At 42.3% G+C, this 57,671-nt stretch carries 50 protein-coding genes; 28 read left to right on the top strand and 22 right to left on the bottom strand.

Features of this window, described 5'->3' with window-relative positions:
• Positions 1–17: 17 nt before the first annotated feature.
• Positions 18–740, top strand: a complete 723-nt coding sequence (locus HCR01_RS28280) for a TerC family protein (protein WP_193199350.1) — start codon at positions 18–20, stop codon at positions 738–740.
• A gap of 77 nt (positions 741–817) precedes the next feature.
• Here HCR01_RS28280 and ndk read toward each other — a convergent pair whose 3' ends face one another.
• The gene (gene ndk, locus HCR01_RS28275) at positions 818–1,267 is read right to left on the bottom strand and encodes a nucleoside-diphosphate kinase (protein WP_191758145.1); all 450 of its coding nucleotides are present in this window, start codon (positions 1,265–1,267) and stop codon (positions 818–820) included.
• A gap of 234 nt (positions 1,268–1,501) precedes the next feature.
• Between ndk and speA the strand changes: the two genes are divergently transcribed.
• Entirely contained in the window at positions 1,502–3,520 is a 2,019-nt protein-coding gene (speA, locus tag HCR01_RS28270) for a biosynthetic arginine decarboxylase (protein ID WP_193199349.1), read from the top strand.
• Positions 3,521–3,586: 66 nt separating this feature from the next.
• Here speA and HCR01_RS28265 read toward each other — a convergent pair whose 3' ends face one another.
• The 3 genes from HCR01_RS28265 to HCR01_RS28255 form a co-directional block, all read right to left on the bottom strand.
• Complete coding sequence (locus tag HCR01_RS28265) at positions 3,587–4,756, bottom strand: sugar phosphate nucleotidyltransferase (RefSeq protein WP_193199348.1); 1,170 nt, start codon at positions 4,754–4,756, stop codon at positions 3,587–3,589.
• A 233-nt stretch (positions 4,757–4,989) separates the two neighbouring features.
• Complete coding sequence (locus HCR01_RS28260) at positions 4,990–5,820, bottom strand: segregation/condensation protein A (protein ID WP_193199347.1); 831 nt, start codon at positions 5,818–5,820, stop codon at positions 4,990–4,992.
• Positions 5,821–6,090: 270 nt separating this feature from the next.
• A complete protein-coding gene (locus HCR01_RS28255) occupies positions 6,091–7,176 on the bottom strand; it encodes an AI-2E family transporter (protein ID WP_193199346.1) in 1,086 nt (361 codons plus the stop codon).
• Positions 7,177–7,302: 126 nt separating this feature from the next.
• On the opposite strand from HCR01_RS28255, the gene pdxH reads away from it, so the two are divergent.
• Positions 7,303–7,947: a pyridoxamine 5'-phosphate oxidase gene (pdxH, locus tag HCR01_RS28250; protein WP_193199345.1), complete on the top strand. Its 645-nt coding sequence runs from the start codon at positions 7,303–7,305 to the stop codon at positions 7,945–7,947.
• Positions 7,948–8,026: 79 nt separating this feature from the next.
• Here pdxH and HCR01_RS28245 read toward each other — a convergent pair whose 3' ends face one another.
• Together HCR01_RS28245 and HCR01_RS28240 are read right to left on the bottom strand one after the other, a co-directional pair.
• Complete coding sequence (locus HCR01_RS28245; protein ID WP_413773980.1) at positions 8,027–8,974, bottom strand: DUF3153 domain-containing protein; 948 nt, start codon at positions 8,972–8,974, stop codon at positions 8,027–8,029.
• Positions 8,975–9,154: 180 nt separating this feature from the next.
• Complete coding sequence (locus HCR01_RS28240; RefSeq protein WP_193199343.1) at positions 9,155–9,691, bottom strand: tetratricopeptide repeat protein; 537 nt, start codon at positions 9,689–9,691, stop codon at positions 9,155–9,157.
• Positions 9,692–9,872: 181 nt separating this feature from the next.
• Here HCR01_RS28240 and HCR01_RS28235 point away from each other — a divergent pair, with 181 nt between their 5' ends.
• Positions 9,873–10,277, top strand: coding sequence for a hypothetical protein (locus HCR01_RS28235; RefSeq protein WP_193199342.1), 405 nt, complete (start codon positions 9,873–9,875; stop codon positions 10,275–10,277).
• Between the two features lie 166 nt (positions 10,278–10,443).
• On the opposite strand, the gene argB is transcribed toward HCR01_RS28235, so the two are convergent.
• Entirely contained in the window at positions 10,444–11,340 is an 897-nt protein-coding gene (gene argB, locus HCR01_RS28230) for an acetylglutamate kinase (protein ID WP_193199341.1), read from the bottom strand.
• A gap of 226 nt (positions 11,341–11,566) precedes the next feature.
• Here argB and HCR01_RS28225 point away from each other — a divergent pair, with 226 nt between their 5' ends.
• The gene (locus HCR01_RS28225; protein ID WP_193199340.1) at positions 11,567–12,169 is read left to right on the top strand and encodes a Uma2 family endonuclease; all 603 of its coding nucleotides are present in this window, start codon (positions 11,567–11,569) and stop codon (positions 12,167–12,169) included.
• An 11-nt stretch (positions 12,170–12,180) separates the two neighbouring features.
• Here HCR01_RS28225 and HCR01_RS28220 read toward each other — a convergent pair whose 3' ends face one another.
• Together HCR01_RS28220 and HCR01_RS28215 are read right to left on the bottom strand one after the other, a co-directional pair.
• Positions 12,181–12,726 (bottom strand): shikimate kinase, encoded by a 546-nt coding sequence (locus HCR01_RS28220; protein WP_193199339.1) that lies wholly within the window; start codon positions 12,724–12,726, stop codon positions 12,181–12,183.
• Between the two features lie 6 nt (positions 12,727–12,732).
• Positions 12,733–14,418, bottom strand: a complete 1,686-nt coding sequence (locus tag HCR01_RS28215; RefSeq protein WP_193199338.1) for an NB-ARC domain-containing protein — start codon at positions 14,416–14,418, stop codon at positions 12,733–12,735.
• Positions 14,419–14,528: 110 nt separating this feature from the next.
• Between HCR01_RS28215 and HCR01_RS39130 the strand changes: the two genes are divergently transcribed.
• Positions 14,529–14,768: a hypothetical protein gene (locus HCR01_RS39130; protein ID WP_226889685.1), complete on the top strand. Its 240-nt coding sequence runs from the start codon at positions 14,529–14,531 to the stop codon at positions 14,766–14,768.
• Positions 14,769–14,886: 118 nt separating this feature from the next.
• The gene (locus HCR01_RS28210) at positions 14,887–15,081 is read left to right on the top strand and encodes a hypothetical protein (RefSeq protein ID WP_191758133.1); all 195 of its coding nucleotides are present in this window, start codon (positions 14,887–14,889) and stop codon (positions 15,079–15,081) included.
• Positions 15,082–15,085: 4 nt separating this feature from the next.
• Here HCR01_RS28210 and HCR01_RS28205 read toward each other — a convergent pair whose 3' ends face one another.
• The 3 genes from HCR01_RS28205 to HCR01_RS28195 form a co-directional block, all read right to left on the bottom strand.
• The gene (locus HCR01_RS28205; RefSeq protein ID WP_193199337.1) at positions 15,086–15,793 is read right to left on the bottom strand and encodes a LapA family protein; all 708 of its coding nucleotides are present in this window, start codon (positions 15,791–15,793) and stop codon (positions 15,086–15,088) included.
• Positions 15,794–15,900: 107 nt separating this feature from the next.
• Positions 15,901–16,521, bottom strand: coding sequence for a flavin prenyltransferase UbiX (locus HCR01_RS28200; protein ID WP_193199336.1), 621 nt, complete (start codon positions 16,519–16,521; stop codon positions 15,901–15,903).
• 17 nt (positions 16,522–16,538) lie between these two features.
• Positions 16,539–18,893, bottom strand: coding sequence for a ribonuclease R family protein (locus HCR01_RS28195; protein ID WP_193199335.1), 2,355 nt, complete (start codon positions 18,891–18,893; stop codon positions 16,539–16,541).
• A gap of 1,030 nt (positions 18,894–19,923) precedes the next feature.
• Between HCR01_RS28195 and HCR01_RS28190 the strand changes: the two genes are divergently transcribed.
• Together HCR01_RS28190 and HCR01_RS28185 are read left to right on the top strand one after the other, a co-directional pair.
• Positions 19,924–20,832 (top strand): hypothetical protein, encoded by a 909-nt coding sequence (locus HCR01_RS28190; RefSeq protein WP_193199334.1) that lies wholly within the window; start codon positions 19,924–19,926, stop codon positions 20,830–20,832.
• A gap of 203 nt (positions 20,833–21,035) precedes the next feature.
• Positions 21,036–21,206 carry a hypothetical protein gene (locus HCR01_RS28185; RefSeq protein WP_193199333.1) on the top strand — a complete coding sequence of 57 codons (171 nt, stop codon included), beginning with the start codon at positions 21,036–21,038 and terminating at the stop codon, positions 21,204–21,206.
• 57 nt (positions 21,207–21,263) lie between these two features.
• On the opposite strand, the gene clpP is transcribed toward HCR01_RS28185, so the two are convergent.
• Positions 21,264–21,875 carry an ATP-dependent Clp endopeptidase proteolytic subunit ClpP gene (gene clpP, locus HCR01_RS28180; protein ID WP_162396661.1) on the bottom strand — a complete coding sequence of 204 codons (612 nt, stop codon included), beginning with the start codon at positions 21,873–21,875 and terminating at the stop codon, positions 21,264–21,266.
• A gap of 539 nt (positions 21,876–22,414) precedes the next feature.
• Between clpP and HCR01_RS28175 the strand changes: the two genes are divergently transcribed.
• From HCR01_RS28175 to HCR01_RS28160, 4 genes are all read left to right on the top strand, one after another.
• Positions 22,415–22,570 carry a hypothetical protein gene (locus HCR01_RS28175; protein ID WP_193199332.1) on the top strand — a complete coding sequence of 52 codons (156 nt, stop codon included), beginning with the start codon at positions 22,415–22,417 and terminating at the stop codon, positions 22,568–22,570.
• A 185-nt stretch (positions 22,571–22,755) separates the two neighbouring features.
• Positions 22,756–24,861 carry a thioredoxin domain-containing protein gene (locus HCR01_RS28170; protein WP_193199331.1) on the top strand — a complete coding sequence of 702 codons (2,106 nt, stop codon included), beginning with the start codon at positions 22,756–22,758 and terminating at the stop codon, positions 24,859–24,861.
• A gap of 24 nt (positions 24,862–24,885) precedes the next feature.
• Positions 24,886–25,536, top strand: coding sequence for a molybdenum cofactor guanylyltransferase (locus tag HCR01_RS28165; protein ID WP_193199330.1), 651 nt, complete (start codon positions 24,886–24,888; stop codon positions 25,534–25,536).
• A gap of 36 nt (positions 25,537–25,572) precedes the next feature.
• Positions 25,573–26,496 (top strand): ABC transporter substrate-binding protein, encoded by a 924-nt coding sequence (locus HCR01_RS28160; RefSeq protein WP_193199329.1) that lies wholly within the window; start codon positions 25,573–25,575, stop codon positions 26,494–26,496.
• A 17-nt stretch (positions 26,497–26,513) separates the two neighbouring features.
• Here the strand turns inward: HCR01_RS28160 and HCR01_RS28155 are convergent, their stop codons facing one another.
• From HCR01_RS28155 to HCR01_RS28120, 8 genes are all read right to left on the bottom strand, one after another.
• On the bottom strand, positions 26,514–27,482 hold the full coding sequence (locus HCR01_RS28155; RefSeq protein ID WP_193199328.1) for an FTR1 family iron permease: 969 nt from the start codon (positions 27,480–27,482) through the stop codon (positions 26,514–26,516).
• A gap of 163 nt (positions 27,483–27,645) precedes the next feature.
• Positions 27,646–28,080 carry a ferritin-like domain-containing protein gene (locus tag HCR01_RS28150; RefSeq protein WP_191758121.1) on the bottom strand — a complete coding sequence of 145 codons (435 nt, stop codon included), beginning with the start codon at positions 28,078–28,080 and terminating at the stop codon, positions 27,646–27,648.
• A 178-nt stretch (positions 28,081–28,258) separates the two neighbouring features.
• Positions 28,259–29,299 (bottom strand): ComEA family DNA-binding protein, encoded by a 1,041-nt coding sequence (locus HCR01_RS28145; protein WP_193199327.1) that lies wholly within the window; start codon positions 29,297–29,299, stop codon positions 28,259–28,261.
• A gap of 179 nt (positions 29,300–29,478) precedes the next feature.
• Positions 29,479–34,761, bottom strand: a complete 5,283-nt coding sequence (locus HCR01_RS40555; RefSeq protein WP_193199358.1) for an NHLP family bacteriocin export ABC transporter peptidase/permease/ATPase subunit — start codon at positions 34,759–34,761, stop codon at positions 29,479–29,481.
• 317 nt (positions 34,762–35,078) lie between these two features.
• A complete protein-coding gene (locus HCR01_RS28135; RefSeq protein WP_193199326.1) occupies positions 35,079–36,518 on the bottom strand; it encodes an NHLP bacteriocin system secretion protein in 1,440 nt (479 codons plus the stop codon).
• Positions 36,519–37,206: 688 nt separating this feature from the next.
• Positions 37,207–37,467 (bottom strand): hypothetical protein, encoded by a 261-nt coding sequence (locus tag HCR01_RS28130; protein ID WP_193199325.1) that lies wholly within the window; start codon positions 37,465–37,467, stop codon positions 37,207–37,209.
• Between the two features lie 837 nt (positions 37,468–38,304).
• The gene (locus HCR01_RS28125; RefSeq protein ID WP_193199324.1) at positions 38,305–38,586 is read right to left on the bottom strand and encodes a hypothetical protein; all 282 of its coding nucleotides are present in this window, start codon (positions 38,584–38,586) and stop codon (positions 38,305–38,307) included.
• A gap of 597 nt (positions 38,587–39,183) precedes the next feature.
• Positions 39,184–39,375: a hypothetical protein gene (locus HCR01_RS28120; protein ID WP_193199323.1), complete on the bottom strand. Its 192-nt coding sequence runs from the start codon at positions 39,373–39,375 to the stop codon at positions 39,184–39,186.
• Positions 39,376–40,127: 752 nt separating this feature from the next.
• Here HCR01_RS28120 and HCR01_RS28115 point away from each other — a divergent pair.
• Positions 40,128–41,495, top strand: a complete 1,368-nt coding sequence (locus HCR01_RS28115) for an AAA-like domain-containing protein (RefSeq protein WP_320073198.1) — start codon at positions 40,128–40,130, stop codon at positions 41,493–41,495.
• 245 nt (positions 41,496–41,740) lie between these two features.
• Entirely contained in the window at positions 41,741–43,303 is a 1,563-nt protein-coding gene (locus tag HCR01_RS28110) for an AAA-like domain-containing protein (RefSeq protein ID WP_193199322.1), read from the top strand.
• Here HCR01_RS28110 and HCR01_RS28105 read toward each other — a convergent pair.
• Positions 43,300–44,316, bottom strand: coding sequence for a multicopper oxidase domain-containing protein (locus HCR01_RS28105; protein ID WP_193199321.1), 1,017 nt, complete (start codon positions 44,314–44,316; stop codon positions 43,300–43,302). The genes HCR01_RS28110 and HCR01_RS28105 overlap by 4 nt on opposite strands.
• A gap of 345 nt (positions 44,317–44,661) precedes the next feature.
• Here HCR01_RS28105 and HCR01_RS28100 point away from each other — a divergent pair, with 345 nt between their 5' ends.
• From HCR01_RS28100 to HCR01_RS28040, 13 genes are all read left to right on the top strand, one after another.
• Positions 44,662–45,348 (top strand): energy-coupling factor ABC transporter permease, encoded by a 687-nt coding sequence (locus HCR01_RS28100; RefSeq protein ID WP_226889688.1) that lies wholly within the window; start codon positions 44,662–44,664, stop codon positions 45,346–45,348.
• Positions 45,335–45,637 carry an energy-coupling factor ABC transporter substrate-binding protein gene (locus tag HCR01_RS28095; protein ID WP_193199319.1) on the top strand — a complete coding sequence of 101 codons (303 nt, stop codon included), beginning with the start codon at positions 45,335–45,337 and terminating at the stop codon, positions 45,635–45,637. The genes HCR01_RS28100 and HCR01_RS28095 overlap by 14 nt, the downstream gene beginning before the upstream one ends.
• Positions 45,634–46,443 carry a cobalt ECF transporter T component CbiQ gene (cbiQ, locus tag HCR01_RS28090; RefSeq protein ID WP_193199318.1) on the top strand — a complete coding sequence of 270 codons (810 nt, stop codon included), beginning with the start codon at positions 45,634–45,636 and terminating at the stop codon, positions 46,441–46,443. Before HCR01_RS28095 ends, cbiQ begins: the two co-directional genes overlap by 4 nt.
• Positions 46,418–47,248 carry an energy-coupling factor ABC transporter ATP-binding protein gene (locus HCR01_RS28085; RefSeq protein WP_193199317.1) on the top strand — a complete coding sequence of 277 codons (831 nt, stop codon included), beginning with the start codon at positions 46,418–46,420 and terminating at the stop codon, positions 47,246–47,248. The genes cbiQ and HCR01_RS28085 overlap by 26 nt, the downstream gene beginning before the upstream one ends.
• A gap of 432 nt (positions 47,249–47,680) precedes the next feature.
• Positions 47,681–48,604, top strand: coding sequence for an energy-coupling factor ABC transporter permease (locus HCR01_RS28080; protein ID WP_193199316.1), 924 nt, complete (start codon positions 47,681–47,683; stop codon positions 48,602–48,604).
• Positions 48,597–49,250 carry an energy-coupling factor transporter transmembrane component T family protein gene (locus HCR01_RS28075; RefSeq protein ID WP_193199315.1) on the top strand — a complete coding sequence of 218 codons (654 nt, stop codon included), beginning with the start codon at positions 48,597–48,599 and terminating at the stop codon, positions 49,248–49,250. The genes HCR01_RS28080 and HCR01_RS28075 overlap by 8 nt, the downstream gene beginning before the upstream one ends.
• A 28-nt stretch (positions 49,251–49,278) precedes the next feature.
• Entirely contained in the window at positions 49,279–50,043 is a 765-nt protein-coding gene (locus HCR01_RS28070) for an energy-coupling factor ABC transporter ATP-binding protein (protein WP_193199314.1), read from the top strand.
• A gap of 331 nt (positions 50,044–50,374) precedes the next feature.
• The gene (locus HCR01_RS28065) at positions 50,375–50,860 is read left to right on the top strand and encodes a hypothetical protein (RefSeq protein ID WP_320073197.1); all 486 of its coding nucleotides are present in this window, start codon (positions 50,375–50,377) and stop codon (positions 50,858–50,860) included.
• Positions 50,861–51,231: 371 nt separating this feature from the next.
• Positions 51,232–53,103: an iron uptake porin gene (locus HCR01_RS28060; RefSeq protein ID WP_193199312.1), complete on the top strand. Its 1,872-nt coding sequence runs from the start codon at positions 51,232–51,234 to the stop codon at positions 53,101–53,103.
• 150 nt (positions 53,104–53,253) lie between these two features.
• Positions 53,254–54,348, top strand: coding sequence for a hypothetical protein (locus HCR01_RS28055; RefSeq protein WP_193199311.1), 1,095 nt, complete (start codon positions 53,254–53,256; stop codon positions 54,346–54,348).
• Positions 54,349–54,808: 460 nt separating this feature from the next.
• Positions 54,809–55,471, top strand: a complete 663-nt coding sequence (locus HCR01_RS28050) for a DUF1361 domain-containing protein (RefSeq protein ID WP_193199310.1) — start codon at positions 54,809–54,811, stop codon at positions 55,469–55,471.
• 341 nt (positions 55,472–55,812) lie between these two features.
• Complete coding sequence (locus HCR01_RS28045) at positions 55,813–56,985, top strand: hypothetical protein (protein ID WP_193199309.1); 1,173 nt, start codon at positions 55,813–55,815, stop codon at positions 56,983–56,985.
• A gap of 51 nt (positions 56,986–57,036) precedes the next feature.
• The coding region (locus HCR01_RS28040) for a hypothetical protein (RefSeq protein WP_193199308.1) at positions 57,037–57,671 on the top strand (635 nt) is incomplete at its 3' end.

Raw genomic sequence — 57,671 nt, 5'->3', positions numbered from 1 at the left:
CTGTTTGAGAACCCGGAATGCTAGACCAAATTTTTGATTACCTGCACTTTCATTTCAGCGTTGAAGCCTCTATAGTCCTGCTCATCCTGATATTTTTAGAGGCAGTACTATCCGCTGATAATGCGATCGCCCTCGCTGCGATCGCCCAAGGACTGGAGGACAAAAAACTTGAGCGTCAGGCACTCAACTTTGGTTTGGTCGTCGCATATATTCTGCGAATCTCCCTGATTCTAACTGCAACTTGGGTGCAAAAATTCTGGCAATTTGAATTTTTGGGAGCTGCATACTTGCTGTGGCTGGTATTCCAACACTTTAGCTCTCAAGAAACTGAGGACGATCATCATCACGGCCCCCGCTTCAACTCACTATGGCAAGCGATCCCCGTGATTGCATTTACAGATTTAGCATTTTCTTTGGATAGCGTGACAACTGCGATCGCTGTTTCTCAAGAAAGGTGGCTGGTATTGACAGGTGCAACAATCGGTATTATTACACTGAGATTTATGGCGGGATTATTTATCCGTTGGCTAGATGAATTTGAAAACCTAGAGGATGCAGGCTATGTAACTGTAGCTTTGGTAGGCCTGCGGCTGTTATTGAAAGTGGTGAATGATGCTTTAGTCCCACCAGAATGGTTTATGATTACCGCGATCGGACTCATCTTAGCCTGGGGATTTACGAAGCGTACTGTCATCGAATTGCCCCAAGAAGAACCTGAAAAAACTGAAGTATCGAAGTGAGAAGAGAGTGGGGGAGTCAATAGAATAAATTTTCTTGTCTCCTCTCCCTATCTCCTCTTATTGCTTCCTTCTCTTAACTACTCGTGCAACCAAGGGGTCAAGTGCGGTTGCCAACTGACTAATTCTTCATCTTTAAACCACAGAGCAATTTCTCGCTGTGCGGTTTCTTGAGCATCAGAACCGTGGATTAAGTTGCGACCAATATTAAGGCCAAAATCGCCCCGAATTGTTCCTGGTTCTGCTGTCAGGGGATTCGTCGCACCAATAATCTTTCTGGCAGAAGCAACGACGCCATCTCCTTCCCATACCATCGCTACGACTGGGCTAGAAGTGATAAATTCGACTAAACCACCAAAAAAAGGTCTTTCGCGGTGAACATCATAGTGCTGTTCAGCTAATTCCCGGCTGACTTTCAGAAACTTCAAGCCAACGAGGGTAAAGCCTTTAGTTTCAAAACGACGGATAATTTCACCCACTAATCCACGCTGTACACCGTCAGGCTTAATTGCTAAGAATGTGCGTTCCAAAGCTAACTCCCAAAACTTAATAAATTTTTTATCTAGTCAATTGTCAGGTATTTAACGCATTATTTTGTCAACAGTCCAAAGTCAAAAGATTTTTAACTCTTGACTATTGACTGTTGACTCCTGACTCTTGACCAATCAGAGTTTATCTCAGAAATTATCTTTAGGTGCATATCCGTTCGCAAATGAATGCGCTAAATTGTTAATTCGTGGGTGAAACACAGAGGTCAGGAAGAAATGGGTGTTGAGTCAACTGCTACATCTGACGAGGTGGTAAAAGTACCGTCCAATGGACACAAATCTGAAGTGAAAAATCACAAGCAAAAAAAGCTGTTACCACCTAGTACTACCACAGGAGATGTACCTCGCTTCTGGAAAATAGAGGATAGCGAAGCCCTGTACCGCATTGAAGGTTGGGGACAGCCTTATTTTTCGATTAACGCTGCTGGTCATGTCACTGTTTCCCCCAAAGGCGATCGCGGGGGTTCTCTGGACTTGTTTGAATTAGTCAATTCTTTGAAGCAGCGTAGTTTAGGACTTCCCATCTTGATTCGATTTTCCGATATTTTGGAAAATCGAATTGAGCGGTTGAACGCTTGTTTTGCTAAAGCGATCGCCCGCTACAACTACCCTGGCGTCTATCGTGGCGTGTTTCCCGTCAAGTGTAACCAAGAGCGGCACTTGATTGAAGATTTAGTAAAATTTGGCAAGCCACATCAATTTGGTCTAGAAGCTGGTTCTAAGCCAGAATTAATGATTGCTCTGGCTACCTTGGATACACCAGGAGCATTGCTAGTTTGCAATGGCTACAAAGACCAGGAATACATCGAAACGGCAATGTTAGCCCAAAGGCTAGGGCAAACACCGATTATCGTTTTAGAACAGATTGAAGAGGTCGATCTGGTAATTGCCGCTAACCGCCAATTAGGTATTAAGCCGATTTTGGGAGTTCGCGCTAAACTCAGTACCCAAGGCATGGGACGTTGGGGAACTTCTAGCGGCGATCGCGCTAAATTTGGTCTGACAATGCCTGAAGTAATGGAGGCGGTTGACAAGTTACGCGAAGCTGATTTGCTCGATTCTTTGCAGTTGATGCACTTCCACATTGGCTCACAAATCTCTGCCATTAATGTGATTAAAGATGCCATCCAAGAAGCTAGCCGCATCTACGTAGAATTGGCGATGCTGGGGGCAGATATGAAATACCTCGATGTTGGTGGTGGCTTGGGTGTAGATTACGACGGTTCCCAAACCAATTTTTACACCTCGAAAAATTACAACATGCAGAACTATGCCAACGATATTGTGGCAGAGTTAAAGGATACCTGTGCTGAGCGGCAAATTACCGTACCAACACTGATTAGCGAAAGTGGGCGAGCGATCGCCTCCCATCAGTCGGTATTAATTTTTGACGTTCTCAGTACCAGTGATGTCCCCCTGAATGCACCAGAACCACCGCAAGAGGGAGAATCCCCAATCATTAATTACCTTTGGGAAACCTACCAATCAATTAACATCGAGAATTACCAGGAGTTCTACCACGACGCTACTCAATTCAAAGAAGAAGCTATCAGCCGCTTCAATTTAGGAATTTTACGCCTCAAAGAACGAGCCAAAGCCGAGCGACTCTACTGGGCTTGTTGTCAAAAAATTCTTGACATCACTAGACAGCAAGAATACGTACCCGATGAATTGGAAGACCTAGAAAAAATCATGGCTTCCATATACTACGTTAATATGTCTGTGTTTCAATCAGCACCGGATTGCTGGGCGATCGACCAGTTATTTCCAATCCTGCCCATACACCGCCTAGATGAAGAACCAACGCGGCGGGGCATTTTAGCAGACCTGACCTGTGATAGTGATGGTAAAATCGACCGCTTTATTGACCTGCGTGATGTCAAATCGGTTTTAGAACTGCACCCCTATAAGCCCGGAGAACCCTATTATCTAGGAATGTTCTTGAATGGAGCTTATCAAGAAATCATGGGCAATTTACACAACCTTTTTGGTGATACCAACGCAGTTCATATCCAGTTGACCCCCAAAGGCTACCAGATTGAACACGTTGTCAAAGGTGACACCATGAGCGAAGTAGTGAGCTACGTGCAGTATGACTCCGAAGATATGGTGGAAAATATCCGCCAGCGTTGCGAGAAAGCTTTGGAAGAAAAACGCATTACTCTAGCGGAATCTCAGCGATTACTGCAAACCTACGAGCAGAGTCTACGACGATATACGTATCTAAATAGCTAATGGTCAAGAGTCAAAAAGTCAAGAGTCAAAAATTCAAAATATTTACTCTTGACCCTTGACTCTTAACTAATTTGTATTTGTCCCCAGTAATTCCGCGATCGCTTGTCGCTCAACTGGTGTCTGGGATGGTGGTGTCTGACGAGCATCGGTAATCAGCCAGTCTAAAGCAGCAGCTTGGACATCGATCGCAGCGCCAGTTTTATCTACGCAATAACGCCCAAACACTAACTTATCAACTAAGCGGACTCCTGGCCCCAGGCGTGACCATTCAAAAATAACGCTGTTTTCTACTGTTGCACCGCTGCATATCCAGCAATTGGGGCCAATCATGGCTGGGCCCACAATTTTAGCTCCGTCTTCTATTCTGGTCATACCACCGATATACACTGGGCCTGTGATATCCACTTTGTCCCAATTTACGGCAACATTTAAACCAGTGTAGATTCCAGGAGCGACTTCATGACCTGGAATTTGTACGTTTTTGATTTCGCGCAGTAGCACACCACGAATCGCTCGCCAGTAGTCTGGTACTTTACCAATATCTACCCATTCAAAGTCCATAGGGATGGCGTAAAATGGGGCTTTGATTTCCACTAGTTTGGGAAATAATTGGCTACCGATGTCGTACTCTATTCCAGAGGGAATGTAATTAAACACCTCTGGCTCAAAGATATAAATACCCGTATTGATGTTAGTACTCAGAGCTTCTTCGGTTGAAGGTTTTTCTTGGAAAGCTTTGACACGACTATCTTCATCGGTGACGACCACACCGTAACTAGACACTTCTTCTTGTGGGACAGATTTTGTAATGATAGTGGCGATTGAGCCTTTGGATTTATGCCACTTTACCGCCGCAGTCAAATCCAGATCAATCAAAGCATCGCCGCACAACACCACAAAGGTATCATCAAAAAATGGAGAGAAATCTTGGATGCGGCGCATCCCTCCAGCAGAACCGACTGCTTCACCCACCAGTTTACCGTCGTCATCAATTTTCCCTTCAAAAGAATAGGCAATCTGTACACCAAACCGCTGCCCATCACGAAAATAGTTTTCTATTTCTTCAGCCAAGTGACTAACATTGACCATAATTTGGTCAAAACCGTGTTGGCGTAACAGTTCTAGTAGAAATTCCATCACTGGCTTTTGCAGGATAGGAATCATCGGTTTGGGAGTTGTATAGGTAATCGGACGAACGCGAGTACCCTTGCCCGCCGCGAGAATCATCGCTTTCATAAAAGTTTATTCCTCAACCACAAGCCAGTTTACTTTCATCGAGTGATACTTAATCATCAGTTTTTATTTCTGCTCTAAGTTATCCCTAAACACAGGAATAACGGGAATTTGCTGGTTATTGCAACCATTCGATATGGCTAGATGACAAGCGATCAGTTATCTTTTCAATTTACCCGGATTTTGGGGCTGAAGCAAAAATCTGTAAATTATCTGTAGAGCTGCTTTTGACTTACTTAGTTCATCGGTCGCTCGAAGGACTTGTAGGTGTTAGCTGTATCTGCAAGTAAGCGAATTTTAATCTCATGGTAAAAATCCTCTTGAAATAGCTCTACTTTGGATTGAGCCGAAAGTAGTAGTAGTGCCCAAAAAACACTAACTAGGTGACTGTGTTTTGATTCATGGCCAGAACCATTGTGGTAGGACTGCTTTGTCTTTGACCACAACTCTACAAGTTGTTCTAGATTTAACCAATTTTGTTCTAAATGTAACTCTCTTGCTGAAAGAGATAACACCTGTTCTAGTTCCCCAGCTACTTCCGTCAGATTTTCTTGGTGAGCTAACTCTAGTGCTTCCCGCATCGTTTGGACACTAGGCTGACGTTTGGGTCGAACAGGTTTACTGGCTTTCTGTACAAGTTTTAGCTGGTTCGCCATGATCTGCAATTGCTCAATTAACTCTTGCAGAGTGACACGGCGTTTTGGTGGTGGCATTGCTGCTGGGCGACGACGTAATTGTCGTTCTAATGGCAGACGATGAGCCTTATCTAATATCCCGTCTTCACTTTCTAAGATTGCATCATCTGCTACACCTTCTTGGGCATCTGCTCCTGAAGACAATTGCATCAAGGTGTTTGCTTTGAATAAAACTAGCATTGATGCTGATAAAAAAGCCTGTCCAGATTGAGACAAGTCGGCTTCATAGCCCCTTTCTGTTGCTTCTGGTGCCATTAGTTCTAAATAATGGTCAATCACCTCGATTACTTGGACATCCCAGGGATCAATTTCTCCCCGTTCAGCTTGCTCAATCAGTAATGTAATTGTTTCTAATAGCTCGGAAGCATCCATCAACCAGTTCTAAGTTAAGTAATAAGATTCAAAGACGATAAATTCAACTGTAAATTTTTTGAGCGTGTGCTCATATATTCTGCACATTCGCTTGTGCTTGCTTCTATTAAGGGATTGCCAGATGGCGATCGCATAAATTTCAACAAATGAATTTCCACTTTATACGGAAAATAAATTAGTGTTGTACTCAGACAACCACATAGTATTACAAAGTTCAAAATTAAAAGAAAGAATTTTGGCTTTTTTGCCTTTAATTTCTGGACTTCTGTCTCAATTTTCGGGCGGGTCATGAGCAATAGTGACAGTTGATACAAAATTATCGGATTTGCCGCTCTTGATAGCATCGAAAGTACCTTTGATAGTACCGGCAATTGGCACAGCAACCAATGTCCCCAAAAACCCAGCAATCTCGAACCCCATCAAAATAGCTACAAAAATCCAGATTGGATTTAGTCCGATAAAGTTACCCAGTAACTTGGGAGCTAACAGGTTGTCTTTGAGTTGCTGCATCAGAACTGCCACCAAGGCCACTTGAACTGCTAACCACCAATTTTGTAATAGCACCAAAATTGTCACTAAACCAATGCCTAAAGTTGCCCCGATAAAAGGAATAAGTTCGGAAAGACCTATGAGTATGGCAAATAACAGAGCAAACGGTACTCTCATAACCAAGAAAATTGGGGTGAGAGTAACCATCATAAATAGCCCCAGCAACAACTGGCTGAGGAAAAAGTTCTGGAAATTTAGCTGCAAGGATCTGCTCAAGGGGACGCTAATATTAGACGGCAAAAGGTTGATTAGACCATACCACACGCGATCGCCATACAGAAGCATATAAAACGCCAGCACTACCACTAATACTATGTTCAGTAATCCTGATAGCAGCGTCCCCGCAAATCCTACAGCACCAGAAGCTAGCTGTTGTACCAAATTCTGAATATTGGCATTGATTTGATTGCTCATAACCGTCAAATCAAGGGGCAAACGTCTTTGCTTTGCGAATTTTTCAAACTGTTCGAGATTTGCTTGACTGGCGGTTAACCAATCAGGAATATTATTTAACAGTTGGATGGTTTGATCAATCACCAACGGCACTAATGTGACACCCAGAATGATCAAAAGGGTTAAAGTTGCCAGTAAAACAATAATCACCGCCTGAGTGCGAGTAATTAAAGCGCGTTCAAAGAATTTGACGAGGTAATTTAGTAGAAAAGCCAGAATCGCCGCAGCGCTCAGAATGGTGATGGGATGCTGGAAATAGCGAAAAAGTACAGACAGCAGCCAGATATTAAGAGCAATAACCGGGCCGCTCAGACCATAGATTAACAAACGTTGAAGGGAGGCCGAACGGCGCATCTGATGCAACCTATTTTAGATATTCCTTGACAGAGTTTGTAAAACTGGTGTTGGGGCTGGTCATGATCATAGATATTTTATCAAAGACGTGTATAAGAGTATCTGCTCACAAGGAAGCAAATCACGATGGACAAAACCATAGCTGACCTTCGTAAAGACTACACCTTAGAAGGTTTGAGCAAAACTGAAATTGATCCTAATCCTTTTATACAATTTAAAAAATGGTTCGATCAGGCACTAGCGGCGCAACTCCCGGAACCCAATGCTATGACTATTGCCACCGCTACACCAGAAGGTACACCTTCAGCCAGAATGGTGCTACTAAAAGATTTTGATGAACGGGGCTTTGTCTTTTTCACTAATTACAACAGTCATAAAGGGCAAGAACTAGCAGAAAATCCCCAAGCAGCTTTAGTTTTTTGGTGGGCAGAACTGGAACGCCAGGTCCGAATTTCTGGCTATGTAGAGAAAGTTTCCGAAACCGAATCGGATCAGTATTTTCATAGCCGCCCTGCCAATAGTCGCCTGGGTGCGTGGGTATCTAATCAAAGCGAGGTGATCAAAAGCCGAAAAGTTTTAGAGCAACGTTTGCAGGAATTTCAGAGCAAATATGAAAATCAAGAAATTCCCCGACCATCTCATTGGGGAGGTTTACGAGTGATCCCCTCAGAAATTGAGTTTTGGCAAGGACGCTCTAGCCGCCTGCACGATCGCCTGCTCTATACTCGCTTGGATAATAACAGTTGGAAAATTGAACGGTTATCACCCTGAGTGGTGCTGAGTTTTAACTTTAATGGAGAATGCACCAGCATGGCTAAAAGAAGTAATCCACGCTGGGAAGTTAAGTAGTCTATTGTTCCTGTGCAGCTGCGGCTTTTGGTGCAAACTGAATCCTGGGGTCTGGCATGAAACTGTATCTTAAATACAATCCTCCCCCGATAAACAGGATAATCAACAACGTACCAATACCAAGGGGACTAGGAAGCCAGAAGACTGTTTCTATGTGGTTTAGCTCACCAGGCTGAAGTTTCCACACCAGTTGCTTGCCATTTTTTTCTGGCTCAATAGCAGTTTCAGTTTTTTGAATGTTCCTAGCTCCCCAAGGGGTTTTCAAGCTAAATTCCAAATCCAGAATTGAACCAGCATTAGCCAAAACGTTACCTTTGTTGGAAATTAGCGAGAGCGATCGCAAATCCAAATCATAAATCAGCCGATTTCGTACTACAAGTAAAAAAAAGTTCTGCTCCAAAAGTAAGTTTGATTCAATTTTTGGCAATTCTGAGTCAGATTCGTTCTGCACAGACTCAGGAGGTTGATTAACACGGGAGTTAAAAAATTCGTTGAATTTCTCTTGCAATTCCTCACCATTACTGAAGGGAATTGTCACAGTAATTTCTTCTTTGGAAAGCCGCCGGATTTTGCCTTCCATTTTACGGGCGCGACGCTCTATGCTATTTAACCATTCGTAGACATAATCGCTACTAAAACTGGTTAGCCGCTCTCCCAACTTAATATGCTGTACCAGTTCGCCACTATTTGAGTTGTCAAAGTTAACCCCTACGTCGTACTGGACACACCCAGACAACAGCAGAGATATTAACAGCACCAGAGACCAAATAGGTTTTGGGATTTTTACTCCGTCTCTTTTCCCAGTTTTAAGAACGAGCAGATTTTGAATCGAGACGCGATTAATTGTATTTTTAGGAATCAGTTTTGTGAACAAATCCCATTTTGCTAGTACAAAACTAAATGGTTTAATTAACCACACGAAAATCTTTTCTAGAGTAGAAAAATTCAACATTATCAATCTCCCCAAAAGTCAAACATCTTAACTAATCTTGACTTCTATCTCTGGGCGACGCAATACGTTTTAGTTAGCTTGTTAATCCCCCAATCTTGGAAGAATTGAGGGGAAATGAAACGGCTCTACGTTTTAATGGAGTCGCCGCGGGTAAAGAGAAGTGTCCTAATCTTGGTGTTAGACAGGGGTTCCTGAAAAACTCAACCAAACTAAATACGAAATGGTTAAACCAATGACAATCAGCGCCACCCAGATAAAGCGATTATCTCTGGTATTGACCTGACTGAGATCAATGAATTCTGGCTCAGCAGGTTTCCGCGGCTGAGAAGATTTGATAGGTTTGCCAGCTGCACGGATTTTGAGGTCATTGTCAGGGAGTGTGCCTAAATCAGGAATTTCGGTCATCCACTCGCTCGGTCTTACCAACTTTGGTGCTTTTAAGATGTAAAGCAACCGCCGCGCTTGTTTGCTGGTTTCTGAATAAGGATGGCGTTTAAGTCTCTCGCAAAGAGCGATCGCATCATCGTTACGCCCGGCTGCTTCATAAGCTGTCACCAACCAAATTTCTACTTCACCGCCAAGGCGAGAATTGCGAGCCAATAAGGCACTTGCCTTTTCTAAATTTTCCACGGCTTCGCGGTATTGCCCACTTTCAAAGGCAATTTTGCCACTCTGGTAGCGAGTTTTGGCAATTTCTAAACTTTCTGCATTCACGTTCTACACACAAATCAGCACTGCTTTTATTTTGCCAATGCCAGCAATCTTTTTGGAATCTTTTTAGAAGCTGGCAATATTGACGTTGATAAACTTTTAAAATTTTAACCAAGTAGTTGCAGCTATTTTCTAAGTCTTTGGTGTTAATTATGGCAATTTATCAAATGCAGGTGAGCAAAATATGCTGAAAATCAAGCATTCGCAACTAAATTTATTGGGAGCAAGCATAAGTTTAGCAGTTATGAGCGCAATTGCCCCAGCTTTTGCCCAGCCTGTAATCGTGATTGATGGCGCTTCTGGAGTCAGCCGATCGCCTGCTGTTGGTTCATTTATTTATGGTAGTCCGATTCCCACTCCTATGCCTGTAGATCCAGCAACGGGGCTAATGCCCAGACGCATTAATCACCCCGATTTCTACCCCCGCTTAAGGCAGAATGTGGACAATTCCACGCTGATTAATCCAACTTTGACTAATCCGACAATTCGAGACTCAACGCTAGTTAATCCCGTGATTATAAATAATTCCTGGCGTCGGACGCCATTTAATCGGGGGCGATCGCGCGTTATCATCACTTATCCCCGATAGGGAAGCAGATGGGTGGAGAGCAGGGGAGCAGACGAGATATACTCTATGATGCAACAATGAGTCTTTGATACTCATTAATCCACCTTTGAACTCCGTTAACGAGTCGTTGATACTCGTGAACAAACATAAAAACTCCACTCTTTTGCCCCTCTGCCCCTTTGCCCCCCTAAAAGGTAAATTGGGAACCGAGAATCATAGTACCAATCCCAACGTCAGTAAAGATTTCTAGTAGCAGGGCGTGGGGAATACGTCCATCAATGATGTGGGCTGCACGTACTCCTTGAGCAAGCGATCGCACACAACAATTGACTTTTGGAATCATCCCACCGCTGACTACGCCATTGGCAATCAGATCGCGGGCTTCACGAATATCTACTTTCGCAATCAAGGTAGAGGAGTCTTTGTAATCTTTTAAAATACCCCTAGTGTCAGTCAATAAAATCAACTTCTCAGCCCCTAACGCTGCTGCTATTTCGCCAGCCACAGTATCGGCGTTAATGTTGTAAGCTTGTCCCGACTCGTCGGCGGCTACACTCGACACTACTGGAATATAGCCATTGCTAGCTAAAGTCTCCAAAACCTTGATATTTACATTGCTGACTTCCCCTACAAAGCCGATGCCTTCTTGACCTTGGGGACGGGCTGTAAATAGATTACCGTCTTTGCCGCAAAGTCCTACTGCTAAGCCTCCAGCTTGGTTAATTAGAGAGACAATTTCTTTATTGACTCGACCGACTAAAACCATTTCCACCACATCCATTGTGGGGGCATCTGTGACACGTAGACCATTCTTAAATTGCGCTTCGATTCCCAATTTATCTAACCAACTGTTAATTTCTGGGCCACCACCGTGTACTAGAATTGGGCGCAAACCGACGCAGGATAAAAATACAATGTCGCGGATGACTTGATCTTTGAGTGTGCTATCTTTCATCGCCGCGCCACCATATTTCACAACAACAGTGCGACCGGCGAATTGTTGAATGTAAGGTAGTGCTTCGCTTAACACTTGCACACGAGTTGCTTCAGCTTGCCTGATGTACTCAGTATCGTTGACCGTCATGAGGAGCCGCCGTTAAGAGTTAAAACCTATTCCAGTCAGTGTAGAAGACTTTGGAACCTGTAACAATCTCTAATGTTCAGAATAACTGTTACTAAATAAATCACTATTCCCCCATTACCCGACACAACAAACAAGCGATCGCTGCTTCAAACCTCTAAAATTGAAATCATTCGGGTCTAAGCCACCCATAACGTCCCCATTGCAGGCTGAAAGCTAGGGAATGAGAATGACCACGCTGCTAATCCAAACTGAAAGCACACCTTTAAAAGTCAATTTTCCCGCGCTTGTGCAGATGACAAATGAGCAATTCTACGAATTTTGCCAAGCCAATGAAGATTTGCAAATTGAGCGTACTGCCAATGGGGAAGTCATCATTATCTCCGCAGCTTTTTCAGATACGGGCAACCGTAACTTTTATATTGCTGCACAGCTTGGGAATTGGACAGAACAAGATGGCACTGGCATAGGCTTTGACTCTGGTACAGGTTTTACGCTACCCAATGGAGCTATGGGTTCCCCTGATGCATCTTGGATTGAACTGGAGCGCTGGAACGCCTTAACAGATTCACAGAAAGCTTCATTTGCACCAGTTTGTCCTAGCTTTGTGATTGAGTTACGCTCCTCCAGTGATCGCCTGATAAAATTACAAGACAAAATGCAGGAGTACATCGATAACGGTGCATCACTAGGCTGGTTAATTGATCGGCAGAATCGAAAAGTCTACATTTACTGTCTTAATCAAGAACTTGAAATTTTGGAAAATCCCGAAGTAGTTACTGGCAATCCAGAATTACCAGGGTTTATCTTACGGATGGCTAAAATTTGGTAACTTGAGTCTTCTCAATGAGAAACTTGTGTTTTGAGAACACTAGGAATTGCCCCAAGTACTCGCTTGGCAATTTCTTCAGGTGTTTCTCCCTCTTGCACGGTGATGTGCAAATCGGCTTGGGAGTAAAGTGGTGTTCGTTGTTCAAGGAGCGATCGCAATTTACCCTTGGGATCAGCGTCTTGCAAGAGTGGTCTTGTGGTATCCTCAGCTAAACGGCTGTAAAGTAGATCAAGTGGGACATCTAGCCACACGATCAAACCGTGGTGCAAGTAACCCCAGTTTTCTCGCCGCAACACGATACCTCCGCCAGTTGCTATAGTCAACTTTGTATAAGCACAGATTTGTGCCAGCACGTCGCTTTCTAACTGGCGAAACCCGGCTTCACCTTCTTGGGCAAATAACTGATTGATGGATTTACCTGCTGCTTTGACAATGACATCATCTGTATCCACAAATCCATAACCTAGATGTTTTGCCAGTAAACGTCCTACCGTCGTCTTACCAGCGCCCATCATGCCAATTAAGTACAGATTAACTCCTTGTAATAAGCTGCTCACTCTACTTTACGTCTCCGCATTCAGGTAACTTTCTTGAATATGGTTTTTCAGTTGTGCTGCAAAAATTGTATTGCTCATCAATAAATAGCTCTCTTTATCTTCACTTAATTTAAAATCTTCTTCAATTAAGTGTTCGATTATATACTCTTTTAATACTGGGGTTTGGGTAAAACTGGATACTTCCTGTTCAATTAGCGTAGTTGGAGCCTTCTCGATAAGCGTAGGCGTTGGCGGAGCCTCTCGTAGAGAAGCTTTGTCGATTAGACATCGCTTTTGTAATAATTCCATAGCCTCCAAGATTAATCTTTGCGATAATCTTTTGGAAAACCCTGATATAATTTCTTTCTGTAACTCCCGTACTGAGACAAGATCTTGATTGAGAGCAATCCAGTACATAATTTGCTTTTCTAACTCAGACAACCGACTAAACTGTTGGTCTAAAATTGCCCGAATCTCTCCAAAAACGACAGTACCCTGTTGGATAAACTCATATATATTGCCACCAAATAATTCTTGAATAGTAGTAGCAATTAACTTAAGAAATAATGGGTTGCCTGCATACCAGTAGTTCAATACTCTACATTCTTCTTCTTTTAAGCTGGTAAATCCTTTAGCTTTGAGGATGAGGATATTTTCTACCTGACTTAAACCAGTTAATTTCAAAGAGCGAACAGGTAATTTTTCTCCTTCTATTGCTTGAAATTCGGGGGGTTTTTCCCGACTTGTTAACACTAGGCTGCTTTGATGTTGTGAGTCTCCCAGTCTTTTAATTAATTCCCCATAACCCTCATAACCTTGACGATATTGAATCTGAGGAACGAGTGAGAAGGTATTTTTTATACTTGAATTATCGGCTGATACTGTAGGATATTCTCGTGTCTCATTGTCATAGCTATTACACAAAATAGAGTCAATATGATCTAAAACAATCAGACAACGAGAGGAGCGCAAACAATCAATCAGTTGCGAAATTCTACTGTCCAAAGTTTCTGTACTTTTTGTCTCTGGTAAGGATAAAACTTCCATGAGTTGATTTAAGATCATCTCTAGTGGTGGCGCAAGACGTAGCGATCGCCAGATGACATACTCAAACTTATCTTTAATTTCGTCTGCCAGTTTTACTGAAAAAGCAGTTTTCCCAATTCCCCCCATACCCAAAAGTAGCACCAACCGACAACGCTCTTGAACAATCCATTTTTGAACTGTTGTTAGTTCTGTTGTTCTTCCGTGGAATGCACTAACATCAATAGCTTCACCCCAATCTTGTATCTGAACTGATGTAATTCCTGAATCAGTGTCTTTTTCTTTGGAATTTTTTACTGGAGTGATTGCTGGTTGTATTTGCAACCAACCTTTTTTATACCCAGCTTTTTCTAGTAAATAAGTCACGCGACTCCAGTTTTTTACTTTGACTGAGTAGCCTGATTGGGCACTCAGCATTTCTTCTATGTATTTATATACTCCGTTAGAAAGATAAACTCTAACAGTACTGCTACTACGACTTTGATAAACAATTTTAGCAATTTCGGCAGGACTACAACCACAAAGTAAACCTCTGAGGAATTTTTTTTCAACAGGTGTCAAGGCTTTTCCCTTTGCAGATGCCAAATCTACGTATAACTTTTCTAACTCCCAATTATTTTTCGCTTCGATAAATTCATCTTCTATTTGATTTGAATCAAGCGTTGCCATTACCGTTTATTTATGTATTTAAAGTAACTAAGGCAATATATTAACGATTCTTCTATAAAACCAGAATAAATAAACGATAAATTTATAACGAATTTAGTAACTATCGTTAGGTGACTTGGCGTTGTTGCTTAGGTATCTTTAGGCTTAACGGAAATTTAACAAAGCTTGTTGGAAACTTTATCCAAACAATTTCTGTCTACACAAACAACCAAGACTCTATGTCTGGTAGGGCAATTTTAGGTTTAAAAAATACTGTGTTTTTAGTGGCACAGTGTGCAACTTCTAAAAGTTTAGTAATAACAGGCCCTAATCAACAAAATGTTTCCGATAAAGGTGTAAATAATGACTAAATTTCCGACATTGTACAAGCAATATTTGCCTATTTGATGGTTTAGGCACAAAAACTACTGCATATTCCACCTGAGTAAGCCCAAATCAATAAATGTAGTATGAATGAGGTGGCAAACCATGACTCGAATTCGTGACGTTGTACAGAGAGCTTTAGCAACTGGCTATTTGACTGTGGAAGCAGAAAATCAACTAAGACAACTGTTGACTACTCGCTATGACTTGGAAGATTTTAATGCTTTCATGACTTTGCAGGAAGCTGCGATGACTGGTAAGGTCAAGCAAGAATCCAGAGAGCGTTGTGGTATCAAATAGACATTCATCGACGGGAGCGTTGATCTCCATCCTCTGAATCGTCATCATCAAAAAATTTCCAATCATCATCATCGGCATCCGCTTGATTCGCAGCTGGTGGTTGATAAGGGGGGATGATTACTCGGTAATCGGCATCGTAAATTGATTCAGTTTTTCCCGCAGCAGTATTTTTTGGCTCCCGGTAGCTGTAGGAGTAAACCGAACCAGACTGAGAGCTGCTTTTAGGTTCTGGTTGTTGACGTTCGTAGGTTTGAGAGTCTTGAACCTGTTGAGTTTTAGCACTTGGGGTAGGCTGTTGTTCGGGCTTTTCATCAAAGTTCCAATCATCATCTCCGCTACTATTTGTCTCCCAATCATCAAATTCATCACTGGTAGGGTATTTTGTTTTACTAGCTGGTGGTGGGGGACTGGCAGGGGAGGGTGTAGGTTCTTCTCTACGAGTTGCTTTTGCACGTGATGAAGTTGCTGTTGATTTATAAGAGCTTTGGCGTTGCCCTCCGACAAAATAATTGGATAATTTAAACAAAGTAGCGATCGCTATAGATGTGAAAGCACCAGTGGCAGTACTAAATAAAATCCACATCGCTAGTGGTAAGGGTTGAGTTCGCATACCCAAAAATACTAGCGATAGGGCAGGTGACCAATTTTGGACTAACAATAACGTTAGTCCCCCTAGTATAGCCACCAACAGAATTAAACGAATTACAGCCATAGGATTAGGAAAGGATAAAGGATAAAGAATAAAGTAATGAAGGCTAAAGGCTGAATACTGAAATTTTCTACTTCATACTTCATCCTTCACACTACATACTTCATACTTTAACGACGACCTTGCCACCGCTGAATTGGGATACAGTCAATATCGAGTTGATCTAAAGCACGGGCGACTACAAAATCAACTAAATCCTCAATGGTTTGGGGATTGTGATACCAAGCGGGAATAGCAGGGACAACTCTGACTCCGGCTTCTGCCAAAGTTGTTAAGTTACGCAGATGAATCAGGCTAAAAGGAGTTTCACGGGGGACGATGACTAGCTTTCGTCCTTCTTTGAGTTGGACATCTGCGGCCCGTTCGAGTAAGTCGGAACTTAAGCCAACTGCTAGCTTTGCCACTGTACTCATACTACATGGCATGACAATCATCCCTAGAGTGGAAAAAGAACCACTAGCGATATTAGCTCCGACATCACTCCAAGGATGACAGCGTAGTTTACCTAAAAGTGCAACTCCGGCTTGCTCTCGCCAAAATTGCTCTTGTGCAGTGGGTTCTGGTGGCATACGGATATCCTGCTCCGATTGCCAAACCATGTAAGTTGATTTAGAAGCAACTAGTTCAATCCTGTACTCCGCTTCTAATAGAAACTTGATAGCACGAACAGCGTAAATCAGACCAGATGCGCCTGATACACCTAAAATTAGCGGTTTAGTGTTATTTAACACGAATGTATTAGTTGATTTTACTCATCCTCACCATAAGGGTCTATGTCATCAGATTCAATGTCATTGGGTAAGTAGAGATCTGAAGGATCATCATTGGAACCACCTAGAGATGAACCTTTAGCTACACCATCGCTACCGACAGTTACCAAATCAATTTGCTGACGGTAATAATCGACACTTTTAACTTGTACAGCAACGCGATCGCCTAATCTATAGGAAGCGCGATTTTTGCGACCAAACAGTGCTTGTTGTCTGGCACGATATTCATACCAATCGTCTTTAAGTGAACTGACGTGTACTAGTCCTTCAACCCTCAAAGGCACACCAGGATTACCGCTGGACTCAATTTCTGTTGCTGGTACTTCAATTTCTACAAAGAAACCGTAGGATTGAACACCAGTAATCACGCCTTGAAAGACTTGACCGATGCGCTGTTTCATCAGTTGGGCTTTTTGCAGTCCTGCTAAATCAGCTTCGGCTTCTTGGACTTCTTTTTCCCGGTCGTTGATTTGGACAATTACCCTAGTCAAATCGCTTTGAAGTTCTTGTTGCAATTCTGGGGGTAAAACGTTCCAGTTGATTTCCTGATGACAAGAGGAGTGGCGAAGATTCACACGTTCTTTGACACGGGTATTACGGCGATCGCGCCCATGTTCAAGTAGCGAATAAAACACTCTCTGCATCAGCAAATCTGGGTAACGCCGTAAGGGTGCGCTAAAGTGGGTATATTGCGGTAGCGCCAGACCAAAGTGAGATCCTTTGGTGGTGGTATACACAGCTGGCTTGAGTGTGTCTTGCAACAAGTAAGTTAGAACTTGCTCAGAAGGAGATTCTGCAAAAGCTCTGGTCAACTGTTGATAATCGAGGGGTTGGATATCTACTTCTGGATCTAGTGACAGTTCCACGCCTAAATTGATTGCCAATTTCAGCATTTCTTGGACATCTTCGGTATCCGGTGAGCCTTGGACTCGCCAGATAGCGGGAATACCTAGGGCGCTTAAGTGGTTTGCTACTAGTTGATTAACTAGTAGTACGAACTCCGTTAATAGTGATCGCACAGGTAAATCATTCACTACCACGGCTCCCAGAATTCCCTCATCATAGTAGGGATTTTGGCTGGGTGGAAGATTTAACTGTAGGCTCCCACGAGCTAACCGTGACTGTTTTACTGCTTTTTGCAAAGTTTGCAGGTCTTGCAGTGTCTCGATCACCTCTGCGGATTTCTCTTTAGGTTGACCCGCTAGAATTGCTTGAGCTTGTTCTGTAGTTAATGCTGTGTCTACTTTAATGACGCTGGATTGAATTTCCCACTCCACTACTTGTCCTGATAGTGGGTCAATGGTAATTAAAAAAGAGATGGTTAGGCGATCGCTTCCAGGTACTAAAGAACAGCGTTCTGCTACGGTGTCTGGCAGCATTGGCAGCATTAACTCTCCCAGATAAACTGACTTTCCTCGCTTAAATGCTTCTCTATCTAGGGGTTCGTCGGGTTGAACATAGTGGGAAACATCACTGGTATGAACGCCCAAAAGCCAATTTCCGGATGAGGTTCTTTCCAAGCTGAAAGCATTTTCCATAACCTTAGAGTCACCATTCACCCCTGCGATGGTTAGGGTAAACAAATTACGTAAATCCAGACGATTTTTCAGGTCTGCTTTTAGCAATCTTTTGGGTAACTTTGCTGCTGCTTCGAGCACATTATCCGGGAAATTACGGGAAAGGTCATGTTTACATGTTACTAAATCTATATCAGCAGCGGCTTCAGCATCGCTGCCGAGGATTTGGACTACCCGGCCCAATGGGGGATATTGTGCCAATGGGTAACGCAGGACTTCTACGTGAGCAAGGTGGTCGATCGCTTCTTCTAATTTCGCACCATTGGCCTGGATTTTGAGTTCAAACAACAGTCGATCATCTAAGGGTACAGCCCGGAAACCGCTTTCTACCTGCTTGATCCGTGCTAGTAAAGTGTGGTTGGAGCGTTCTAAAATTAGCTTGACTTCTCCTTCGGGAGAGCGGCGGCGACTACCTTCTTTGAGAACTCTTACCAAAACGCGATCGCCATTCCAAGCATTACTCAAATGACTTTCGCGGATGTAAATATCTTCGGCTCCTTCCACATCTTGAATAGCGAAGCAAAAGCCTTTACTCGAACAACGAAGTTTTGCTTCAATTATTCCTTCTTCTGTAACACGGCGGTACTTGCCTCGTTCTTTTACTAAAATACCGATTTTTTCCAGAACATCCAAGGCAATGTGAAGTTTTTGTAAACTGTCTTCATCCTCGCAACCAAGTTTCTTTTCTAAAACTTTACGAGCTACCAATTTATCATCGGTGAAATTGGCAAGGAGTGTAGCGATTGAAAATTCCATGCAGTGAACCGACCTTTGGTCAAAACATCATTTTTTGATAAAACTTGCATGCGGGGGTTTCCCTCCGCCTTTGCAAAGTATCCGTTGTTTCATCTGGTTCTTTCCTGTATGCCCTCACGGCTTACAGACACTAACTGGAAACGAATTGCCCTGCGGCAAGGCTCCCGAAGTTCCAAGAGAAGGAAGCCGACCCTTGGACTTCTCACTGCACGACGCTCTCAGAGTTCGCCTGCGTTTAAGTCCCCCCATCTAACCAAACTTAGAAAGTACGCCTGATTAAAATTTCGCCCTACTAGGTAATTATGCAACGGTTTTTTGAGAAGCTGGGTTTAGAGAATCCATGCTTTCCAAAAGCGTTATGCAGGGGAGCCACTGCGGTCTTGGGGTCTCCCCAAGTGGAGCAAGTGGCGTGGAAACCACAGGTGTTTGATTGTCTAGACTGAAGGTAATCTTACGCCATTAGACTCTGATGTTTAACTAGGAGAAACTGCCGGTAAACCCAATTTTCCCATACGTAGAATCGGTAACAATTAGGTAAGCAGTCCAATAAGCAGTGAGGGCGAACCTTATCTTCATTATTGTCGATTTAGAGCGCACTTCCAGAAAATAGTTCTGGATAGCGAGTTGGGTAATTAGTATAGCATTATCAGCAAGACTACCCAGGTATGTCAGCACTAGCTAAAAATTTCTTTAAAAAAGAGCTACTGCTACAATTGGGACACAGGACAAGACACGAATAGCACCTTGATGAGCTAATGCTCATCACCTGCAAGGAAACTGGCGACACAAAAAAAGCTAAAAGCTTTTTGCTAAATCCTTTTATATCCACAAGGTAGTTAGTGGATGTATTAAAAAGCTTCTAAGTATCCACTTAGAATAAAGTTAGTCATCTCTTACCAGAGTTTTAAATAAAGCAAAGCTTCGTTTAAAATTTGGGTTTGAGAGGATGTCACAAAGCAGTGATACCTAGCTAAGGCACACAGATAGCATCAACCCCGTAATTAAACAGAGTTAGATTGGTGGCAGTATTATGTTGGCTCAATTCCAGAGCTTGTATCCCAACGGCAGTCTTATTTCTGAATTAGTGCAAATTTTTCAAGGAAAATATATTGTCCGGGCAAGTGTACAAATTGAAGGTGTAACCCGCGCTACTGGTATGGCAGCGGCAGAAACAGTAGAAGCAGCAGAAGACCAAGCCATAACCAGAGCGCTAACAGTTTTAGGTATCAAGAATGCGCCACAGGAATCAGTAACTTCCTTAAATCCAATCTCGCAGGCGCAACTTAACCCTTCCCCAAGCACAAAACGCGAATTGAATGATGTCTACTCCTTTGCTGCAAAAGATGGGGATTTTGCCAGTAGTCCTTGGCCAGTGAGTAGTGACAAAGAAATATCTATACCATCCTCTAGCGGACAGAAAATTAAATCAACTGCAATAGCAACAGATAGCTTAGACGCGCCAGCAGTTTCTCCTGTGGTGCAACTGACACCTGACACGCGAAGCGCAGCTAAAAGCGATACCTATAGCCAGGAATTAGACCAACAGTTTTCTGTGACTGCTAACCGAGAATCCCAATTCGATACCCCAGTCGAAAACTTGGAAATGATCTCTGGTAATCAACTGGAAATTCAATCCTTGCTAAGTACTTCTGCTAGTAATGTCACACCATTTACGCCGCGCAGTTATAGCCCTCCAGAGGATGTAGTTCCCCAAACGGGGACAGGTAGGAAAAAAAAGAAGGCTGAACCCGTGGATTTGTCTGATGTAATTGCTAAAACAGATGTCGAACTTCAGCGTTTGGGGTGGACACCAGAACAAGGACGAGAGCATTTAATTAAAACCTATGGTAAGCGAGGACGCACTTTGCTGACTGAAGAGGAACTGCATGGATTCCTCAAATACCTCCAATCTCAGCCTGACCCGATAGCGGGATTTTAATTTGTCTTTTGTCCTTTCTTACAAAATTCTGAGCGGAGGAAGCCTTTTTACGTTCGCGCAGCGTGTCGCAGACAGACGCTGCGCGAACCGCTCAGACTTTACGCTTTGTCATTGGTGAAGGTTAATGACAAAAGACGTTGACTATTGAAACACTAACCAAGCTATGGAACCTGTGAATTTCTCTGAAGTACTTGCTCAAATTGATGTCGAACTTCAGCGTTATGCAGCGCTTAGGCTTGAAAGTAGAGTGGGGACAGAAATATTTTACTGAAACTTATAACAGTAAGCGATCGCGCATTTGGCTAACAGAAGCAGAATTGCTAGATTTCCTGAAATACTTGGAATCTCAGCCAGACCAAGTAGCAGGGTTGTAATTAGTCAATAGTCAGGAGTCCAGGGGGAATGAACTACTGACTACTGACTATTGACTATTAGCTGACAACTGCGACTGCTGGGCGGCTACCAGCAGCGTGACGGTCAATCACTTGGTCAATTAAGCCATATTCCTTGGCTTCCTCTGGCGACATGAAGAAGTCACGTTCAGTATCTTCAGCAATACGCTCAATTGGTTGACCAGTGTGTTCTGCTAAATAGTCGTTTAGTCGCCGCTTGTGGTAAAGAATTTCCCGCGCCTGAATTTCAATATCAGTCGCTTGTCCTTGAGCACCACCTAAAGGCTGATGAATCATAATCCGCGAATGAGGTAGACTCATCCGCTTACCCTTAGCACCAGCACTGAGGAGAAAAGCGCCCATACTCGCCGCTAATCCGGTGCAAATGGTACAAACTTCAGGGCGGATGTGCTTCATCGTGTCAAAAATGCCCATACCAGCCGTCACTGAACCACCGGGAGAATTGATGTACATGTAAATATCTTTCTCCGGGTCTTCAGCATCCAAATACAGCAGTTGGGCAACAATCAAGTTAGCGATATTGTTATCAACTTGTTGTCCTAAAAAGATGATGCGCTCACGCAACAGCCGTGAGTAGATATCGAAGGCGCGTTCACCTCGACCCGATTGTTCAATAACGATAGGAATCATGGAAATAACGTAGCTATATTAAGTACATTTTATCGATGACAGCCTTAAACTGGAGTGCATTTCTCCGGTTTTTGGACAGATACAATCATGGACTTACTGTAGAAATTGGTCAAGGACGATCGCTTACAGTAGGTTCCATAAGAATAGACCATAGTAAGGTGAGCATTCAATGCTCAACCTTACAAGCTCTCTCAGTCCCCCATCTTGTTTAATTTTTAAGGGCACTTTTCAGCCACGAAAGCAGTCTACAAAGAATATCCACATTTGCAGAGGAGCAAATCAAAAAAACCTCCAATGTCAGTAATCTCACATCTCGGCGTTTGCTGCACAACTTTAGCAATGTGGTTACTAAACCGATAACTGAATACAAATTGCTGGTGAAATTCTGCCAAATATTTGTAATATTTTCAACATTTTTTCGGTATTTTCCTAAGCAATTATCCGATTATTTTTGTAGAATTTCGATAAATCAACATCACGAGGTGTATTTAGAATAACCAGTTGCATTTGAAATGCTATCCCTTTAGAGGAGACGTGCCATGCGGGAAAAATTTCTACAAGCCGCTATCATCACCTTCTTACTCCACCTGATAGCAGGACTTAGCCCAAATACTAGAATTCAAACACAAACAGCATCACCTGTGCCGGAAGTGTCAACACCTATCGTTAGCTTGCTGTTGCGCCCTTTCCAGTAAAAATATTTTACAAATTGCACAGATTTAAGTAATAATTTTAAGCATTTTGTACCTCTGTGGCAGTTTACTGCTCAAGAGTTAAATCACTCTTGGGGGTTATTGGCTATATATAACAGGCACATAAAGCTAACACTCCTAGGAACAAGGTAGACTGAGCAAAGAAGGCAACTACTTTGCATTTGATCATGACTAATCGCCTTGCTGAAGCTAAGAGCCTTTACCTCCGCAAACACGCCGAAAACCCGATTGATTGGTGGTCTTGGTGTGACGAAGCACTTGCAACTGCAAGAGGGCAAAATAAACCGATTTTTCTCTCCATTGGCTACTCTAGTTGCCACTGGTGTACTGTGATGGAAGGCGAGGCTTTTTCCGATCCAGCTATTGCCGAGTACATGAATGCCAACTTCCTTCCCATTAAAGTAGACAGGGAAGAAAGACCTGACCTCGATAGCATCTATATGCAGGCTTTGCAGATGATGAGTGGTCAAGGGGGTTGGCCTTTGAATGTCTTTCTTTCCCCAGAAGATTTAGTGCCGTTTTACGCTGGTACTTACTTTCCTTTGGAGCCGCGCTATGGTCGTCCTGGCTTTTTGCAAGTGTTGCAAGCGCTTCGCCGTTATTACGATACAGAAAAAGAGGACTTACAGCAACGCAAAGCCTTAATTATTGAGTCGCTGCTCACGTCTGCGGTATTGCAAGACGGCGCTACAAAAGAGCTAGAAGACGATGAATTACTCTGGCAAGGTTGGGAAACTAGCACAAGCATAATTACTCCTAGGCAAGACGGCAATAGCTTCCCGATGATTCCTTGTGCGGAATTAGTGTTGCGGGGAACTCGGTTCTTGTTTCCTGGCTCGGTGTGGGAACAGAAATCCCGGTATGATGGCAAGCATATTTTTACCCAGCGAGGGTTAGACTTAGCACTGGGCGGGATTTATGACCATGTGGGCGGTGGTTTTCATCGCTACACTGTTGACCCTACTTGGACTGTGCCTCACTTTGAAAAGATGCTCTACGACAATGGACAGATTGTTGAGTATCTCGCAAATTTGTGGAGTGCAGAAATACAAGAACCAGCTTTTGAACGAGCGGTTGCTGGTACTGTGCAATGGCTAAAGCGGGAAATGACTGCGCCTGAAGGTTACTTCTATGCAGCTCAAGATGCTGACAGCTTCATTAACCCCACCGCAGTAGAACCAGAGGAAGGAGCTTTTTACGTTTGGAGTTACAGCGAATTAGAACAACTGTTAACACCTGATGAACTAACGGAATTACAACAGCAGTTTACAGTGACCCCTAACGGCAACTTTGAAGGACAGAATGTTTTGCAAAGGCGTCATCAAGGGCAATTGAGTGCAACGCTAGAAACTGCACTGAGCAAGCTGTTTACTGCTCGTTATGGTGTTGTACCTGATTCACTGGAGACTTTTCCGCCTGCACGCAATAATCAAGAGGCAAAAACTCACAATTGGCCAGGTCGTATTCCCTCGGTGACAGATACAAAGATGATTGTCGCTTGGAATAGCTTGATGATTTCTGGGTTAGCAAGAGCTGCTGGGGTATTTAAACAATCGTTATACCTAGAATTAGCAACGCAAGCAGCGAATTTCATCCTGAACCATCAGTTTGTAGATGGGCGTTTCCATCGACTCAACTATCAAGGTGAACCATCAGTTTTAGCGCAATCTGAAGACTACGCTTTGTTTATCAAAGCATTGCTGGATTTATATCAGGTTTCATTGACACGAGATGAAAAACAATTGAGCCATCAGGACTCTTTGTGGTTAGAAAAGGCGATCGCTATCCAAGATGAATTCGACGAGTTTCTCTGGAGTGTGGAATTAGGTGGCTATAATAACACATCAAGTGATTCTAGTCAAGATTTAATTGTGCGTGAGCGGAGTTACGCAGACAATGCTACACCATCAGCCAACGGAATAGCGATCGCTAACCTTGTCCGTCTCGCATTACTCACCGATAATTTAGATTATTTGGATTTAGCCGAGCAGGGCTTAAAAGCTTTTAGGAGTGTGATGAATCGTGCTCCTCAAGCTTGTCCCAGCTTGTTTACAGCTTTAGATTGGTATCGTAACTCTAACTTGATTCGCAGCACAACAGAGCAAATCAACTCTCTTATTTCCAAGTACTTACCAACGGCTGTGTTCATCGTAACATCTGATTTACCAGAGGGGAGCGTTGGGTTAGTTTGCCAAGGTTTGAAGTGCCTTGCACCAGCAGAAAGTATAGAGCAGTTGTGGCAGCAAGTCCAGCAGAGTCAGACTAGGGCGTAACGAGACGGGAGATAAGGGGGACTGATGGACGAATCCGGCAAGTTAACCGCTATTGTGTTAGCAGGTGGTAAGAGTTCTCGCATGGGTCAGGATAAAGCCCTGATTTCCATTCAAGGAGTGCCTTTGTTGCAAATAGTTTATGGCATTGCTCAAAGCTGTGCCGATACTGTTTATGTAGTCACTCCTTGGCCAGAACGCTATCAAGACTTACTTGGTTCTAGTTGCCAATTTATCCAAGAAGTGGCTTTGCCCCCAGCGGATGAAGAGGTGGGAATACAGGACATCTCCCCTTCTGCCCATACCCACGGGCCATTAGTTGGGTTTGCCCAAGGACTGGCGCAAGTAAAAACAAATTGGGTGCTACTGTTAGCTTGCGACTTGCCGAAGTTGCGGGTTGAAGTTTTGCAAGATTGGGCAACTAGACTTGATAAGGTAGGGGATGAAGCGATCGCAGCTTTGGCTCATCATCCTAAAGGCTGGGAACCTCTGTGTGGTTTTTATCGCCGTCGCTGTTTGCCACAACTCTTAGAGTTTATCAACCAAGGGGGGCGATCGTTTCAGCAATGGCTTGAGCAAAATCCTGTAGAAGTTTTGCCCTTACCAGAACCAGAAATGTTGTTTAACTGTAATACACCAGAAGACTTGGCTTTTGACAATTACCATAGGCTGGATTGAAGCATTTGAGGCATTACCTTAAGGTTTAATTAAATTATGTATCGCCGTTGGATTCTATCAGCTTTAGCAATTTTGTTAAGTGTAGTTTTAGCTGCTTGCACTACTGCAAATACTCAACAGCCACAAGCAAAAGTGGCAAATATTACTGAAACAACTAACACGAACTTTCAGCAATTACCAAAAGGATCAGCAAAAAGAATTGTTGCTCTTTCTTCACTATCGGCTGATATTATTTCTCAACTTGATAAAACCAAAATTGTAGGAATTACTGGCAGTAAATTATTTAATAATGCTCCACAATTTCAAGATATTCCTCGCGTTAGCGAAGGTCAAAGCCCTCCAAATTTAGAAAAAATTGTGGCGCTGAAACCAGATTTAGTTATTGGGGCTGAAGGTTTTTCTAACGTACCAATTCAAAAACTCCAGCAGTTAGGAATTCCGACCTTTCTCACCAAGGTAAATAACTGGGAATCTCTAGAACAACTTACCAAAACACTGGCTCAGTCAATTGATGCTAATCCTCAGCCTTTATTAAATCGTTATAAAAATTTTTTACCAGAAGAACCAACTCAGACTTCTGCTTTAGTGCTGGTTAGCCGTCAACCAATTCTAGCGCCGAATAAAAATAGTTGGGCAGGGGATTTACTTGCAAAATTCCAGGCGAAAAATCTGGCAGCAGAATTACAAGGAAAAAGCCCTATTAGTGGGTATGTGACGCTTTCGGCGGAGAAAGTTCTAGAAGCAAATCCAGAGGTAATAATTTTAGTGAATCCTCCACAAGGAAACTCAGAAGCAGCGCTTTTGGATTCCTTGAAAAAAGAAGCTTTTTGGCAACAACTGCAAGCGACTAAAAACAACCGAGTCTATGTGTTTGATTATTTCGGTTTGGTAAATCCAGGTAGTATAGATGCAATCGAAAAGGCTTGTCAGCAGCTTAAACAAGCTTTGTCAAAGGTATAATCTTAATTGAAAATTCCTTAATCTTTTGCAGAACCAATCGTTTTTCTAGCAACAGAAATATTTTTTCTATCTTTGGGAGAAGCAGGAATGAGGCTGCGGAAATAAAGTCCGCCGACGGTGAATAAAAATACTACATATCCCACTGCTTGCACAATATAGAGATTCTCCCTATAGCCAAACAAAGCTTTGAAAATAATGCCAGGAAACTGTTCGTCAGGCAAAATTTTGGAAGTATTCCAAACCATTGGGCCTAGAATGCAAGAGTGAATTCTGGTAAAGCGTTCGTAGTAAAAACAAAGGTCTTCTGAAGCGCGACTGCTGAGAGCAACGCTAGCAACAGCTTCATCAAATCGTTGCAGCGCTGTCACTACTAAACCAGCGACAATCAACACTAATAAAACGCCCATTGCTTGGAAAAACAAGCGAATATTAATTTTAATACCCCATTTAAATAAAAGCACACCTATTGCTACTGCTACTACAAGACCGCTAAGAGCGCCAATAGTAGGCATTAATCCTTGCTGAAAACTACCAGCAATAAACAGAACAGTTTCAAAACCTTCACGTAAAACGGCAACAAAAATTAAACTAAAAATACCCCATCCAGCGTTAGCGTTTTGTGCCAAGGTGTTGGTAACAGATCCTTCAACACTAGCTTTCATGAATCTGGCTTGTTTGGTCATCCAGATTAGCATCCAGCTGAGCATAATAATCGCCAACACACTAAATATACCTTCCAGTGCTGGCTCAATAACTCCCGTGTATTGCGGATAAGCTTTGCCTAGTGCTTGAGTTACCCAACCAAATAGCACACCGATAAATGCACTAACAATAATGCCAACGCCGACACCAGCATATACCCAAGAATTGAGTCGGGATTGTTTGGCTTTTTTCAGCAAAGCTAGCACAATGCCAACAACAAGGGCAGCTTCTACTCCTTCCCGGAGTGTAATCACAAAAGTAGGTAAGGCTGTACTAAAATTCATCTTTTGTCCTTTGTCTTCTCTTGAAAAGTTTTGATCCGATAGCGCAGCGTCTCGTAGAGAGGAACGAGCGTCGGAAACCTCGGCTCAAACTTTTCGCTTTGTCCTTAGTCGTCATTAGTCCCTAGCCAATAATTAATGACTAGGGACTAGTGACTATTAGCTATTAGCTAAAATCGCGTAACATCTTTTTCAATTCGAGATTATGCATCTCTTCTTGTCCAATCATGCCCCGCGCGAATTCTTCCAGATAAATACTGGCGTTGGTGACAGTTTCAAGCAGGTTTTTATACAGATCCAATGCCTTCTTTTCATGAGATAAGCTTTCTGCCAAGATATCCTTGACTGTGTGCTTATAAGTCTCTTCCATTTGGGCGATTTTCAGTGAAGGATGCCCATCTAAACCTGTAAGAATTTCTCCTACTTGTTGGGCATGAAGTAAAGACTCACTCGCCTGTGCTTTAAAAAAACCTACAATTGGAATGCGGTTGGGACCAGTCACCATCAGAGAATAATGTGTATAGCGCACTACTCCCGCTAGTTCAAATTCCATAATCGCGTTCAGCAGGTCAATGGTTTTTTTCTGGTCAAGCTCTTGCATTAGTTGTTAATTCAATTTACGAATGGAGCGTCATGAGCAATTAAGTTAAGAGTTAGGTGTTATACTCCGCCTAGGTGTTAAGAATATAGGCGTTATTCTCACTTTTAACTCCTAACTATTTCCTCACTTATCACTCATTTTAAACTTCTTATTCTGAGCTTCCCATTAAGTTGGGCTGCTATTGTTTAGCTTGGGTAGTGGAGTCGATTACTTTTTGAGAGTTTTGCTCAATGGTTTTCACTAGCTTGGTAACATCATTAGGAGTCTTGACTGCTTTAGCTGGTGGAATAGCAGAGGGCCAAACTTTTATTAGTTCAACCATACTGACCTCGATCGCTTTGTGTGCTTCGGGATTTTGTTGAGCTACTTGGCTAGAAATCCCTTTGTATAATTCATCAGCGTAGAGAACAAAGCCACGCGAATCTTGATATTCAATTGGTGCGGTCACTTTGCCATCTGCGATCGCTGCACCATATTCTGAGTTGGCTGCATCTAACAACCCATTAATTGTCTGTAACACAAATCCCGGTTTCGAGCGTTGATCTGCTGGTAAAGCTGCGATCGCTCCGTCAACTGCTTGCATCGAAGAGGTAAAATCAGTTTTTACTTTGGCATCCTTGGGCTTGGATTTTACTAAATCTTGTAAACTTACCAAAGTTGTCTTAAATTCTTTGACTTTGCGATCGCTTAGTTGATCTTCTACATCAACATAAATCTCCTCAACTGGATGCCCGATATGAGGTTCTGCTTGTTTTGGCTGATTCTGATCTAGCAATTCTTGTGCTACAAAAAGATGCCCTTTCATTAATCCCAATTTAGTCATGTAGTCAACATCTTTTGCTTCACCCGTAAGTACTACTTCCTGAATAGTAACCTGGTCTTTTATTTGGTCGAATTGCTCTTGAGTAATGACTTTTTTTGTAACTAAATCTTCTGAATTAGCGTAGGGACGATTCGCCTGAATTTTGTTCGATAAAGCTGGGATACCTAGCTTGGCTTCAAACTTATCCAACTCTGACAAGATAGCAGTATTAATGTTAACTTTCGCTTTGCCACCATGACCGCTGTGATTGTTCTGACTTACTGCCTCTGTAGCCTGGGGGTTGGAATTAGCGGCTGGTGCAGATGGATTTTCTGCTGTAGGCGTACTGTTACAAGCACTTAAGCTAATTATTGCCGCAGTTGCAACAGTTAAACAGATATAGCGAAATTTTATCATTTTTACTCCTAGGGATACTTAAAAGGTAATAATTAAAACCTTTTAAACTACTATCAGCAGTTAGGTTTGACGCTGCGTCATAGATTTTACTGTTGCATATAATGAGAGTTTTTATCAACTAGTTGATAAAAACTTTGTTAGAATTTAATAACTTTTTCAATTGACAAAGAAGTAGTCAACTAAAGCATCTGTCGCATCATGAGTTGTGCAAACAGCCCTGGTTGATTTGCTAGCTCAGAGAAACTACCCTGCTGCACTACTTTGCCACCTTCGAGTACGTAAATTCGGTCAGCGTTGTGGATGGTACTGAGACGATGAGCGATCGCTACCCTAGTCACCTTTAACTGCGCTAAACTTTGACTGACAATTGCCTGCGTTCTATTATCTAAAGCGCTAGTCGCCTCATCGAGCAGCAAAATCCGGGGTTTCAACACCAATGCCCTGGTAATTAACAGCCGCTGTCGTTGTCCACCAGAAAGATTGCTACCTCCTTCACTGACGATTGTATGCATCTGCATTGGCATCGCCGCAATATCATCCGCAAAACCTGCCATCTGGGCTGCTTCCCAAGCTTCGTTCATGGTAATCAGCGCACTGCTGGAAATATTCTCGAAAATAGAGGCTGACATCAAGCGACTATTTTGCAGTACTACACCCAATTGGCGGCGCACAGCATGGACATCCAAAGAAGCTAAGTTTTGTCCGTCGTAGTAAATCGTCCCAGATTTGGGGAATTCAAACCCCAAAAGTAACCTTAATAAAGTTGATTTACCGCTGCCAGAAGGCCCAACAATGGCAATAAATTCTCCTGGCTCAGCATGGATACTGACATCATCCAACGACAAGGGGCCATCGTCACGATAGCGAAAAGTTAAACGGTCTACAACTAATCTGCCCGATAGCCTACCTGGATCTGCCTGAGCAGAATTAATTTCTGGTTCAGCTTGTAAAATTGGTTCAGCTCGTTGCCACAAGGGTAAGACTTGCAAAACTTCCACAACTATGCTGCTTAAGCTAGTAGCTCCGTTAATAAACGTGCCAAAAGCAACGTTGAACGCTAAGAAAGTGCCAGTAGATAAACCACCTCCTCCAGAAGTTTGGGATTGCCCAATTAAGCTAGTAGCAAACCAAAAGAGGGCGGCAGTTGTTAATATAGGTAATACTTGATTGATTACTGCAAGGCTGTCTTCAATGCCTTGGGTACTTAGCATTAATTTCAGTTGATGTGTATACTGTTTACCCCAGTAGGCAAAGGCGCGGGCTTCAGCTTTGGCAACTCGGAGCTTGGCAACTCCATTGATCAATTGCACCATCACGCCAAAAATTTGTCCTTGTAGCTCTAGTAAAGGGCGAACTTTACGGACAATAAGAATACCAGAGATGATAGTGACGGCAATATTTACCAGTGCCACCACACAAGCTATCAAAGCTAAAGAAACATTGTAGTAAAATAATAATCCCAGATTCAGTAACGAGAACAAACTAGAAAAAATTGTTTTTAACACTGTATTACCCAGTCTCTGGTGAATTTGAGTAACCGCTGTAACTCTAGAATTCAAGTCACCAACTGAGAACTGGCGAAGAAAAGAAGTCTTCAGATTTAACAATCGATCCCACACTGCCGCTTGGATAGAGGAATCGGTAAAAGTTTCTAGCCTGATAATCGCAAGCGCTTGGGCTAGTTGAAACAGCATTCCGCCAAAAGCGGCAGCTATTAGACCAAAAGTAATTTGGTTCAGCAACCCCCGATTAGCATCTGGGATAGCTTTGTCGATTAAGATAGCTGTAGCTTGAGGCGACAGCATTCCCAATAGGGTAAAGATAATTCCCGTCAAGAAAACTACAATCAGCTCTTTGTAATGTCCCTGGAGTGCAAACCGAAGTAAGTCCAGACTTTTGATCTGTTTATTGGGTAAAGGTCGATAGAATACGTAGGCAGTTGAAGCTAACATCTCTGCTGTGCGTTCATCTACAGGGATGCGGGTCTGTTTCCCAGGAGCATAGATTTCGTAACGAGTATCAGACACTGGTAACAGTGCCACTGGTAGCTTGTCCTCAAGCATGTATGCTAGCATCGGGTCGCAATCCTTTTGCCACCAGTTGTGCCGCAACTTAATCCGCCGGACTCGGATACGCGAAGCACGAGCGATGGCCTCTACAGGATCTTGCACTCGTTTAAGATCTTCCGACGCCGCTGGGGGACGAATCTCGATTCCTAAAGCTTTACCTACAGTACCAGCAGCGATTAGTAAGGCTTGATCTGGGTGAGAGGAACTAGTACTGGGCTTGGCTGACCCTAGATCTGGCAATACAGATGCCAGTTCTGCCAATGTCTCCTTCATCACCTGGCGTTCAAGATGTTCCCTGGCTTGAAATCTGAGTAATTCTGCATCCATCTCCCGCTGTTGGAGCAGAGCAATGTAGTGGAGGAAATAGGTTTGTAATTGGGACAAACCGCCTAACAAGGAATCTATATCTTGAATCTCTAGGCTGTTAGAGCTTTTCAACTCAACTGTGTCATCTGCTTGCAACCATATATTTGCATTTATAGGCAACATTCCAGAGACAGGAGTTAAAGGCAGTTCTGCAAACCCCATCCAGTTAGCACGCCCTTTGAGGATTTGCACCCATAATATATAGTTGTGATGCGGCTGGAAGATTTGGTTTTTGACTAAGGAAAAGTAGCAGATTCCTTCAGGTGATATTGATGCTGTTGACCTCGTGGTGCCAGCACCAACTCCTGTACCAAGTTGACAAATCCAACCCTCGATTAAAGCCACTGCCTCTGTATTAGCATCAGCGAAAAACTGAGCAAAGTCTGTTCTTGATACTTTGATCAGTTCTGTCTCCTCGATCGCCACCGCTAAAATCTGGTGCTGCTTGCCCTCTAAATTTGGTGCAGTGGCAAACATCGCTTGTCCCGCTGTACTACTAAATAAGTAGTGGCGAGTTGCTTCTGGGATGTGATCATTGAATGCAAATAGCGCCAATTCACCAGATTTCACTACCCAAATTGTCTCTAAGTCATCTAGCAATAATGACTCATTACATTGAAAACAATACTGTTGCCCTGAGAGATTTAACGAGGATGAGGAAGACAAAGAAGTATTTTCTTCCCCTGCCTCCCCTGCCCCCCCTGCCCCTCCACTCCCCTGCCCCTGTGCCCCTGTGCCCCCCTGCTCCCCATCGCCCTCGCTACGAATTAATTGTAAATACGGCCCCTCAACCTGCTGTAGTTCTTCATGGGTTCCCCGTTGGGCTATCTTGCCGCGATCAAGAACAATAATTTGGTCACAATCTCGGATGGTTGAGAGTCGATGTGCCACGATGATACAAGTGCAACCGCGCAGGCGCAGATTCCGAGTGACGTTCTTTTCTGTCTCGGCATCAAGGGCGCTGGTGGCTTCATCCATGATCAGTATCATCGGATTATTCACTAAAGCACGAGCAATTTCCAGCCGTTGCCGTTGACCACCGCTCAAATTGGTGGCATCCTCTAAGAGTTCGGCATTGTAGCCTCCTGGCAGAGAGAGGATAACATCGTGGACTACTGCGTCTTGACAAGCTCGGACTAGATGACTGTCGGGTATAGTGGTATCCCAAAGTGTCAAGTTGTCTCTGACGCTGCCAGCAAACAACAAAATCTCTTGCTCGACGGCAGATATAGAATTGGCTAGCACCTGGCGAGAAATTTGCTCTCTGGGTTTGCCGTCGAACCAGATTTCTCCTTGCCAAGGTTCGTACAGCCCACACAAAAGTTTGGCAACGGTAGACTTCCCAGAACCACTTCCACCTACTAAAGCCACTCGCTGCCCAGGCTTGAGCGAGAGATTAAAGTTTTCAATCAGCGGCGGGGCAATTCGGCTATAGCCAAATGTCACATTGCGTAATTCAATATAACCCCGTAGTTTTGGTAGATGGGAAGGGGGGCGAAGAGGCAAAGGGGAAAGACTGACTACAACTTCCTCTCTGCTCCCCTGCTCCCCCTGCTCCCCCTGCCTCCCCTGCCCCTGCGCTCCCCTACCTCTTCCCCGCTCCAACTGCCGATCAATGGGGTTACGCAAGACATCATCGAGGCGAGTCAGATTACCTTCCATCTCTTGGAGGTCACTACCTAAGTTGACGAGATTACTTACCGGTTCAAGAAACATTTGCATCATGCCTTGAAAGGCTACTAGCATCCCGATACTCATAGCTCCATCTATCACTCGCAAACCGCCTATAGCTAAAAGGAGCATGGAGGCGATCGCTGATAAAAAGGTTGGTAAAATGCCTAGTACTTGGTTTGTTGTCTGCAACTCCTGCTGCGTGTTGATGGCTTTGGCATAGTAACCCGCCCACCGGGAAAAGAAATCTGACTCTAACCCTGATGCCTTTATTGTCTCTATACTCTGAAGACCAGAAATCTCTACGCCGCTGACTTTTCCGTGTTCTTGCATGAGTTTAATATTGGCGTCTGTGCGCCGCCCTCTCACCCACTGCAAGGCAGCCAGGTTCACAGCCACAAAGGCGATCGCAATTAAGGTTAGTACCACATCATATTGCAGCATCACTATTACATAAAGAAATACTGACGCTGCGGCAATCACCGTGGTAGCTAACTGACCCGAAAGTATATCAGCTATACTGTCGTTGAGTTGCATACGGCTACTGATCTCCCCAGCAAACCGCTGATCATAAAAACTCATGGGTAAGCGTAAAATGTGCCAGAGAAAATTACTCTTCATGCTTACGGACAACTTGATTTTCAGCTGACGCAAAAACTGCAACTGTAACAGCGTCAAAAATCCATTTAGTCCGGCTGTGAAAATCATCCCCAATATTAGCGGACGCAACCACTCATCTTTTCTCTGAATTAATATATTGTCTACAAACACCTGGGAGAATACAGGTATCGCCAATTCGGGAATTACTAATAAAAATCCTGCCAGCACGCAGTAAAGCACTGCGCCAACAGAGCCTTGCAGCCGTGACCACAAAGCTCGGATAGTGCTGGGTTTACGTCCCCCTCGCTGAAAGTTTGGCCCAGGTTCTAGAGCTAGCACGACACCCGTGTAAGCGCCGCTGAATTCATCTAGGGAAACAGTGCGCCGTCCGGTAGCGGGATCATTGAGAAAAAGTTGCCGTTTGCCCAATCCCTCTACGACTAGGAAATGGTTAAAGTTCCAAAATACGATGTAGGGAGATTTTAGCTCCCACAAGCCAGCTAAGTTTGTCTTAAAGCTCTTAGCAGTTAGCCCATAGTTTCTTGCAGCTTTAATGATATTTAAAGCGCTCACCCCATCCCGCGATACGCCACACGCTTGCCGAAGTTCCGTCAGCGGCACAATGCGACCGTAGTAACTTAGAATAATTCCCAAAGCAGCAGCACCACATTCTACTGCCTCCATTTGTAGCAGAGTAGGAGTATGACACCGCTTACTTTTACGCCTTAGTCGGCTTTGTAAATTCCGCCATAACATCATAGAGAGCAAGGTGAGAGAGTGAGATCATCGTGAAGATAGAGGGGCAGGGGGAGGCAGGGGAGGCAGGGGAGGCAGGGGGAGCAAAGGAAATATATTTTGCAATGCAACAATGAGCTTTTGATACTCGTGAATGGAGCTACGAACTCCGTTAATGAACCTTTGATACTCGTGGACGAGTCTTTGATACTCGTGAGCAAGCCTTTGATACTCGTGAACAAGCCTTGGATACTCGTGGACGAGTCTTTTACACTCGCCTCCCCTGCTCCCCCTGCCCCCCCTGCTCCTCCGCCCCCCTGCCCCTCCCCTCCCTGCCCCTAATAAATCCCACTCCAGGATCTTAAGAGCGGGATGACGAAAGTAATCGGGGCGCGTTCTTCCACGGTGACTTGTACCTGGGTAGTGGTTCCAGAAGTTACTTTCAGTTGTGGCCCTTGGGAAGAAGACCATTTGTAGCCGCTGAAGTTGGAAGTGTCTGGTTGCATTCGGGCAGTAACTTGGATTTGCGGCCCTTGGGACATTAAACTTTGCACGACTTCGGCATTGCCCACGACATTTAATGCACCTTCTTTAGTCACGGGAAAAGCTGAAACATCGGTGACTAAACCAACAATGCCACCAAAGCGTTCTCTTTGTACTGTGGAAGGCGTGATTTGTAATTTCATTCCCGGTTGAATTTTTTTGCCATCACCAACGGGAAAAAATGCCACGCTCATCGGTTGAGTTGATCGCTTTTGTGCGGAGATAGATCCTAACGGGGTTCCCTGGACAACAATCTGTCCTGGAGTTGCAGAGATTTCTATAATCCGTCCGTTGAAATTGCTCTTTATCTGGGTGCTATTCATCAATTGCAGTGCCAATTGAGTAATATTTCGCTGGACTTCCTGAATTTCTTTTTTCCGATTATTTGCTGCTTCTAAGTCTTGTTGCGCTAAAGTAGCTTGTTTGCTATCTAGTTCCTTCAACTGCGCTTGCAAATTTTTGATTGAGTTCAGGTTCTCTAGGTATTGTTGTTGTGCTTCTGCTTCTTTGACATCCAGTTGCTTAAGCTGTGATTCTGTTTCATTAACTTGTGTCACAGAATTTAAGTAGTCTTGCTCTGCCTGTAGGAGTGTATCACCAGCAATTGCTCCTTGCTGCAACAGCTGCTGGCGGTTGTCCAATCTCTTTTTGATGGTAGGTAGCAGTTTTTGAAGGGCTTGCAAGCGTTGTGTTTGGTTATCGCGATCGCGTTTAATCGAGTCCAGCCCTTTTTCCTTTAAAATCGGCGTTAGCTTCTTTACTGCCTCAAGGCTTTGCTGCAAAGTTTGGCGTTGTTGTTGCATTGCCTGTTTGTCTGCATCCTGCCGCTGTAGTTGTACTGATCTGCTATTGCGATCCTGTGCTTGTAGTTCTGCTAGTTGGCCGCGTACTAGCTGTAGCTGCTTTAAAAGTTCGCCTTGGTCTAACGTCGCCAGCACATCTCCTCTCCTGACAAAGTCGCCAACACGGACGTTTACTGTTCGCAACTTACCTGCGATCGGTGACTGGAACGACACCAGCAGACTGGGATAGACTATTATTCCTTGACTCGTTACCGTAATTGGAATTTGACCTAGAACACTCCAAGTTAGCCCAGCTGCCACCAACGAACCAGCAGCAACTAAAGGTAGCCACTTTTTCGCGCTGACTACCTGCATAATTTGATCTAGTTCTTCAGGAGAAGAAGCACGCTCTAAAGCTTCTTCCCGGAATAGATTGTTTGTTTGTCTAACCACCGAACACCATCCCAGTTTGAATGGGATTAAAAGGGAATTGGATATTGAGTTGACAATAGAAAATTTTCATAACCCAAAATTTCCAAAGACTGCCCCAATTTCTAGTACTCAATTGGATACTATTGTTCATATACAAAAATCAACCCACCATCTGATGAGAGGTCGGAAGCTAACAAGATAAAAACTTTTTATTTTTGAATTCCGCGTAGACGAGGAGTAGCTCCTGTCAGAATCACGATTTTGTTAATTTTTTAGGGAAACATTGACGGATGGGTAAGAAGCAAGGGATAATCAGCAAAAGTCTCTTACCCTTTGACTTTATCGCTTTTATCCAGCTTGCATCCGTCAATGTTTGTGTGATGTTGTAATGGATTGTGATGCCAGGGATTGTAATGGCACTATGTTACTAAGACGTTTGTGTACTTATTCATAAAGACTGCTTTTCGTCTTTTATCAGTTGTTAGCAGCAACAGATAATCGACTACTAGTTAATAACGGTCTTAACGAAATAACGTACAACTTACACGCTTATTAGCTTAGTGCTATTTTGATTTGTAGTAACAATACAAATCATGATATAGAAATTTTTGGCAACACAAACTGCTGTAGTGACTTTTGGTTGAGGTGATAATCAATACAAGGAGTACTATAAAAGTAACCTAGTACCCACCATAACCAATAGAACTAATTATTTAAAGTATGCGCGATCGTTGCTTTGATCGATATCTACATTGGCTTTAGCATCTCCATTGAATGCTACGGCAATAGAAGTGCCATTAGCTACTCTTGAATATTTACCGCCAGAAACCTTAGACTTAACGTCGATGTCGATATCTATTTTTTTGGCTTTGAAATCTCCGCGTCTTCCTCCTACAATTCCACTGATTTCTTCATCAGCTAACTCTGTCATAACTACGAGTGTTTCTTGCTCAAGTGTTGCAACTGACATAAAAATTCCTTCCTTGTACAAAATGATTTTTGGGTAGTGAAATCTTTCTTTTACTTAACCAGTAATTGCTAATACCACAAGTCATAAGATACTTAAAATATCTAGTATCTGCCAACTTTTTATTAGCCTTGTCGTTAGAAAACACTAAACTAATGCATCTAACAATATTTAATTATTGGTTAATTTTTTAATTTCACTATGTTTAAATAGTACGTTTATTTGAAAGAGATTTATATAAAGAGATAGTAAAGTTAGGAGTAAAATTTTTAAAGATTGGTATTTTTAAAAGTTACAAACTATGGATAAAAATTCAAGGTAATAAAAGTAGGAAAGGTGGGGAAAATAGGATGATTATATAAACTGTTTAAACCATATCATTGCTATGAAATCTTAATAAGTAAATAGTTAAATAATCAAAAAGCAGTTCTACTAATGAATGTGCTAGTTATACCAAATCATTCGTAATAAATAAGATCCCCGACTTATTTTATAAGTCGGGGATCTATGCTTTGAGTTAGATGCAATAACTGTAAGTTTAAGTTGAGTTGTCGTGAATGCCATTTTAAGCATTTATGCAAGAGATATAATGGGGTGTTAGAGGAAATGGGATGCAGAACTGGAGTTGTACCAGGTATCATTTGAGCGACAACGAAGATGAATTTGTAGTACTCTCTTCGACCAAGAAATTTTTATCAAAACTGCAACCTTTTCAGTCTGATATTTTCATGCTAGCTGGTACTTCAAATGCTCTTACCTCTTTCGATGTAAACTTGCACAAGTTCTCCCACATCTTCCTACATCTATACATCCCTCTCTTCTTGCTTCGCTTCTATTTAGTTAGGAAGTCAGAATTCCATCAACGTAGTTCAATACTTCTTGCGTTTGTTCTATTGTTTCACCCAAAACCTTCTTTGTTTTTGTTTTAACTGTTCTTTTTTTTCCCTTAGATTCGTCCAGAATGGATTGCTCATAGATAAACGGAGTTTCAGATATGTCTGAGCCAGACAAGCTAAAACTAACTCCTCCCACTATTCCCTTTAATTCACCCTCTATCAGTTCCTCAACAAGAACTTTTTTGTTAGAGGTGAATTTGAAATCAACTCTGTTGATATTAGCCATAACTTACTCCAGAAATATATAGACAGTTTTTGTCTGAGATATATTCACCAATAACAGGTTATTTAATAGCTTGTCAACAGTTTAGATTAAAGATCCTACTTAGCCTACTTATCTTACTTTTCCCACTTTTCTAACTTATAACTTTTCATACTTTGTTTCACTGCGCTCAACATGACGATTTAAGCATTTATGCAATAAATTTAATCTCAATTCAAGCTTTAAGCTTTGAGCACAAATCAATTTTTTGTGAACAGAGAAGTCACATAAAAAGAGTCAGAAGTCAAAGATATATCTGACTTCTGACTCTTGTACCAAAGAAATAATGAGGAGTGTATAATTGGGGTTACATTAGGTATTGGCTGAGCGACAACAAAGATGAATTTGTAGTATTCTCTTCTGTCAACAAACTTTCATAAAAATTACAACCTTTGCGGGCTAATATCTTCATGCTAGTTGGTTTCTTGCGTTTATTTACCTCTCAAGAAACACCTTGAGTTGTTTTATGAAGTTGGTTCGCTCAAATTCACTTCATGTCTTAGAAATTACACCTCTTACACTTTATTTCGTTGGGTTCGGTAGCTCAATTACTTTAGAGCATTATTGACGAGGTGCAGTAACCCCTCCTATGCCACTAGCAAGTCCGAATAAGGTATTATCAAGAATGAAGCCAACACTTCCAAGTAAATCCTCTAAAAATCCTCCCACTACTCCCTCTAATTCCTCTTCATTAATTTCCTCGACAATAGCTTCTTGATTGTTGAGTTGTGTCAAATTCTTCTCGTTAGTCATAAGTTTCTCCAGAAATTACGTATGCATTTTGTACCTGAACATGTATTCATGGATAACAGTTTATTTAATAGCTTGTCAACAGTTTATACCAAAGATCCTACTTTTCCTACTAAACATACTTTTCCTACTCTACAGTTCCAAACTACAAATTTTAAATATTTTATGAGTACATATTAAAACTGTGATAATAGTAGTATTAAGTTCGCTAAAGATACTCAATACTTCTTAAGTTGTGATGACTTAAGTGCGTTGCCAAATTTATTGGCTAAAGATTACAACGGGCAATACAGTTTAGATAAGATTAATAGCGATCGCATCTTGATGGGAAGCAATAAGGCTTTATACGCTAAGTTTTTATAGTAATAACTACTACTTATCAAGGTACAGAAATTAAATAAAAATACTTGATTACCGAGAATATTTCCTACTTTTCCCACTAAAACCTACTTTTCCCACCTCAGATGTCACACTAAAATTTTTTACGTTTGCAGATAATGGAGTAGAAGCGTTTAATTCTTGATCACAGCCTCATGTGATAATTTCCCAAGAGCAATACAAAGAGCGTTAGAGGATGTCTGATAAGTCAAAAATGTCATGCTGTAACTTGGCTTCTCGCAGGGTATAGAGTCAAATTTGAATGTATTGTATTAATACAAATTTATTTTTTCTGTTTTACAGTAATTATTCGGTTGTATATTATTACTAGACCAAAGCACATAAGTAAATCTACTAGATATTTAACTTTTATAACCGTGGAAGATCCTCTGCAAGGTATAGAAAAAATTTTGCAAGATAAGCCTTTCGGTTCTATTCACCGATTTGTGCTCCATCAAGCGTGGTTGGGCAAGACTTACAGTGAAATGGCACAGGCATCAGGCTATGGCAACGACTACATAAAGGAGGTTGGCTCTCAGTTGTGGCAAGACCTTTCCGCCACACTTGGAAAGAGAGTAACGAAAAAAAATCTGCATATAGTCTTGAGGAAATACCTGCAAAAGGGGATAGTTAAGCAGGAGAGAACGCTGGAACAGGAGTTCTGTAAAAAATCTAGCTTAGAAAAAGTTTTTCCAGACTTGCTTTCAGTAAGCAACATAGATTTTCCCAGCGGCCCTTTACCCCTGGATTCTCCTCTTTACATCGCTCGCCCCCCACTGGAAGAACTTGTTTGTAACGAGATTTTTCATCCTGGTTGCTTAATCCGGATCAAAGCACCTGGGAAGATGGGGAAGAGTTCGCTGCTTAACCGGATGATTGCTCATGCGAAAGAGCAGGGTTATCAAATTGTCTATTTAGACTTTCGGGAAGCTGACGAAGACGTTTTTGCTTCGCTTGATAAATTTTTGCGTTGGTTCTGTGCTTATGTCAGCAAGCAGTTGAATCTCTTTCCCAGTTTGGATGATTTTTGGGATATGGAAATGGGCAGCAAGGTCAGCTGCAAAATTTATTTCGAGGCGTATCTATTACAGTACATTGATAGTAGCCCTGTAGTTTTGGCTTTGAATGAACTCCATCGGGTTTTTGAACATTCTAATATTGCCCAAGACTTCCTGCCAATGTTGCGATTTTGGCACGAACAAGCAAAGCAGGATCAGACTTGGCAAAAACTGCGGTTAGTCGTGGTTCATACAACAGAAGTTTATGTTCCGCTCAAGCTCAATCAATCTCCTTTTAATGTAGGGATAACAGTTACCTTGCCACCGTTTACGCTCAAGCAAGTACAGGATTTAGCGTTGTGTTACGGACTGGATTGGGCAGACGAGGAAGGGGAAAAACGCCTTGCACCTCTACAAGTAATGGTAGGAGGACATCCCTATCTGGTGAACCTTGCACTTTATTATCTATTTCAGGGAGAGATGACGCTAGAGGTGTTATTACAAACTGCATCTACACCAGGTGGTATTTACAGTCAGCATCTTAGAGAACTGCTGGCTCTACTTCAAGAAGAACCAGAATTAATTTCAGCAATGCAACAGGTGATAGCAACAAATGTAACAGTAGAGTTAGACGCGATCGCTGCTTATAAATTAGAAAGCATGGGTTTGGTTCAACTAAATGGCAATCAAGCCTGCGCTAGCTGTGAATTATATCGTCTTTATTTTAGCCAGCAGATGGGATTGTAACACCTGTCAAAAAATAAACCTCTTGCAAAAGTCGATGTTATACAAATAAAACTATAGACAAATTATCTGTGTTTAATCGAAGTTTTGATTACCAAAAGTTAGCGCTCAGACTTGTCTCTGTGTTTATGTATACTTCCTTTTTAAATTATTAGCATTTTTGCAAGAAGTTTAATATTGATTAATGCTGTTAAATAAATACTATCTTTCGTATTTATACAAAGTACAAATTCTCAATTTAAAACAAAATGAATAATTATCGATATCAAGTTGGTGGCACACTCACTAGTGATGCTCCTAGCTATGTTGAGCGACGTGCAGATGTGGAACTCTACGAAGCTTTAAAGCAAGGTGAATTTTGCTATATCCTCAGTTGTAGGCAAATGGGCAAATCCTCTCTGATGGTAAAAACAAAGCATCGCTTGCAACAAGAAGGCTTTAAATGTGCCATAGTTGATATGACTAATATTGGTTGTGAAAATATAACTCCAGAGCAATGGTACAAAGGAATTGTAAGCGATTTATGGTTGAGTTTTAAACTGCTAAGAAAAGTTAATTTAAAATCTTGGTGGCAGGAACAAAATGATATTTCTTTAATTCAGAAAGTTAGTCGATTTATTTCGGAAATACTTTTAGCTCAGTTTCCCAACGAAAGACTATTCATTTTTATTGATGAAATTGATAGTATTCTTAACCTTGATTTTTCTATCGATGACTTTTTTAGCTTGATTAGATTCTTTTATAATCAACGAGCGATCGCTCCAGAATATCATCGAATAACATTTGTAATTTTAGGCGTTGCTACACCATCAGACTTAATTTTATATCAAAATCATACTACCCCGTTTAATATTGGTAAAGCTATAGAAGTAGATGGTTTCACGTTTGAAGAAGCTGAACCACTAGCCAAAGGATTGGGGATGATTGCCGTTCATCCCCAAAAAGTTTTGAAAGAAATATTGGCTTGGACACAAGGACAACCATTTCTTACGCAAAAGCTGTGTCGGCTGCTTGTAAGTTTATCTGAAGCTGATGCGAGCAGAAAGCTAACAATTCCCCCTGGTACGGAAGCATTTTGGATAGAAAATGTGGTGCGATCGCGCATGATAGACAAGTGGGAATCACAAGATGAACCAGAGCATTTGCGGACAATTCGCGATCGCATCCTTAGAAATGAACAATCTACCGCTCGATCGTTGGGAACTTATCAACAAATCCTCCAAGGATTTGAAGTGCCAGTTGACGATAGTCGAGAACAAGTAGAACTATTGCTATCTGGCTTAGTGATTAAAAAGCAAGGTTTTCTAAAAGTCAAAAACCGAATTTATCAAGAAGTTTTTAATCAAGAATGGGTTGAAAAAAAATTAGCTTACTTGCGCCCCTACTACCAAACTTTCAATGCATGGGTAGCCTCAAAGCAGAAGGATGAATCTCGTCTATTGCGTGGACAAGCCTTGATTGATGCCCAAACTTGGGCCAATGGCAAAAGCTTAAACAACTTAGATTATCAATTTTTAGCTGCTAGTGAAGAATTAGATCGGCGAGAAATGCAGCAAGCATTGGAGTCCGAACGTGCTAAAGAAGTTGAAGCACGACTTGCAGAACAGCAAAAAAGGCTGGCTCAACAGAAAAAATATACAAGAATAGTGGCACTCCTGCTTCTTGGCATGACTATCAAGCTTGTGATTTCTATAGTGTGGGGAGTGTCGCTTTTACAAAAGATTGAGATTTTGGAATCGCAAATGAAATGCACTCAGATCCAGTATCAAAGCAAGATAACGACTGCAAAATCTGAGTGGGATGGATGCTAAGAATTTTTAGAGTTGTTGTTAGCAACTACTTCAAATTGGCCCATGCAACCGTTTTCAGCGATCGCATCTTGGTGAGGATGAAACATATACTTACCCGGATAGCGAAAAGCAAATTCTAAGATGTGTCTCTCAGCTATACCCATCGTAATTACATCAGTTTTTTCGCTAGCAGTCATGCTCATCCCATAGCGATAAACATCAAAGAAGTTGGCGTGCAAATGAAACGTTACTGCTGGATCATATTCAATGATGTTGAGGACATACAGCCGAATCAACTGACCTTGATAAATCCGAACAGGATGATTCATGTAGTAATGCGGCAGACCGTTGAAGGCATAATAATCATTATGGCTATCATCATTCACGTCATAACCAGCCATGACTAGTACTATCTCATCAGCTGGGGGACGGGGAGTCGGTGGATCGATGATAAACATTCCGTACAGCCCCTTGGCAATGTGACGGGTGACTGGTTCAATATGGCAGTGGTACAAGTGAACGCCGTAGGGTTCGGCATCAAATTCGTAAATTGTGGCCTTGTTGTTGCTGACTGGGCGAACACCGTCCATTTCGGCTGGATGAACGCCGTGAAAATGTAGAGAGTGAGAATGTCCTGCCCGATTAAGAAACAATATTCGTACGCGATCGCCTTGTTTTGCCCGTAGCGTTGGCCCTGGTATGCGACCGTTTAAATCCCAGATATTGTAAGATACAGCACTATTAAGTTTAATTATCGAAGTACCAGCAATTAATTCAAATTCTCGGATGGTGCGCCCGTTTTCTTGTTTAAGTGTCCCATAATCAAAATTTCTTAGCATCGTCATGGGGCTTGCAACGCCTTCTGATATGCTCATGTCCATTGGCGGTACTTTGACTATTGACTTACTTTGTGAATTATTTAGCACTTGCCACAGTGCAGCTGCACCAATCATACCAGTGCTTGCTAAGCCCAGCTTCAGTAATTGACGGCGGCTCCAAAGTTTTTCCTTACCTAGAGCGAAGTTGTTGGGCATAACATGCAATTACGGTTAGTGCAAAAAAGTTGCAAAATATTTGCAATTACCTCTGTGTATATTATAAGGAGCCAGAACTATTGTCAATCATTCTCAAATACTTCAAACCCGCTACTTAAGGAGTATGACAACCTCGGATCTGGACGAAAGCAAGACATTAATTTTTAATTTTTAATTTTGAATTGTTTGTTAGGGCGTCCACCGATTTAAACTAAGTCTTTGAAATGCATCTGCAAGGTATAAAGCGTGTCAAGAATTGTTCTCAAGTCAAAAAGCGTATCGCTAATTCTAATAGGGCTTCTAAGCTTTTATCTGATCGTTGGAGCATCTGCACCAGCTTATGCAATGCACATTATGGAAGGCTATTTACCGGGAAGTTGGGCGCTTTTTTGGTGGGTAGTGGCATTACCATTTTTTGTTTTAGGATTGCGATCGCTAACTCGCATTACCCAGACCAATCCAGAACTAAAATTACTCTTGGCTTTGGCGGGAGCTTTTACTTTTGTGTTGTCGGCGTTAAAACTGCCTTCAGTCACAGGTAGTTGCTCTCATCCCACAGGTACAGGATTAGGCGCAGTCCTATTTGGTCCTTTAGCGATGTCGGTGCTAGGTAGTTTAGTTCTGCTGTTTCAAGCCTTGCTTCTAGCGCATGGTGGTTTGACAACATTAGGGGCAAATGCTTTTTCGATGGCGATCGCTGGGCCATTTGCCGCTTACTGGATATATCATCTGATGATGAGACTAACTGGTAAGCAAAAAATCGCCATATTTTTAGCAGCCGCTTTAGCAGATTTACTTACTTACCTCATTACTTCGGTGCAACTCGCCTTGGCTTTCCCTTCGCCTGTAGGTGGGTTTATTGCTTCATTTATCAAGTTTGCTGGGATTTTTGCAATTACCCAAATCCCTCTAGCAATTAGTGAAGGTTTGCTGACTGTGCTGGTGTGGAACTGGCTACAATCCTACACTCCTCAAGAATTGGAACTTTTGAAATTAATCAAACGGGAACCTCAACACAATGAATCAGTCTAAAAAGGGATTGAGTAACTGGCTATTGGTATTGGCAGTGATAACTTTAGCAGTCGTGCCCTTAATATTTGTGCGTGGGGCAGAATTTACTGGTTCGGATGGCGAAGCTGAAAAAGCAATTAGTGAAGTACAACCCGGATATCAACCCTGGTTTAAGCCACTGTTTGAACCACCTAGTGGTGAAGTGGAAAGTTTATTATTTACCTCTCAAGCTGCTTTAGGTGCTGGAGTTATTGGTTATGTGATTGGATTATACAAGGGGCGTTCCCAGCAGCAAAGGAAGAAGGAATGACTCTGCAAATAGATACGCTAGCTTATACTAATCGGTTGCGGTGGTTAGCGCCTGAGCAGAAATTGCTCTTTGCGATCGCTCTGCTAATCATCACTGCTTTTACTCATCCTCTAGCTCAAATTTTGATTGCAATCTGGATTAGTACTTGGACAATCATCTATGCAGGAATTCCTGCTAAAACTTATCTAAAATTAGTCTACATTGCTACTCTTTTCTGGTTAACAAGTTTACCAGCTTTAATAATTAATGGCATAGATATTGCTCATCTGCATTTAGTACAACAAGACTCAGTAATTGGGCTGACTGTAGGTTCTTATTATGTATATATCAGCGTTCACGGAATTGAACAGGGATTGACAATTTTAACACGAGCGATCGCTTCTCTTTCTTGCTTATACTTCATCATACTAACTATCCCCTTTACCGAACTTCTACAAATTCTACGTCGCGTCGGTTTACCTGTACTTTTAACAGACCTGTTATTACTGATGTACCGTTTTATTTTCGTTCTATTAAATACAGCCGCAGAGTTGTGGACTGCTCAACAAGCTCGTGGTGGCTACCGCACTTTTAATATTGCGATGAAAAGTCTAGCTCTATTAATTAGTCAGTTACTCAAGCGCACTCTAGAAAACTACCGTCAAGTCTCCTTGAGTTTGGCATCACGAGGCTTTAATGGAGAATTTCAGGTTTGGCATCCTCATCGCTATCATTTATCCAAGCGGTATGCAATAGAAGCAATTATCGGATGTGCAGTATTAATAGCAGTGGATTGGTATAATGCAGCAATCTTTACTCGCATTTGAGCAGGTACATTACACTTATCCCGGTGCAAAGCAATCAGCGTTGAATGGTTTAACTCTGAAAATTCCTGCTAATAAAAGATGTGCATTAATCGGTCAAAATGGTTGTGGTAAAACCACACTTTTTTTATTAGCTAATGGTCTATATAAACCACATAAAGGTAGTGTGAGATGGCAAGATAAGCCTCTACAATACGACCGTCAATCTTTGATGAAATTACGTCAACAAGTCGGGCTAGTTTTTCAAGATCCAGAGCAACAATTAGTAGCCTCTACTGTTGAAGAAGATATTTCTTATGGCTTGTGTAATTTAGGATTGCCTACAGGAGAAATTAAGCAGCGAGTTGAGCAAGCCTTAGTTGAATTTGGACTGACTGAACTAGCAGAAAGACCTGTACATCATCTCAGCTTAGGACAAAAAAAGCGAGTCTCTATAGCTGATGTGATGGTGCTAAGACCGCAACTGCTATTACTAGATGAACCAACGGCGTATTTAGATAGGTTACATACTCGTAACTTAATGGCAACCTTGAAAAATATTCATGCAGCTGGCACAACAATATTAATGGCAACCCATGACCTTGATTTAGTTTATCGCTGGGCAGACTGGGTTTTGGTTATGGATCGGGGACAACTTGTGATTGAGGGGAAACCGCAGGATGTTTTTACTCAACGTGGTGTTCTTGAAGATTTACAGCTAGGAGTACCGTTGATATATGAGATGTTATTTACTGAAGGAGTAGCTGAAGAAGGGCCAGTTTTAGAACGGTTGCGGCAGAGAATATTGAGTCTGTTCCGTTACTTTTGAGTCGAAAGTCCAAAATACTCAATTTAATTAAGTGTAGGCAAATTTTAAAGTAATTACTGAAATATCAATTTTTTTTATTTTTTGAATTTTCTAGCGCTGAATGCTCAATCAAAAAATATGATGAATAAAAATTTATTTTAAAAAAGACAAATATCTTATTTGACGCAGATTTTATTGTCTATCTATCTTAAGTAACACTATAGAAATCCCCCAGTAGGGCATTGCAAAAGGAGGTAAAATCTTGTTTGTTATTAATTTGATACCGTAGTTATATTACTTAGACCAATTTGCTATGAGGATGTACTTAATATTTATTTAACGAACCGCCAAGTACGCCAAGTACGCCAAGATGGAAGAGTAATCATGAAGTGCAAGTTTACAGAGAATTGGTATTATTTTGCCTAAATAAACATATTAAATACGTGACGAATTATGCATATACCTGATGGGTTTGTTTCTCCACCAGTGGCAGCGGCTACTGGTTTGTTGAGTGCGGCAGCGCTTTTCATTTCTTTTGGGCGATCGCAACAGGCCTTTGGTGTCCGTCGTGCTCCCATACTGGGTCTAACCACTGCCTTTATTTTTGCCGCTCAGATGATCAATTTTCCTGTAGCAGGAGGTACTAGTGGTCATTTATTAGGAGGAACTTTAGCCGCGATCGTTTTGGGCAGTCCTTGGGCGGGGACGTTATGTATTGCTACGGTTTTAATTATTCAAGCTGTGCTGTTTGCCGATGGTGGGATTACAGCTTTAGGGGCGAATATTTTAAACATGGCAGTAATTGGTGTTTGGGTTGGCTGGGGATTAACTCAAACTTTACAACGGCTGTTTGGGGGTTCTAAAGGACGTTTACCCTTGGCTGCTGGTATAGCAGCTGGTGTGAGTGTAGTGGCAGCAGCTTTAGCTTGTGCCATTGAGTTAGTTCTATCTGGAACTGCACCCGTAGCCATAGTTTTACCAGCAATGACTGGTGTGCATATTCTAATTGGCATTGGCGAAGGGTTGATTACTGGGGGTGTGCTAACTTACCTATCCACAGCACGACCAGATTTGCTACCAGGAGAACAGCAAGAGTTTCGCGGATGGTCAGTGCCCATTGTCAGCATTTTTCTGATTGCAGGTGTGCTGTCACTGTTTGCCTCAGCATGGCCTGATGGTTTAGAGAGAGTTGCAGAGAATTTAGGCTTCATCGACTTAGCTGAGCAAATGCGGGTAACTGTGCCGACACCACTAGCTGACTATGGTATTGAAGGTTTGGGGCCTATTGGCACTAGTATTGCTGGACTTGTGGGAGCTGCGGTTTGCTTTGCTGTCGCCTTTGGAATTGCCAAAGTTGTGAAACCGAATAATGCTTAAACTTTCTTTGCCGTTAAGGTTGCAACTATCTCTGGTGATTGTGGTGGGGGCAGCTTTGTTAAAGTATCATGCTTGGTCTAGCTTGTGCGTATATGGGGCGATCGCTCTTTTATGGGTTGTATTATTACGCGTACCAATTCGCCGCATGGGCGGATTACTCGGTACAGAATTGATTTTCCTGTCATTACTGGCGTTGCCCTTGGGATGGGAACGAGCCAGTTTTTTGCTGGTACGTTCCCTCATTTGTCTAATCACCATGAATAGTTTTTTGTTGACCTTACCGCCGCATAGTTTCGGCATCGCTCTCAAAAGCTTACCAGTACCAGCACCTTTAAAGGAAAACTTGCTATTAACTGGGCAATATATGGAAATTTTGCTCTCAGAAGTGACGCGAATGCAGCGCAGCGCTCAATTACGGGGTTTGAATGGAACTGCGGGATGGCTGCGTTACGCCAGTGCTGCCATGATTGGAGCCTTGTATCTCCGTACATTAGATAGAGCAGAGCGAGTCTACGCGGCGATGGTAACTCGTGGTTACAATGGACAACTGCCCATAGATTCCAGCTTCAGACCAAAAGAGCGTCTTATATTGCTAGTAGCCTGGACGATCGCTGCTTGTTTGACCTTAACTTCTTACAGAATTTAGCCCAGTTGTGAATTTTGAGTTGTGAATCTTGAAATCTTTGACATCTAATCCCCAAACTCCAATCGGTAACTCCCACCATGCTGTGGTCGAAGTTCAAAACTTGGGATATGCCTATTCCCAGCAAGAACCAGTATTACAAGAAATTTCTTTTACCTTGAATAGAGGCGATCGCGTCGCATTAATGGGAGCTACTGGTTCTGGAAAAAGCACCTTGCTGGAAAACCTGATTGGCTTAAAACAACCACGAACTGGCAAAATTTGGATTAATGGCATCCCAGTAGAACCTACAACTCTGCCTCAAGTGCGTCGTCAAATTGGCTTTAGTTTCCAAGATGCCAACGACCAACTATTTATGCCAACCATCTTAGAAGATGTAACCTTTGGGCCACGCAACTATGGCGTACCACCAGCCGTGGCAACTGATCGGGCCCGGCAGTTATTAGCTGATTTTGGTTTAGAAGCCTACGCCAACCGTTCCGCTCACGAACTTTCTGGTGGACAAAGACGCCTTGCTGCTTTAGCTGCAATTTTATCCCTAGAACCAACAATTCTAATTTTGGATGAGCCGACCAACGGTCTTGATCCATCATGGCGGCGTCACCTGGCGCAAGTATTGTTAAAGTTGCCTGTGCAGGTAATGTTAATTGCCTCCCATGACTTAAATTGGTTGGGCAGAGTGACTCAGCGTGCTTTAGTACTATCTGCTGGTCACATTCAAATAGACGGCAACATTCAGTCACTTTTGCAAGACGGGGATACTTTAGATCAGTTGGGTTTGCCAGTAGATTGGTGATTTTGCCAGAGTGAAGAAGGAGATATATTTTAGAATGCAACAACGAGTCTTTGATACTCGTGAATGAGTCTTTGATACTCGTGAATGAGTCTTTGATACTCGTGAATGAGTTTTTGATATTCGTGAATGAGTCTTTGATACTCGTGAATAAGTCTTTGATACTCGTGAATGAGTCTTTTTTATCGCAGATCATGCCCCTCCGCCCCGGTTGCTGAGTTTCGACTACGCTCAACTGCCGCGCAGTCGAAGCACTGCCCCTCCGCTCCCTACCTCAAATACTACTTTTGCTCGTAATATTGAATACTACTAATTAAGTATAAGTGCTATTAAAGTGTTAACATCTGTGTCGCTTAAACGTGCTGTTATTGCTCCTGTTAGTCTGAGCATCGCATTGTTGGTTACTAGTTGCAGTGATAATAAAACCTCTCAGTGTCAGCGGCTAATTAAGCTTGTGAATGCAGGAACTTCTCTGATTGATGGAAATAAGGGAAAGCAGGTTGTAACCAGTGTGCAACTGTCCAAGGATTTAGAGTATATTACTAAATCGATTAAGGAACTGAACTTAAAAGATCCTAAGCTGAAAGAATTTCAAAGCGGTTTTGTGAAAGTTTTTGGAACTCTCTATCAAGCGATCGCCAAGGCGGCTAAAGCTCTGAACGCAGCTAAAACAGCCGAAGCCTCAATATCTGGTAGAGAAAAAATCCAAAAGTCTAGAGCCGAAATTGACTCAGCACTGACAACAGCAGCTACAACTGTTGGTAAGCGATCGGATGCGTTAGTGAGAGATCTGAATAAATATTGTAGCCAGCCAGAATAATCCATCTAGAAAATCGGTTCATAAGGAAATAAACCTTTCCCTTTTACCCAGCCAAGTTTTCTTGGCAGACTACTAGAACACCGATTCAGTATTTTAAGATAGGGGCGAGAAAAACTGATTATTTCGTAGAGACGTTGCATTGCAACGTCTCTACAGTCAATGATAATTGGTCGTTTTACTGAAAAGAAATCGGGTTTTCGCAATTACTGAATCGATGCTCTAGCGCAAGATCTCAGATAGCGGAACTTCATCACCTATCCAGAGATATTAGTAACTTTTATCACTACTTTTCTAGAAATATTCCTGACGCGCACCAAATTTGTTTGTCAAAAGAAATATTGGTGCAAGTCAAATGAAATACCAGGAGTGATATGAGTTTACTGATAGCGGGTGTGCTAACAACAGCGTCAATATCTGCGCTCAATTTACCAGAACAGCCTGCAATTCAGTCAGATAAGCTGGTGCAGCAGTCAGCGCAAGAACATTTGCCTCAAGTCGTTCTGCCTGCTGAAATTACACCACCCGAATTAATACAAATAGATGGAATCCCAACTTCCCCATCAGCTATAAAAACTAAGTACAAAAATATACTAGAAAAAAGTAGAAAAAAAATTCCATTCCAAAGTTCTCATAACTTACCTGAATCCGAAAATTCTCAACCTGTAATAGAAGTTGCACAGAATCAAGAAAACATAAAAGAATTCTCTTCTCCACAACCTATAAGTTCAAACTCAGACAACCAGATGTCTGAAATTATATCGGTGTCGCAACTTGAAGATGTGCAACCCTCTGACTGGGCTTTTGCTGCTTTGCAGTCTCTAGTAGAGCGCTATGGCTGCATTGCTGGATATCCTGATGGCACTTATCTAGGCAACCGTACCATCAGCCGTTATGAATTTGCTGCTGGTTTAAATGCTTGCGTGGAGAGGATTAACGAAGTTATTGCTAACAATAAAATTAATACTGTTAATAATGAAGATTTAGTTCAACTGCAAAGGTTGCAAGCCGAATTTCAGGAAGAGTTAAAGCAATTACAAGAGCGTTTAGAGACTGTTCAAGAACGGACAAGTGAATTGCAAACTAGTCAGTTTTCTACAACTACTCGACTATTTGGTCAAGCCATTTTTAGCGTGCAGGGAACTAATAGCACTGATGTAGATTTATTTCCTAGAGATGGAGTACCTGAACGCAAAGCAGAAACGAATCTGACTTTCAACAATAGCGTGCAACTAACGTTAGCAACTTCGTTTACAGGGCGAGATTTATTGCTAACAGGCTTATCTGCGGGTAATTTGGGTTCTACTGCATCGTTAGTATCTACTAATATGGGGCGGTTGGGTTTTGAGTCAAATACAGATAACAATTTAGTTATTAGTGACTTGTCTTATAGATTTCCCCTCTCAAATAACTTGGGAGTTGTTGTAGGTACAGCGGGAGTCAACCCAGTTAACACTTTTCGCGGTATTAGTCCTTTAGAAGGTTCTGGCGACGGCGCAATTTCTCTATTTGGTCAGCGTAACCCGATTTTAGGCATTGGCAACGGTACAGGTGGTATAGGTTTTGACTGGCAAATTAGCGATCGCATCAGTCTACAGGGCGTTTATAGTGCAGAAATTCCCAATTTTCCAGGCAATATCAACCAAGCCGGTCTATTTGGTGGTAGATGGACTGCTGGCGCTCAGCTAAGTTTAGCTGCCACCAATGATATTGATGTCGGAGTGCATTATCTTTACTCCCACTCCCCTGATGGCTTACTAGGAACTGGTATCGGCGATAATCAGTTGCTTTCGCCTTTTGCAGATGCTACAGCTTTCGATACTCAAGCTATTGGCGCTAGCGTTGCTTGGCGGATCAACCCTAATTTGCAGTTGGGTGGTTGGGGTGGTTTTTCTTCTTCCCAAGCAGTCAACCTTTCTGGAAGTGTGGAAACCACAAATTGGCTGGTATTCGCTGCTTTTCCCAATTTGCTACGTCCTGGCAATTTAGGGGGTGTTCTCGTAGGACAACCTCCCAAAATTACTTCCAGTACTTTACCTGAAGGATTTAATTTTCCCAACTTTTCTGATGGCGGGACAGCAGGTGGACGCAGTGACACATCAATTCACGTAGAGCTGTTTTACCGCGCTCAGTTGAATGACAACATTGCCTTGACTCCAGGCGTATTCGTTATATTCAATCCTGATCACAACGCTGCTAATGAGCCTTTAATAGTCGGAGCGCTGAGAGCAACCTTCCGGTTTTAATTTTATACTGATGTAAATGTAATAAAATACGCTGATTTTGCATCTCTGTAATCAGTGTTGAATACTAGCGTCACGCAGTCTGAGCAAGGAAAAATTGTCTATCAACTCATGCGTGTTTTTTTTATAGGTGATAAAAGGAGCAAATTTTCCATGAAATTAAATTCATCAATTAAGCTAAGTTGTGCAGTTGTTAACAGCAGCAGTTTAGTGGCAGTCATCATCGGTTTAAGTGGAGCAAGCGCTTCTGCTCAAATCACAATTCAAAGTACTGGTACATTGTCAGGAACTATTCAACTTCCTAGCATTAATCCCAATTTCAATGGCAGCATTACACGTGTAGATACTGATAACACAGGAACATACTCACGGAACATAGGTTCTAGGAGTAATCCCAATTACGTTCCTGTGTACAAATCAGATTATGTAGCGGTAAGAACACGCTCAGATGGGAGTCTACATTACTACGTTGACTTTAAAGGCATTCCTGTTGTCTCTTTCAATGGTGTTGTCACTTCACCAGTTCTCTTAGGTGGTGAATTGACGCCTTATAAATATCAGGGAAGATTAGCAGGAACTACATTTCAAGGAGTAGTTCAAGATGAATTTAATCTCACAAAAGCTTTATACACTGGGACTGTCACTGATCCAAAAACTGGAAACCAGTATCAAGGTACTTTTGAAGTGAGTGGATACGGAGTACGATATAGCGATCGCAATGGTGGCGCAAGTCCTACAGTCTTTGATTTCAAGTCTGATATCCCAGGTTCACCAAAGGTCACTTCCTTGAACATGACTAACTCCCCCTTAGCGAGATTGACAATCAAAGTACCTACAACTGCAACTCTCATAACTCCCACACCAGTAATTAGTGGTGGTAGTACACCTACTCCCACACCAGTAATTGGCGGTGGTAGCATACCCACGCCTGCACCAGTAATTAGCAGTGTTAATACACCCACACCTTTACCTGTAGTTAGTAATGATAGTGCGATCGCCGAAACTGTGCCGCAGACATTAGTTTCACCAACCCTTACAGCGTATACATCTGAGTCTAATTCTCCATCGCCTGCTGCTACACCCAATATCGAGTTTAGTAGCGGTAATTCTGCTGGAGTTAATCAGGTGGTTGTCAACCCATCAACGCTTGCTTCAGATGTTTGTTCACAAGATTCTGGAAATAGCTGTATAAAACCCTCTTTACCCAAGCAAGCGATCGGCCCTCGCAGCCGAGTGCTGTTGCGTTAGTCATGTAGCATTATTAGTTGGTAAGGGGTTGCACAATTATTCCAAACTGAAGGCAAAAGCTTTGTATGGTTCTGGAACTTAAGCAGGACACAATGAAACTAATATCATAGCTAGGATAAGGGCAACATCCAGTTAGGGAATTCCACCCGAAGTTATCAGCAGCGGTTTTGCGGCTCAGACTTCCTTTTTGTGGTAGATTTTACCCTAATGATTTTCTGGCTATACTAGTGGCTTAAGCCGATTGATTGATAAATGTCAGCCCCCAGCATAAAACACCCAAAAACTCTATGTTTCCGACATATATCAGTGTGCATTTGCTATTTAACTGGCACAAAATCTAGTTTAGAGTTTGAGCAAATAAATTTTCTAGAAGCCACAAAAACTTTATTAGTTAATCACTGATCACACAAATATTACAGAGCAAAATTAGATAAATCACACATATTCAGAGTAAGTAACTATGAAAGAAGAATTGCTAACTAGAGTTTTGCAAGTCTTACGAATTAATATGAGTTGGATGACTTGGAATTTATTTTTGGCTTTTATACCTTTAGCTTTAAGTGTGTGGCTATTTCGCATCAGGCGCAATCGTTCTTGGCTGTGGTGGCTAGGATTCTTAGTATTCTATGCTTTCTTACCGAATGCGCCATATTTATTGACTGATGTAATTCACTTGATAGATGATATCCGCACAATTCAATCGGTGTGGATGATTACCCTAGTACTTATCCCTGTTTATTTGGTAGTAATTCTGTCTGGATTTGAAGCTTACGTTATATCCTTAGTTAATTGGGGTTACTATTTACACCGTATTGGCAAGAGCCAATGGATTTTATGGGTTGAATTAATTACCCATTTTCTATGTGCTGTGGGTGTTTATTGGGGGCGGTTTTTGCGTTTCAACAGTTGGGATTTTATTACTCAACCCGATGCTGTGTTGACTAGAGGTGTGGAGGAAATTCTTGGTAAACAGCCATTAGTAATTATCGCTATTACTTTTGTGATACTTGTTGGGCTTTACTGGATTATGAAAAGAGTAACTTTGGGTTTTGTTAGACAACCACAAAGTAGTTATGCTATCAAGACACAACAAGCAAATTCTAATACTCCGAATGCTGGATAATTAAGGGGAATGGGGACTGAGAGGTGTAGCTCATTGCAAATTGCGTAAAGCCTGCGGCATAGATTCGCTTAGAACGTAGCGGGGCGTAGCTCATTGCGAGTTGGTTTGACTCTTGACCCTTGGCTCCGATCTTCCATTTATCCACCTAAAGAATAGTACATACAGTAGGTAATTTCTTATCAAAAGAAAGATGAAACTAAACTCTTTTTGAGGTGAAATAAACATAAATCAAACACTTGGACGGAAATCGCTACCATTTGAGAATAACGTTGTCCTATCAGGCCTTTGATATTGTGGGTCTTGTTTGATTTAGCTAGTCACTTTGATAGGAGAAATATGATATGCAATTAATTTCTAGAGAGGAGATAAAGACACTACTAGAACAGCCAAAAGGAAATTGTGTTTCAATTTATATGCCAACGCACCCAGCCGGGCAGGAAGTGCGACAAGACCCAATTCGGCTTAAGAATTTGGTTAAAGAGGCAGAGGATCGCTTAATTGATGCAGGTTTAGAACAGAAAGAAGCGATCGCACTGTTGCAAAAAGCCACTGAACTTGATACCCAAGATTTTTGGGAGCAAAGGGGAGAGCAAGGACTAGCGATTTTTATTTCTCAAGATATTTTTCGCTACTATACTATGCCACTCAATTTTCAAGAGTTGGTAGTGGTGACAGACAGATTTCACATCAAACCTTTACTACCGATTTTAAACGGCGATGGTCGTTTTTACCTGCTGGCTTTGAGTCAACAAGATGTTAGGTTTTTTGAGGCAACACGCCATAGCATCAACGAGGTGGAGATAAAAAATCTACCTAAAAGTCTAGATGAAGCTCTCCAAATAGACGAGACTGCCAAAGAGGGTCAGTTCCGTAGCAGAATGTCCAGAGGAGGAACCTCCAATTCTTCTTCACAACCGGGTGAGTTTCATGGCCAGGGAAGTTCTGACAAGGATAAGCACCAAGAAAGCATCCTAGAATTTTTTCACATCATTGATGGCGCATTGCACCAAAAACTGCGAGAGCAAAAAGCGCCTTTGGTACTGGCTGGGGTTGAGTATCTCTTACCTCTATATAGACAGGCAAATACTTACCAGCATTTAATGGAAGAAGGTGTCACTGGTAATCCAGAAATTCTCAGTGCTCAAGAGTTACATCAAGAAGCTTGGCCCATTGTCGAGGCTGATTTCCAAAAGTCACAACAAGATGTTTTAGAGCGTTTTCATGAACTGTTTGGCGGTGATACTGGCAAAGCCACCAACAACCTCAAAGAAATTATCCCAGCGGCTTACTACCAACGAGTAGATTCATTGTTGGTTGCAGTTGCTCAACAGCAATGGGGTTTGTTCGATCCAAGTTCGGAAACGGTTTATTTACATGAGGATAAAGAAACCGGTGATGAGGATTTGTTAGATTTTGTTGCTGCTCACACCTTACTAAATGGTGGTGCGGTCTACGCTGTTCCACCAGAACAAATACCATATAGCACAGCAGTTGCAGCGATTTTCCGATATTAAACATGCTGACGGTGTTGTATAAAGTTAACTGTACTATATACAACACCAACAATGAAGGCTATTCGTTTCTTTATTAGTCAATCTCTAATCGGTTTAGCTCTTTTGATTGCTGCGGCTAGATTCAGCCAGCCTGCTATAGCAGAAACAATAACTGGACAATCGGGCAATGTGCGGGCAGAAATATCTTACGATCAGCCACAGGAATATCAGTATAAAAATGTACTGTTAAAAATTATTCGAGCAGGTAATACTGTTTTCGAGCAAAAGCTACCCCAAGAAAATGAATATGATAGACCTGTGGGGGGATCATTTGAAGAACAAGAAAACAAGTTACCAGTGCTAGACTTGGACGGTAACAAAGAACCAGAAGTAGTTGCCGATTTCTATACAGGTGGAGCACACTGTTGTACTTATTCATTAATTTACCGCTACAACAGCCAATCCAAGCAGTACCAGAAGATTCGTCACGAATGGGGTAATGGTGGCTATAGACTTAGGGATTTAGATCAGGATGGTTTACCAGAGTTTGAAAGTCGAAACGATCGCTTTGCTTATGCTTTTACAGCCTATGCTGCTTCTGGTTATCCCTTACAAATTTGGCAGTATCGCCAAGGCAAGATGATTGATGTTACCCGCCGCTATCCTAAATTAATCTACAATCACACCTCTGAGTTATGGCAAACTTT

This window comes from Nostoc sp. MG11 (assembly GCF_014904695.1).
In the GTDB taxonomy this organism is placed as follows: Bacteria; Cyanobacteriota; Cyanobacteriia; order Cyanobacteriales; family Nostocaceae; genus Komarekiella.
The sequence above is the reverse complement of the archived record's forward strand: the minus strand, read 5'-3'. Positions and strand labels throughout refer to the sequence as shown.

Excerpts from the sequence above, each read along its gene's own strand:
- HCR01_RS28235 (WP_193199342.1), top strand. The coding sequence starts at position 9,873 with ATGCTGAAAATCAAGCATTCGCAACTAAATTTATTGGGAGCAAGCATA.
- HCR01_RS28105 (WP_193199321.1), bottom strand. The coding sequence starts at position 44,316 with ATGCCCAACAACTTCGCTCTAGGTAAGGAAAAACTTTGGAGCCGCCGT.
- cbiQ (WP_193199318.1), top strand. The coding sequence starts at position 45,634 with ATGACTCTGCAAATAGATACGCTAGCTTATACTAATCGGTTGCGGTGG.
- HCR01_RS28155 (WP_193199328.1), bottom strand. The coding sequence starts at position 27,482 with ATGAATTTTAGTACAGCCTTACCTACTTTTGTGATTACACTCCGGGAA.
- HCR01_RS28100 (WP_226889688.1), top strand. The coding sequence starts at position 44,662 with ATGCACATTATGGAAGGCTATTTACCGGGAAGTTGGGCGCTTTTTTGG.
- HCR01_RS28080 (WP_193199316.1), top strand. The coding sequence starts at position 47,681 with ATGCATATACCTGATGGGTTTGTTTCTCCACCAGTGGCAGCGGCTACT.
- HCR01_RS28175 (WP_193199332.1), top strand. The coding sequence starts at position 22,415 with ATGCGGGAAAAATTTCTACAAGCCGCTATCATCACCTTCTTACTCCAC.
- pdxH (WP_193199345.1), top strand. The coding sequence starts at position 7,303 with ATGGACAAAACCATAGCTGACCTTCGTAAAGACTACACCTTAGAAGGT.
- HCR01_RS28125 (WP_193199324.1), bottom strand. The coding sequence starts at position 38,586 with ATGGCTAATATCAACAGAGTTGATTTCAAATTCACCTCTAACAAAAAA.
- HCR01_RS28195 (WP_193199335.1), bottom strand. The coding sequence starts at position 18,893 with ATGGAATTTTCAATCGCTACACTCCTTGCCAATTTCACCGATGATAAA.
- HCR01_RS28120 (WP_193199323.1), bottom strand. The coding sequence starts at position 39,375 with ATGACTAACGAGAAGAATTTGACACAACTCAACAATCAAGAAGCTATT.
- HCR01_RS28110 (WP_193199322.1), top strand. The coding sequence starts at position 41,741 with ATGAATAATTATCGATATCAAGTTGGTGGCACACTCACTAGTGATGCT.
- speA (WP_193199349.1), top strand. The coding sequence starts at position 1,502 with ATGGGTGTTGAGTCAACTGCTACATCTGACGAGGTGGTAAAAGTACCG.
- HCR01_RS28085 (WP_193199317.1), top strand. The coding sequence starts at position 46,418 with ATGCAGCAATCTTTACTCGCATTTGAGCAGGTACATTACACTTATCCC.
- HCR01_RS28055 (WP_193199311.1), top strand. The coding sequence starts at position 53,254 with ATGAAATTAAATTCATCAATTAAGCTAAGTTGTGCAGTTGTTAACAGC.
- argB (WP_193199341.1), bottom strand. The coding sequence starts at position 11,340 with ATGACGGTCAACGATACTGAGTACATCAGGCAAGCTGAAGCAACTCGT.
- HCR01_RS28150 (WP_191758121.1), bottom strand. The coding sequence starts at position 28,080 with ATGCAAGAGCTTGACCAGAAAAAAACCATTGACCTGCTGAACGCGATT.
- HCR01_RS28225 (WP_193199340.1), top strand. The coding sequence starts at position 11,567 with ATGACCACGCTGCTAATCCAAACTGAAAGCACACCTTTAAAAGTCAAT.
- HCR01_RS28205 (WP_193199337.1), bottom strand. The coding sequence starts at position 15,793 with ATGGCTGTAATTCGTTTAATTCTGTTGGTGGCTATACTAGGGGGACTA.
- HCR01_RS28280 (WP_193199350.1), top strand. The coding sequence starts at position 18 with ATGCTAGACCAAATTTTTGATTACCTGCACTTTCATTTCAGCGTTGAA.
- HCR01_RS28170 (WP_193199331.1), top strand. The coding sequence starts at position 22,756 with ATGACTAATCGCCTTGCTGAAGCTAAGAGCCTTTACCTCCGCAAACAC.
- HCR01_RS28130 (WP_193199325.1), bottom strand. The coding sequence starts at position 37,467 with ATGTCAGTTGCAACACTTGAGCAAGAAACACTCGTAGTTATGACAGAG.
- HCR01_RS28145 (WP_193199327.1), bottom strand. The coding sequence starts at position 29,299 with ATGATAAAATTTCGCTATATCTGTTTAACTGTTGCAACTGCGGCAATA.
- HCR01_RS28265 (WP_193199348.1), bottom strand. The coding sequence starts at position 4,756 with ATGAAAGCGATGATTCTCGCGGCGGGCAAGGGTACTCGCGTTCGTCCG.
- HCR01_RS40555 (WP_193199358.1), bottom strand. The coding sequence starts at position 34,761 with ATGTTATGGCGGAATTTACAAAGCCGACTAAGGCGTAAAAGTAAGCGG.
- HCR01_RS28190 (WP_193199334.1), top strand. The coding sequence starts at position 19,924 with ATGTTGGCTCAATTCCAGAGCTTGTATCCCAACGGCAGTCTTATTTCT.
- HCR01_RS28260 (WP_193199347.1), bottom strand. The coding sequence starts at position 5,820 with ATGGATGCTTCCGAGCTATTAGAAACAATTACATTACTGATTGAGCAA.
- HCR01_RS28215 (WP_193199338.1), bottom strand. The coding sequence starts at position 14,418 with ATGGCAACGCTTGATTCAAATCAAATAGAAGATGAATTTATCGAAGCG.
- HCR01_RS28050 (WP_193199310.1), top strand. The coding sequence starts at position 54,809 with ATGAAAGAAGAATTGCTAACTAGAGTTTTGCAAGTCTTACGAATTAAT.
- HCR01_RS28185 (WP_193199333.1), top strand. The coding sequence starts at position 21,036 with ATGTCGAACTTCAGCGTTATGCAGCGCTTAGGCTTGAAAGTAGAGTGG.
- HCR01_RS28165 (WP_193199330.1), top strand. The coding sequence starts at position 24,886 with ATGGACGAATCCGGCAAGTTAACCGCTATTGTGTTAGCAGGTGGTAAG.
- HCR01_RS28255 (WP_193199346.1), bottom strand. The coding sequence starts at position 7,176 with ATGCGCCGTTCGGCCTCCCTTCAACGTTTGTTAATCTATGGTCTGAGC.
- HCR01_RS28045 (WP_193199309.1), top strand. The coding sequence starts at position 55,813 with ATGCAATTAATTTCTAGAGAGGAGATAAAGACACTACTAGAACAGCCA.
- HCR01_RS28060 (WP_193199312.1), top strand. The coding sequence starts at position 51,232 with ATGAGTTTACTGATAGCGGGTGTGCTAACAACAGCGTCAATATCTGCG.
- HCR01_RS28075 (WP_193199315.1), top strand. The coding sequence starts at position 48,597 with ATGCTTAAACTTTCTTTGCCGTTAAGGTTGCAACTATCTCTGGTGATT.
- clpP (WP_162396661.1), bottom strand. The coding sequence starts at position 21,875 with ATGATTCCTATCGTTATTGAACAATCGGGTCGAGGTGAACGCGCCTTC.
- HCR01_RS28210 (WP_191758133.1), top strand. The coding sequence starts at position 14,887 with ATGACTCGAATTCGTGACGTTGTACAGAGAGCTTTAGCAACTGGCTAT.
- HCR01_RS28095 (WP_193199319.1), top strand. The coding sequence starts at position 45,335 with ATGAATCAGTCTAAAAAGGGATTGAGTAACTGGCTATTGGTATTGGCA.
- HCR01_RS28160 (WP_193199329.1), top strand. The coding sequence starts at position 25,573 with ATGTATCGCCGTTGGATTCTATCAGCTTTAGCAATTTTGTTAAGTGTA.